The organism is Phormidesmis priestleyi ULC007 (assembly GCF_003003695.1).
Classification (GTDB): domain Bacteria; phylum Cyanobacteriota; class Cyanobacteriia; order Leptolyngbyales; family Leptolyngbyaceae; genus Phormidesmis_A; species Phormidesmis_A priestleyi_A.
In genome coordinates this window covers 1-52,368 of record NZ_PVWG01000030.1, presented here as the reverse complement: position 1 = coordinate 52,368, position 52,368 = coordinate 1, and the positions used below count along the sequence as shown (strand labels likewise).

Here is a 52,368-nt window from a genome sequence, read left to right as displayed (position 1 = left end):
TCTTGCAGTCTTACACGTTTGATTTTCCCAAGTTGCGGCGCTATGGCTGATCTTACAACTCAAATAGGACTGCTATAGAAACTCTCGATAGTCAGTTCCGAGCGCACCTGTGATTTTCTTTCCGCCTTGAAATGGGGGATTCCCAACGATCGCTGAAAATCCCCTCGCTCCATCTTCCTGCAAAAACACTTCAGGAAACTCCAGCAGCCAATGAAACGGTTTGCGAGGCGGTTGGTTGGCTGGATTGCCCAGATTCATCATGCGGTTGGTCTTTGCCAAAATCGCGGCAATCTCACGGTGGCGCTTCTCTTCGTCAGCTTCAGCCAACGCCTCAATCACCACCTCCGCCAACACCTGAATTTCATCATCCGTCAGATCAGAGGTTTTGCCCGCCTGCGCCAATGCCTCTGCCACCAAAAAATCACCCACATGCCGCACATGGCAATCGCTGCTTCCGCCTCCCGGTTGAGCTGCTCCTTCTTCTGAATATCGGCAATATCCGACACGCTAAAGTTTTCTAGCTCTTGCCGTTTGGCGATCGCTCGTTGCACAAAGGGTTTCCAGCGATCGGAAACCGTTCTCAGTTGTACCGCTTCTTTTTCAGGATTCAGTTTCAAAAACTCGATTTGCTCTGGTCTGGTAATCCCCAACAGCGAATCGCCCCACTTCAGCGCATGATCCACAAACGTAAACGGTCGCCCCTTCGCCAGTGTCACCAGCCACAGCGACAGCTTCGCCATCTCCACCGCTAACGGGTTCTTATCAACTCCGTAGAGGCAGCGATCGGCTACAATCTGTCTCGCCACCAGCAACCGCTCATCCAAATCTTTCGGAATCGGGCATTCATCTGGACGCGCTCCCGACAACGTTCCCTCTGGCGCAATCACCACCTGTCCCGGATGCTCTGCCTCCGCCTGCTGCCACGCCTCCACCAGCTTTCCAGCTAGATAGCGACAGGTCTGCACCAAAAATGCCCCACTGCCCATCGCCATATCGCAAATCTTCAGTTGCAGCAACTCCGCCGCCGATCTCAACCGCCATTCTTCCTTCGGCTTGCCCTCTGCTACGCCCTCCTACACCAACGGCTCCAGCGTATATTGCACAATCTCCTCCGTTAAATTGCGCGGCGTGTAGTGCGTCCCAGACTGACGGCGATCGACCCCCTCCGTCATATACACGCTGCCTGCCAGAATTACCACCGGATAGCCCAGCGTATCCTGCCGAATTAACCCGGCAAACACCAGCACGCGATCGACTAATGCCGGGTCATTGTTACAAGCCGTCCGCAAGCGCTGCTGGTCGCGTGGCTCAACCTCCGCACTCAAAGCTTTCTTCAAGGCAGAGAGCGATCGCCCCGTCTGCTCTTTCAACCACGCCAGTAGCGCTTCTTCACCCTGCGCCTGAAACCGCTCTAGCTCTGTCAGTGCAACCTCTGGCTCCTCATATCGCGTGCCCACCAAGCCCAATACCGTTGAAGTTGCTCGCACCGCCGTATGATCCAGCAGTCCCTCATAGACATGCCCAATCTGCTCAATATCCAACGCTCGGAACGACAACCGACGCGGTTCCACGCCACCGCCCGGCACCCGAATTTGCAGAATTTGCAACGCCTCTAGCAAGTGCAACACAATCCGGTTATTGATCCGCAGCGGGTCAGCACTCGTTTCCTGCCAATGCGTTCCCTGCCCACGCCCCTCCAAAAACGAAAAGCGATCGGGGTCAAACAAACTGCCGCCATAAGCTGGAAGCTGCAACGTATCGTGAAAAATGCCGCCATACACCGCTCGAAACGTCGCCAGCAACCGACACCAGGCATCCGATCGCCGCTCTAACACTTCCTCTCCATGCAGATCCGCGTGCGATCGCAACTGCTCCCGCAGAGTAGACACCGCATAATGCTGGTCATACATTGGGTCGCCCAACAGCAGCAAGCCTCGCTCCTCCGCACAAAAGAGAAACACCAGCCGCATCATCACCGTTAGCGCCGCCTCATAAATCTGGGACTCGGCGATGTCCTTCAGCAAAGCTCCATTTTGATCCTGGTCGAGACGAGCGATCGCCTGCACCAGCACCTCCACCGCCCGCCGCACCTGATAGCCCAACTGGTCAGTGACTTCTTGCTGATCCGCCACGCTCTGACTCAGCAAAGCCTCCAGCGTCTGGGAATCCTCAACCCCAAAGAACCGTCGCGCCGCCAACAAACTCCGAAACGCCCGCAGCGTCAGATGCTCCTCCATCCAGAGAATGCTGTACCACGAGATAAACCCCGTCGTCTCCCCCTTCGGCGCATTCACCAACATCCAGTGTTCGCCATTCGTCACCAGCCCCAACCGCACATTGCAGGCGTGCAGCAACTCCATCATCCGCGTCGCCGGACTCGCCGCCCATCGCGATCCCTTCAACGGCTTCTCTAAATCCTGCCCTGATGGCACAAGCTGCACCAGTAACCGCGGCTTCCCCGCATCCGCTGTCCCTGCCGGATTCACCACCCCCCAATCGGGGCGTAAGGTTTCGTTTTGTTCGGCAACGGCGACACTCAATCCCAGTGGCATCTGCTGCCCACTCAGCAACACTTCCTCCGGCAACTCCAGCGTTTGCTTCAGCACAAACTCCACCCAAGCCCGGTGAATCCCTGGCTCCGGCTTCAACCCAAACTGGCTGTCCTGCCATTCTTCGTATGCCGATCGCAACACTTTCAAATGCTCCGAATCATGGGCATCCAACCCTGCTGGAAACGCCTTAAGCAGCACAGGCAGGCTCAGAAACGGACCCGATGCTTCAACCAGAGAAAGCCATTCAGCGTGATGACGAGCAGTAGACATAGATGGTTAAGATGGCAGGATAGACGGAATCGCAGCAGACGCAGGCACAGCAGTAGGCAGAAATACAGGGGCTGGCTCCTCAGAAAATGTTGCCACCACCGGATTATGGTCACTCAACTCCTCCCACAGGGGCGAAGCCAGCACCTCACATTGATCCAAGTAACGATACCAGGCAGCCGGAACAAAGATGCCGTCACAGTGGTAGGGGATTGCTTGATCCCGACTCCAGCGCAAGGTTTGAGCAAGATCGCGGTTGGGGTTCGCGGCTTGCCAGCAGCTTACCAAGCCAAACTCTCTTCGCAGTCGCTCCAGCAACCACAAATCCTGATCTTGTTGCTTTTCGTTGGGATGACGGACCCCAACCGTCAGGTTAAAGTCACCCCCAATGATCAGATCACCGTCATCGGGAAGACTCCCAATCCAGTCGAGCATTCGATTAACTGAGGGTTTATAAGGTGCAGGCGCATGGATGCTGAAGATGCGGAGCTTCCGTCCCTGCTTTGCTGACCAAGCGAAGCCCTCCACTTCCACACCCACGACACACCCCTCAAAGTCTGGTACGGGAATGCGGCTGACGATTCCCGATCGCACGAACACAGCACTGCCCCACGCATTATTCCCCACCTTTGCCCACTGTATCTGCTGATGATGAGTCTCCCAAAAGTGATGGGTCACGTATTGTTCAGGGGGGCAGGTTTCTTGCACCAGAAAGATGTCTGGGTTTGCCACCTCAAAAAGCTGAGTCCAGTGGACACGTCGGTTGGCTTTGCCACCACACCGAAGATTGTAGGTTGCGATTTTCATAGTTTTTTTCTTGTGCTTGAGATCTGCTCACGATCGCGATCCAGGAAATTCAATCAAGACTGAACCTTCTGGAAGAAACCGAGCCTGATAATTCGTCTTCTTATCCTTCCCCCGCAAGCTCCCGATCGGTAGCGGCATTTTAAGCCGTTCTAATCCTTGAACTTCCCAAAACACTGCCCAGGTTGGACTATCAGTGGCAGTAGATTTGGGTCGATAAATCGCTTTACCGGGATAGCGACCGCGACGAGACCCCACAGACCCCACATAAAGCCCGCGCCAAGTCGCCTCTGGGTTCAAAGGTTGGTCGCCTTTTGCGTGAGAGGCATAGATCAAGACCTCGATCGCCTGACCACCCCTTAGCTTTTCGGCTTCCCCAAACACTTCAAAGTCCATGCTGCCAAAAGCAATTTTGGGCAAATGATTAGGCGGTAGATCATCAGAATCAAGTTGAGCCGCGTTTACCCTTCGGGAACTTGCGAAGCAAACCGCGTCCAGTCCTGAAAGCAAATGCTCTTCTGGAATGGGAGCAAGAAGCGCGAAGGCATGGGTCTTTTGCATAAAGGGATCACCATTGAACAAAAAGTGAGTTTTTCTAGCCTACTGGTGCCGGAGGAGTTTCTGGGGAACTAGAAATGTAACCGCCAGAGGAAACAGTCGAGCTGTGGGAGCATTAAACCGCTTCCGAATGAGAGCCGTTTCTTGCTCAATTTCCTGGGGAATCTGCGCTGCTCTGGCTTTGAGGCTATTCATATTCCGCTCAAACTGCTCTCGTTCAGGAGTACTAAAGAGTGTTAATTGCTCCACCTGCGGTTCATCTAATTCCTTGAGAATGCTTGTTTGCAATTCAGTGAGGATGGCAGTGATGTCAGCAATCTCTTTCTCTGCCCGGTTCTGCAAATCCTGTTGCAGGCTGGCGGTTCGTTCGCCCTGCCGCACTGTGAGTGCCTGCATCAGTGGCTCAGCGTACTTGTCCCACCGCGCCGCCAACTTCTGTTGCATTGCTTCGGGCACTTCACCAGCAGACACTGCCCCTAACGCCGCTTGTAGCGGCATCACCCCCAGACGGCTAAAGCGTCCTTCCTTCAACACTCCACCCGCCGTAATCACCTCTTCATGCAGTCGTTGCTGGTCACTCCCCAGCAGCACTAACCGCCCATACGCCACTACTGCTGGTGTTTCTAACCCCGCCTTTGAGGACACCGCTCTGGCAGCCACTCGATGCAGTTGCTTTCTGCCTTCTGTAGACCAGACCTCTGCTCGCAGCAACCGTAAACACATCTGTACCAGACGGTGATTCAGGTGTGCCAGCACCACGTCATCACGCCCATGCGCTGCATCGGCATCAAACACGATCGGGCGAATTTCTTTAGTGTGAGGATGCTCCAACCCCTCAGCGCAGACAGCCCAGCTACTCTTCAGTGGGGGCAAATGAAAGACTGGACCCTGTAACCCCTCAACCGTTGCCTCGATTAAGGGCGGCTGATCCGCCAACTCCAAGCCAATCCGCACCACCGCTTCAATGTTCTCTGGAGTCAACCGCAGGTTTTGCCGCGTTTCCTGTAACTGCTCTCGCAGCTTTTCAATTTGCTCTCGCACCTTGCGTTCAAACTTGAGCATTCGTCGCACAGGTGCCGATTCTTGCTCAGCCCTGGCGGTATCGAGTGTCACCCGTCGCCCCAACATCGCCTCTTCCACCTGTGCCGCAATCACCGGACCGACTTTACCCAAGTCTTCCCGAATGTTGTTCACCTTGAGCGCCGCCCGCATCAGGAACTCTAAATCCCCCTCCAAATCACCGGGACGAATCCCGCTCGTTGCTTGCTCCTGGTAGCTTTTGCCCACGAAGTGATAAATCCGTACTTCGGTCGCTCGCTGCCCATGACGGTCGATCCGTCCATTCCGCTGCTCCATCCGATTTGGGTTCCAGGGAATTTCGTAGTGGATCAAGCGGGAACAAAAGTTTTGTAAATCCAGACCTTCCGAAGCTGCATCGGTTGCGAGCAGAATCCGTACTGGAGACACATCGGGATGCGTTTGGAAGGCTGCTTTAACCACTTCGCGATCGTCAGAGTTCATCCCACCATAAAGCGTCAGCAGGCGATCGCCCTGCACCAAACCCTCGGCTGCTAGCAAGTTATAGAGCCATTTCTGCGTTGCCCGATACTCAGTGAAGATAATCACTCGCTCATTCGACCACTGCCCCTTGAGACGAATCGTGGCATTAATCCAGTCGAGCAGTTGGGTTGCCTTAGCATCGGGCTGTCGAGCTGCCACTTCCGCCCACTGGAGCATCTCCCGCAGCAAGCCTTGTTCTTCCGGTGCCAGTGCCCGAAACAGACGACTGGTGTGGCTGATTGACTCATCTGTAACGGCTTCATACACCGCATCATCAGCAAATTCTTCTTCTACCTGCTCCACCTGTCGCCGCAAAATCCCTTCGGTAGGTTTTGCGCTCAGGCTGCTAGCTTGCCGACGACGCGCGGTCGATAAAGACTCTTGGTGTTGCGTCAGGGTAGTGAGGAATGCCTGTGGGCAGGAAAACAGCCGTTTCTTGAGCAGCTTCAAGACAAACTCAGTAGCGTACTTTTCAAGGCTGTCATTAGCACCCTTCGTTCGCAGTTCTGTATACCGCTTTAAGGACGCATGTGCCTGACGTTCTGTCTGAGGATAATCAACCGCGATCGCCGCCAATTTCCGTTCAGGAAACATGGGCGAATCATCCCAATTTTTCATCTCCTGCTTCAAGCGCCGCACCATCACCACTTGCAGCTGGTTGCGATCTGGTTCGACCCCTCTCGCAAATCGCTGGGCATCCAACAGTTCGAGCAAGGCTGTAAAGCTCTCTGGATAGCCATTATGAGGAGTGGCAGTTAAAAATAGCTTGTGCTCAAAGTGTGGCACCAGCAGGCGAATGGTAGCCGTTCGCTGTGAGTCGATCGCATATTGCCCACTGCCCGAGGGAGCTACATTATGCGCTTCATCGACAATCAGCAGATCAAAGCGACGGGGATAGAGGGATTCAGCTTCTGCTGGCAACACTTCTCGAAAGAGCCGCAGGGGGCGATCTCGCTTAAGGAAGTCGATCGAGGTAATGAGGCGAGGAAAGTGAATCCAGGGATTAACATGAATGCCTCGCTGCCGTCGCAGTTCCTTCATCAAGGTACTATCGACAATACGAAAATCCAACCCAAACTTATCCCGCATCTGGTCACGCCACTGCACTTGCAGCGAAGACGGACAGACAATTAGCATCCGGCGACAGCGATGACGAATGATCAGTTCTTGGGCAACTAACCCTGCTTCGATGGTCTTCCCCAATCCCACATCATCCGCAATCAGCAAGTTGACGCGAGGCATCTGGATCGCTCTTACTACCGGGTCAAGTTGGTAATCCTCAATGTCAATGCCACTACGAAAGGGAGCCTGAAGCGTGCGAATATCCGCCGAAGAAGAAGCACCCCATCGCACGGCATCAAGAAAGGCATCCAAGCGAGCCGGATCATCAAAACCAGTGGGCTGTGGCAATTCTACCCGCTCATACACCTGCGTCCCAGGCTCTAGCTCCCAAATCACCTGAAGTTCCTCTCCCAGCCCATCGTCCTCAATGGAGGAGAGCAAGACTAGGCTTTGAGGCAGTGTCGCTTTCGGTAAGAGAGGACTGGCGGGCAGCGTGGTTTTACGGACATCCGTCACCACATACTGTCGCTGACGGACTCTAACCAATTGTCCCTGCTCTGGCGTTGCTTGCGTGACAGTCATAAGAAAATTTTGTCGCTTGCCTCATCGAGTCTGGCACAAGCATCTCCCTCCGTCATCATGCCCACCTTCAGAAATAAAGGCGTGCTACTGCCAGCAAGACTGCAAGGGACTAAAAGAGACTGTCCAATAAAGAGTATTTTTGTGCCAGAAGGGGCAACGCTGAAATCAAGGCATTGATGCGCCTATAGATGTCAAGTCCAAAATTAAGCACGATGATCCTCGAATTGTCACGGTAAGCTGATCGACATCTAGATTGATAGCCTATTTCTTCGTTGTGTAAGGGTTGCCAGGGCTAGCTTATGCAACTGAAAGTCGATCAGGGAACCAGACCTTTGCTCTGAAATCACCTACAGCCATCCGAATCATTCGGCAAGCGTCAAGAGCGAGGCGGCACGCCGGGTAACGACCCAACTGAATGGCAGCGAAATGTTCTGATCACTGAAGATCGACAGCTTTATCTCCTGCCTACTCACATCTTTGGCTGCTTCCGCGATGCCGCCAAGTACACGAAGCGAGGGAGAAGTAGCCTGATGAGCCCAATGGCTTCCACGTTACAGGTGCAAGACCGCCGCATCTATACCGATCGCTATCTGCCGGAAGAACCGATCAGAGCCAGCGAAGACATCGAGCAGGAAGTCTATACTTTCATGAGCGTTGTCAAAAATATTGCGACTCGCGGACACAATATCCGCTACCGGGTCGCTGCCGCTGCTGGATGGCGCTGCTCCTTCACTCTATTGTGGGACAAAACCATCATCTCCAGGCAAGAAATGGAAACCGTGGCAATTGACGCAGGCAAGCTTGTGGGGCTAGCAGACGGACGATCATTGGCTACGGGCGCTTCGAGGTTTTGAATTTCTGCGTTCAGAACGCTGTCACTTGAGAAATCAAAATTCATCGATTCTTGACTTGGTATGCTTCGGCAAGGCTAGGCGTAGGTTCGGCACGGCACGGTTACACTTTCTTCAATTGAGATGAGAAAATGGCTTGGGCAAAACGACAACCTCCTGCACTATGGGGCGAAACGCGCAAACAAATCTGGCAAAGAGATCAAGGGCGCTGTCAAGGACCCTACTGCCAGCATCAGCTACCGAACTCTTTATCCCTAAAGAATGCCCACATCGACCACATTCTGGAAGTCTCCAAAGGCGGCTCCGATGCAGACTCCAATCTGCGAACGCTCTGTCGCCGCTGCCACTGTCTGCGATCCAGCATTGCCCACCAAGGCATGATTAGCGCCGCGCTCAGAGACGACGTGATTCCTCCAAATTGGCGAACACTCGTCTGGGAAGGCTAAAAAGCCCTGCAAATGTTCTCTGTCTGTACTACTCTTTATTTTCTAAATCCTATGACTCGCTCAACCGCCGCCAACTATCCAATCGATCGCGAAGAACTCCTGCGAATCCGCCAGATCAAGCTTCTGACTAGCGATCGAGACTACGTTTTCTTCGCTCTTCAAATCGACTATCCAGGCAAACTTAATCCCACGATCGAAGTCAGCGTCTTTTGTGAGCGCTGGGATTTGGATGATGGAGACTTCTACAAAGCTTTAGGTGAACTCCGCAAAAAAGGGATCGTTGCTTCAATCGCCAACAGCCTAAATTTGCAGTTTCAGCCATCTTAAAGATGCATCCGGACTATAGTAATTCTCCACCATTGCCTGCATGAATTTCCCTGAAAATGGGTCAAAGCCTGATTTGACTGAAATAACCAACACAGCTACACCCAGCACGAGTGTCACCCAATGTGATGAACCAATGTCAATTGCTGCTTGTGCTTTTCAGTAGGAATTCTGCGGTGCTCCCTTTGGGAAAACCAATGGTTTGCTGTGGTCAACGAACAATCACAGATGAACGTTAACTCCTGGTCTGACACATCCCAGTTCTTGAGAAACTTATCAAGTTCCATTTGCCCGTTGTTCAAAGTTTGAAGGTACGCCTTTAAAACATTCCAGTATCGATAAGTCGGAGGGCGATGAGGAATAGTCATATTACTTGTCATAGCGACAAAATCTTAGACAATTATGTCTTTATAAAAAAGTAGAACTAATGTATTATTTCTCAAACTAAATCTAAAACGCTAAAAGCTGCGATCGCTCAACTTGATTCATCATTCTGACCCCTTGCTTTAACCAAAACCAGGGAACTGCCCCATGAGCAACATTACCATCCAATGCAACACGACTCAGAAACCAGATTGCGGGTCAAACTCGATGGTTGGCTATCCTCCAAAGTGATGATGAGTTAACAATCGCTAGCCAGAGCGATATCAACACGCTGAGATCTAAAGCCAGTGAACTTCTCATGCAACTAAATCACTCAGATTCCCAGGACAACGAACCACAACCTAAAAAGGCACGCAGCAAAAAGAAAGGTAAAAAAGAGTCAAAACAACCAGGATCAGCTATTTCTAGCACCCTCTTTACACTCTATGGTGAGACAGAGGAAGTCTTGACTCGATGTGCGATCGCTTACCTGCTCAAAAATGGTTGCAAACTGCCCGATCGATTTGAAGACCCCAAAAAGTTTGCCAAACGTCGTCGTAAAACAGAAATCCGCCTTGAACGTCTAATCAAGACTCTTGAGCGTACAAGGTTTCCAAAAGGACGAGACTTGTCTGAGCATACTTGGTTAGAAACTTTAACCAAGGCAGAAGGTTGTGTTCCCAAAGATGACAATGAAGCAGCCGATTGGCAAGCCAAATTGCTAACAGAGCCAGCTACTTTACCTTTTCCAGTCAACTACGAAACAAACGAAGATCTCCACTGGTTTCTGAATGAGAAAGGAAGATTATGTGTCAACTTCAATGGCTTAGGTGAGCATTCGTTTGAGATTTACTGTGATCAAAGAGTTAGACCGACAGCGCCATTTAGTTCACTTGTACTGTATGCTAAAATCTTCGTGACGCTACGATCTAACTAGCGTTGGAGCCGACAACCGAATTTGCATTCTTCGTCAGTGAGCAGAACCGCTTGCGGTTGCGGCTCAACTAGGTTATCTCCACTGGTTCAAGCGATTTCTAGAAGACAACAAACTAAGAAGGCTAGCAGAAACCAACACTCAGCCAGCTTATTTACTCTATGCTCTGGGCGGATGGCTTGGCAGGAGGGTAGAGGCGAAGGCGAACCCTGGAATCTCCATCGGTTGGTTGTATCCTGCGCTATAGACACTGATTCTTGGGCTCAAGAAGGTACAGAACAAATTCGGCAGAAAAAAGCTAGCGAGTGTGCAGAAATTATCGCTTGTAATAAAGTTAAGAAAAATTTGAGTAAGGATCAGGAAGCATTTCTTAAAAGGCGGGAAACAATGCTGGCTTTACTTGATAATCCATTTCCTCGTCCAAGCCGTCCTCTTTATCAAGGTCAGCCGTCAATTCTAGCAGGTGTAAGCTATGGGCTTGATAAACCTGCTACTCTCGCAATTATCGATATTCAGACTGGAAAAGCCATCACATACAGAAGTATCCGACAACTTCTGGGTGAAAACTATAAGCTTCTCAATCGATATCGTTTGCAACAGCAACGCAACGCTCATCAGCGGCACAAGAACCAGCAAAAAGGCGCATTCAATCGGTTTGGAGAATCCAACTCAGGAAAACATCTAGACCGTTTGATAGCTCATGAAATTGTGGCGATCGCTCAAAAGTATCAGGTTAGCAGCCTCATATTGCCTGACCTCAGCGACATTCGAGAAATTGTCCAAGGCGAAGTTCAAGCTAGAGCAGAGCAAGAAATTCCCGGTTCTATAGAACTCCAACGACAATATGCCCTTCAGTATCGAGCAAGCGTACATCGCTGGAGGCATGCTCAACTCAGCCAATGTATCGGAAGCCAAGCTGCCCAAGTCGGGATTTCTATCGAGGTAGTAAAACAACCGTTTACAGGAACTCCTCAAGAAAAGCCTAAAAATTTAGCGATCGCAGCCTATCAATCCCGAAAATAAAAAACACTTGCGCTCAGTTCAAATTTACTCTATAAATCAGATGCGCCGTAGTTCATGCCAGCAATGGTCTCTGTGCTATCGACAATTGTGAGCTAGTTTGGCTATCGGAAGATAATCTTGCTTTCTGGCTCTGGTTAACTATCTACCTCGAAGTTGGGTGCGCTCCCAGCAAAAGGGTGCGGGTCTACCGCAATGTTGGTTAACCGTCTTCACCTCCGAGCAAGGAGGAATCCACCTTAACTGTTCAAATTGGCAAACCGAAGCAAGGGCAAAATTCCTAGGAGGTTTGCCAAAAGGCTGTATTTCGCTCTGAGGCTCCTTTTCGGAGGTTGTTTTCTAACCTTAAACGGCTGATGAAAAGCCAGAAATCAGGTTGAAAGAGAGGTTTGCCAAAAGTACTGCTGAAAAGCTTTTTGTGACTGAGTTTCAACGCTTAGGGTCGCGATCGCCTTTCCAGCGAGAGGCGGGTTGAAAGAGAGCTTGTACCTCTTTAGAACATCTTTATGACATCCTCTCAAACCCCGATGCGATTCACTCTTCAGCAGATAAATTCAAAATTACTAGTAGTCCGTCAAGGCTGAAATGAGAGATAGATTTCCTCAAGAGCTGTCTCCTGCCCAGAACTACGGATTCTATTTACCCCTCAAAATAAGACTGACAGACCACTAGATTCACAGCTTTCTCCAAGCTTATAAAGCAACAGGTTCAATGTGTAGCAATGCAGTCGTTTTCCTAATTGAGTGCGACTGCATCTTAGCCTTTGAAGAAGAATTTGCAATTAACAAACATTCCGTACCAAACATTTTCACTGGTACGGAATTAGTACGTTAAAATCCTAGTTAAGGTGGATTGAAAGGAGCGCCTGCCTTACAACGGCGCATAACGACAAGAATCTGTTAACGGTCAGTTTTCTTAGCTTCGACGACAAATAGCGTGTTACCTGACACGAACTACATCTATGGGCAATACTGGACTCGAACCAGTAACATCCTGCTTGTAAGGCAGGCGCTCTACCATTGAGCTAATCGCCCGATCGCTCTACTTACTATATCAGACTGCGCCAGTTCTCTGTAAAATCTGATTGAGATTCTTTGCATTTTAATCCTCATGCCTTCTGGTCGCACCCACGACAGCATCACCCTCTGGAGTTTGCCCTTCGTCACGGGTGGGGTGTTTGTGCTGACTCAAAGTGGCAACCTCACGCTAATCGTTTCGGGCGCGTTTTTAATGGGTGGGCTGATGTTTGGGCCCGATCTCGACATTTATTCTCAGCAATATAAACGCTGGGGGCTACTGCGATGGATCTGGCTACCCTACCGTAAGAGTATGCGCCATCGATCGTTTCTGTCTCACGGGTTGATTGTGGGCACGATCGGGCGAATTCTTTATTTAGCGATTTGGATCGCGATCTTTAGCAGCATCATCATTTTGGGTGGGGCGATCGCTCAACAACTTCTTGGCACGATCGATCACTGGCAGACCCCTGCTCAACATGGATTTATGAATAGTATTGGAATGGTCAAACAATCACTACAGCAGCACGGCAATGAATGGATTGCAGGAACGATCGGGCTTGAATTAGGCGCACTCAGCCACAGCGCCAGTGATTGGCTCGTGTCGGGTTATAAACGAATCAAAAAGCGAGGGAAGAAACGGGCGAAGGGATGAGTGATCCTTAGTTCGTCAAGTTTTGCCTCACCCAACTTCATCGACCTGTCAGAAAGGGCTGGTATTTTGAAGTGGTTAGCACGAGCCGATCTAGTAAAATAAAGTCACCCTTTTGGATGAGTGTTGATTTATGAATTTCTCAGACCTTGACGAGATTGAGCAATTAACGCAATCGCTTTTAGAGAGCGCCCAAGTAGAACTCAAAGAACACCAAATTCAAAAAGAGCGAGACAGTAAAATTCAGGAAGCCGCAGACGCTCTGACCCTTCGCTTAACCCCCCTACTCGCTCAAATAGAATCCTCAATTGCTGAATACGAAGCCAATCAGATCGGGGACAGCCTAAACCGCAAAAAGCTAGAGCAGCAGGCAGACAGCCTTCGTCAGCAGCTTCAAGACGTAGAACTCAATGCCGAAAAGCTGGTAGACGCAGAGCTTCTGCGCCAAGAAGAGCAGTTGATCGCACAGCAAGAAACTCAAGCAATCACAAGATGGCGCACCCAATTAAAAGCCGACTTACTCGATCTGATTCACGACCAAAATGATTTCTACAACGCTACAGATACTGCGATCGCAATTAAAGGCTTCACGGAAGATCTCAAAGCCATTGGCGCATTAGGGGAAGTCGTCGATGCGCTGATGGCGCAGATCAATGCCTATGACCGCAAAGCTAGTGAAAATGCGCTTCCGACAGCCCGACTGCGCGGCACTTACGAGCAAACCCTCACCTTTATTGCAGAGCAGGCGCAGCGAAACCGACTCAACTTTGAGGGGCGAACGACTTCCTTTACGCCCCGACGCACTCAATCTTCTAGTCGCCCTGAAAGCTATTCTGACCTTGACGGCAAAGTTGTGATTGTGGGCGGGCACGATCGCCTCGAAACCGCCATTCGCAATCGGTTTCGTGGCTCTGGTGTTGAGCTAATCTGGGCAACGACGCAAACCGGACCTCAGATTTGGGCACAGGCAGAGCAGCAAATTTTGGATGCAGATCTCGTGGTCGTGCTGACAGGATATGCCTCGCACCGACACACCGAAGGCATTATTAAAGCTACCAAGCAGTGCGGCAAAACTCCTACCTATGTCAACACGACTGGCATGACCCGGCTCATCGAAGCGATCGTAGTGGGTCTAAAATCTCAGGTGCTTTCTCGACAACTCAAAAAGCCTAGAACTGCTTAGGATCGTGGATTAAATCATATCGGTTACTTGCAACGCTAAGGGGCACGGCAGTGCCATGCCCCTACCAGATTCCTGCTTTATGGTCGATCGCCCTATGCCTCGCTTGAGCCACATTTTTATCTATCCCATTAAATCGTTAGATGGCGTTTCGGTCACTCAGACAAAGATTTTGCCAGGCGGGTCACTGGCGCACGATCGTGAATTTGTAATCGTGGATCAGCAGGGAAAATGGGTGAATGGTAAGCGCACAGCAGCCATTCATCAGGTGCGATCGCAGTTTCATCTCAACGCTAGAGTGGTGACGCTTTCAGTCCAAGGCAAAAATCCGGTGAGCTTTCATTTAGATCATGCGCGATCGGCGATCGCTGCCTGGTTGAGCGATTTTTTTGGCTTTGCGGTTGAGCTTCAGCAAAATACAGTCACTGGGTTTCCCGACGATCCGACTTCACCTGGGCCTACGATGATCAGCACTGCCTCGATCGAGCAGGTTGCCTCCTGGTTTCCCAACGTTTCAGTTGAGGAGATGCGAACCCGCCTTCGCACTAATTTAGAGATTACAGACGTGCCTGCTTTTTGGGAAGACAGTCTATATTCTGACGATCTGCCGATCGAGTTTCAGCTAGGAGAGGTGCAGATTCAAGGTGTCAACCCTTGTCAGCGCTGTGTGGTGCCGACTCGTGATGCGATATCTGGAGCGACTACGGCTCAGTTTCAAAAAACTTTTACAGTCAAGCGCAAAGCAGAATTTCCAACTTGGGCACCCGCTTCGCGCTTTAACCATTTCTATCGTTTAGCGGTCAACACTCGCATTGCTCCGTCTGAAGCTGGTAAAAGCTTGCAGGTCGGTGACGCGATCGAGACTTCGCTCACCGATTAGCTATTTAGATTAGAAAACAGATAGACGGATAAATTGTTGAGTTCATCCGTCTACCTGTTAGTTCGATTTGAAGTGTAAAGCTGTCTCAAAGCCTACATACTGGTTGCCTTGGTCGATTTAGATCCCATCCCCAGTCCGGCTTGACGCATAAACTCTACCCGCTGCTCAAAGTCGAGTTGAGTGATCAGATCAGAAAACTCACTCGCTTCTGACGGTGGCTGATAATCAGACGGCACTTGGATAATTGTTTCATTTTCCATGCCTTGACCCAGCAGCAACCACACTTCTAGTCGCGCACTCGGACTCAAGGCAGTGTCCTAAATGCTCTTGCAAGAAACGCTTCAGTTTTTCGTCTTCAATCGCAATTTCATGGGTGCTCAAATAGCCTGAAATTCTGTTTCCCAAATCTCGTCCACAACCCACTTCTCCATTGGCAGCGTCCTCTGCTTCAATCAACTCCATCAGGCGTTGATAGCGAGTCCCTTCATTGGGTGCGGCTTTCGGCTTGGCAGGAATCGATTGGGTCATGGGTCATCCATCCGTAGAGTCTCGAAGTAAACGAGGTGATCGGGTTCTTCAGGATCAGAACCGCAGTCGAGCAGTCCAAGGCGCAGCTTTCTGTAAAATCCTAGCGCACCTGGAAGGCCTGTGAACAAAAAACACCTTCCCAATGAAGATGGCGCGTCAGAATATTCTCAAGTAAATCCCTTTACTTTTTTGCTCTTGCCTTAGAGTTTTTGCTGCTTGTCCCCACAGGTTCAGCTTGTCGCAAGCCTTCCAATGGCTTGAGTTGCTGAGACTTTTCTGACAGTCGAACTGAGAGACGATCGCCCACCAATTCACAAAGGTCAAAGATGAACGGTTCGGCAATCTCATAGTAGACACTGACTCCTTGAGGCGTGCGGGAGACAATCCCTGCCTGCGCGAGAATCTTCAAGTGCTTTGAGACATTCGCCTGCCCTAATCCGGTTTCTTCCATAATCTCGGTGACATTCTTCGAGCCTGACTTCAGCGAACACAGCACTTGCAAGCGGCTGAGTTCGGACAGCACTTTAAAGTAATCGGCAACTGGAGCCAAGGCAGAAGGCGGTAGTGTCATACGTAGAGGAATAGACTTCAACTAGCTTACTATTTTAATCGACTAATTATATTACTATATAGTAGTATAGCCTAAAAAGAATTAAGTTTGAGCGCGAGATGATTTGTTCCCTTGCCATCATTTCTGCTGAACCCCAAGGAAACCCTAACATGAATTTTTTCGGCTTTAACCGCTCCTCATCTTTGCAAACCAACACCCTACAGACGATTGATGCTCAAACTCTGAAACACTGGTTAGACCAACAAACGGTCATTCTATTGACATCCTCTACGCCCAACCCTTTGGGTATGGACGCGGATTCCGGGAGTTGATTGCTCATGCTCCCCTCCACTCAATCAAGGACTGAGGGTTCCCCGGCTCACCCGCTAACGCCAGTGATAACTCCAAGGGCGTGATTTTACCCTGTTTCTGAGGGACTCTCAGTACAGCATCTAAACTAATCCCAAGCTCCACCATGCCTCTGAATCTGAGGTTGGATGAAGCGTTCGTATCAGCATCCTCGATTGCGCCGCAACTCTCACAGAGGAACTTTTCACCCGCCCGATTGGTGGGGCTAACAAAGTGGCAGACCGAGCATTCCTGGGACGAACAGCGCGGGTTGACACTCCAGACGAGATTGCCTGACTTTGCAGCCACAGCAGATGTCTTCTGTTTGAGTTCTCCCCATGCGGCATCCAGAATCGCTTTGTTCAGCCCTGACTTTGCTGCCTGACCGGACAGGTTTAGGCGGCGATAGTGCCGTAATCGCAAAGGGTTGAGAAGTTGGGATGAGATTTAATCACACTCGGCTCCAAGTCTAAGTTGGCCATAAATCGTTCGAGCAGGGGTTGGTTGAAGGCACGACGTTTGGCACTTGCCATCGAGAACACAAATGGGTCTTGACCCTGGTGCTGGTGATGCGCGTCGAACTTCGCCAGATTGAGAGCGGTAAAACTGGCATTGAAATGAAAGTCTAACTTCAAGAGGTCACGGGCTTGGCAATCACTCAGTCCCGTAAACTGCTTGGCATCGCGGAAGAGAAATTCAATCCCGAAGCGCAATTTATAGAACTGGACAATCTGCTTGGGGTCTTGTTCGACATCGGTACTGAACAGCAAGCAGGTGCGAACTCGATTGGGAAGGCGACGGTCAATCAGGTAGACGACTCGAATCTCCCGTTTCAATGAGACGTGCCAGACTCGTCCAGTGAACTGCCGTCGATACGTTTTCTCATTCAACTCACTGTAGCGGCTCAAGTTCGTGAAGTTCACCTTGCCACAGACAATCAAAATCGTCGAAAACAGCGTCACGAAAAAGGTCACTTGCGGTTTGCGAAAACGCCAACTTTCGTCAGTAGGCTCTGTACAATGGCTTTCATAGCTATCTATCCGGTGCGCTTTGTTTGTATGGGCACCCTATCCGATAGATAGCTTTCCTGCCAAAAATTGTCCGAACCATTGATCATTTCACCCGCTGTTATTGGGTTGCAACTCCAGCAGGATGAGAGCTGACAATTCAGGCAACTAACTCTGCCATCAGCTCAGCAACGGGTATCATGTGTTTGGCACGTCCAGCATTACTACCCGAAAAAATCAGCCCGTTTTCAATATCCCCCTGTGCCGCTTTATCCAAGGCTTGAACAATGCAGTAATATTGCTGTTCATCCCGGCATTTGCATGCATAGAGACAATTGAACAAACACCGTTTTTCCAAATCAGGGGAACCTGCGATCGCCTTCTCCACGAACGCATTTCGTAACGCTCGTCCTGGCATTCCTACAGGACTGGAAATAATCACTACATCGTCTGGCTTAGCATGGAGATGAAATTCTTTGTAACGAATATCGGCATCACATTCATCGGTGGTGATGAAACGAGTGCCAATCTGTACACCACTCGCTCCTAATGCCAGCATCCGCTCAATGTCGGCGCGATCCCACACTCCACCAGCCGCAATCACTGGAATAGCCTGACCGACTTCTTGTTGTAGATAGGTCACTAATTCTGGGATGACCTGCTCTGCTTCCAAAGCGCGATCGCCCAGTTCCTCTAATTTAGCCCCCAGATGCCCTCCTGCCGAGTTAGGGTTTTCCACGACGAACGCATCGGGTAGCCGTCCATACTGACGTTCCCACTTGCGGCACATAATGCGCGCTGCACGAGTGCTAGACACGATCGGCACCAGTGCCACTTCTGGATGTGCTGCGGCATATTCCGGCAATTGCAGCGGCAAGCCTGCGCCAGAAATAATCAGATTGATCCCTTCTTCAGCCGCTGTCCGCGCCAGCGTTTCATAATCTTGGGCAACGACCATCGCATTGATGCCCAGAATCCCATTCGGGCTTAACGTTCGAGCTTTTCTAATTTCATCAATCAACGCCAGCCGATTGGACTCAAAAAATTGCTCCCTGCGTTTGCAACTATTCGGCTGGTTGATATCAAAGTAGGGTGAGTTTAGTCCTAGAGCAACAGCGGATATGATGCCAATCCCACCTGCATTGGCAACGGCAGCGGCAAGCTGTGCTCCAGAAATCCGAATGCCCATACCTCCCTGGATGATGGGATAGCGGGCAAGATGTTGACCAATTTGAAGCGAAGGTAGCGGTGGCATAGTTTTTTTAAGGTTGAATTTGCTTAAATAAATTCACTGTGAACCATGAAAGATTCATCACTCCGGCTCCACCAGATTTAGTTGACCCCGGTATCCTGTGATAATCCGACTGCCATCCTTAAGAATGTGAATTTCCATCTGATCACTTGCCCAAGTTAGCTGATCCTGAAAAGCTGGATTGAAAAGATGCACCCGCTGGTTGCTAGAGGAGACAAGAGAATCAGGGGAGTGAATTGCCAAAGACTGCACATAGGCACCGTCAATTAAAACATCAAGTTGCTCCAGCAAGTCTTGAACACCTGCCGGAGCTTGTTCCGATCGCAGTTGTTCTAACGTGAAGCCTGTAAAGGACATGACGTTTAATCCTGCGGCTTTAACCCGACGCGCTAAATCTGCCAGAGCAGGTGCTTGCCAGAAAGGTTCGCCGCCCGAAAAGGTGACACCCTGGTTGCGAGGGTTGCTGAGAATCTGATGGACAAGGGTATCCACGGCGGTCAGTTGATTGATTTCAAATGACCATGACGCAGGATTAAAGCACCCTGAACACTCCCGCAGGCAACCTTGCACCCAAATCACGGCTCGACAACCAGGTCCATTTACTTCTGACTCATCGACATAGCCCATGATGTTGAGATAACCAGGAGGAATTTCTAAAAGTTTAAGATAAGGGTTCGTCGGATGGCTCATGGTGTTCGTCCTGTTTGAGTAATGGATAACGCACGGGAAGGCCAATTGCACTTGTAATGCGATCGCCAAACGCCTCTAGCACTTCAGCCTTGACTCGCTGCAATGGCTGGGTCGGATAAGGGCGATCGGCAGGGATATAATTACCACGGGCTTCTAGCTGATGCGTTAAGGGGCGGGGGCGAGTGGGTGTGTTGAGTTGAATTTCATCTGGCATTAGTGCTTGCATTCGCCGGATGTACTCTGTCTGATCCTGACCGCTCCAGTCTGTAAGCAGCATGGTCTGAATTGCCAGGTGACCTGAATAAATTTGGCGAAATTGCAATAGCCCTGCCCAGAGGGTTTGCAGGTTGAGAGTGGTTATGGGGTGATTGATGCGACGGAATGAGCCATCAGAAATGGCATCCACTTTGACGGACACCCAATCGGCAAGGGCAAGTTCCTCACGCACCGCGCGATCACTCAGTAAGCTACCGTTAGTTAACACACCGACCTGCTTCCGGGTGATCTGCTTTGCCATACCCAGAATTTCGCCTAAATTCTGCGCTAGAGTCGGCTCGCCGCTACCGCTGAGGGTAATCGTGTTCACATCGCAAACACGAAAGGTTTGCAGATCGTGTTGAATCGTCTGGGTTGGGATGAAAACCTGACGGCTGCAACTCTGGTGCTGAATTTCGCCTAACTGGCAATACACACAGTTAAATGAGCAAGTAGGTGTTGCACCAATTGGATCAATCCCAAGCGATCGCCCAAAGCGCCAGGATTGCACTGGACCGTAAACAGACGTGAAAGGTGTTGTGGTGACAGTAGGCATCGGTTAGGTTGACCTCCCATAGTTATGCTTTAAGGTGTGTCCTTTCCAGTCGGCGGCATCACCACTTTTCGGGCAATACCCAAGCTCTTTAACAGCCAAATTGCCCACCAGGTCGGATCGTACTCCCACCAGTGCCAGCCTGCTTTGGCAACATTAGGATAAGCGTGATGGTTGTTGTGCCAACCTTCGCCATAGGTGAGAATCGCCGCCCACCAAAGATTGCGGGAGTTATCCTCTGTGCAAAAGGTACGGTAGCCCCACATGTGAGTAATCGAGTTAATAAACCAGGTGCTGTGCCAGAGCAAAACGGCTCGAACAACCACACCCCAGATGACAAACGACCAACCTCCTATTGCATACAGCAGCAGCCCCAGCGGGAATTGCAGCAGTAAAAAATTGCGATTCAACCAGCGATAAAAGGGATCGCGTGCCAGATCAGGGGCAAACCGCTGGTACTGCTCATACTCAAAGAATTCTGCATGGGGATAGAAAATCCATAGCATGTGGCTCCACCAGAAGCCGCGACGGGCAGAGTAGGGATCTTTATCGACATCTTCGGTATAGGCATGGTGCAACCGATGACCTGAAACCCAGAAAATGGGGCCGCCTTGTAACGCGGTGGCTCCAATCAGGGCAATGACATACTCTAACCATTTGGGCACCTGGAAGCTGCGATGGCTCAAGAGCCGATGATAGCCCAGACAGATCCCAATGCTGCCAAACAGCCAGTGCAGAAATAAAGTAATTCCCAATGCAGACCAGGAGAAAAACCAGGGTGCTAATAGCGCCAGTAAGTGAACACTGCCGAAGAAAATGACAGCGACCCAATCGAGAGCGGGTTCGCGTTTCGGGTCTGTTAACACGTTCTTGACAGTCATGAATAAATCCTCAACCACAGAAAGGCTAAATGGGAAATGGGGTGATGGGATGATGGGTGTTGGGACGGTTTCCCATCATCCCATCAGTTCTCTAACGACCAGGCTGTTACTGCTGGCTCAAGGAGACTGGCGATCGCCGGATCTTGATACATCCCATTGCGATGGGTAATCCTCACGGCATTCGCCAGTTGTTCAATGGGCGCACCTTTCAAGGAGATGGCATCCGCTCCTGCCGCGATCGCGTCTGATACTACAGAGAGGTTTCCAGGGGGAACGAGCACCAGAATTTTGGATGGAATGACATAGGAATTTGCTTGAGCTTTGCGTGCCATGCGAATGAACTTGACCAGATCCATATCTGGCAAGGTACTATCCACCACGGCAACGTCAACATCAATAGATTCCAGCAGCACAATACCTGTTTCAGCATTGGTGGCTTCGCTGGCCACTTCAATTCCCTCTTGGGCACGCAAGTCTACCCGCAAGTTAACGCGAGTTTGCTCATCTGCCTCAATGACAGCCACCTGAATGATGTCATCGGGTTTCTGCACTTTCGGGTAATTACTGGTTTCTGACGATTCATTCGGCCCACCGCAGGCTGAAATTGTGCCCAGTGAATCGATATCAGCCGATGGTTGTTTGAACTGAGCCATTTGCTCGGCAGAAAGAATCTTGGATTCATCAAAGCCAAACTCAATTTCGGTATGCAATCCTTTCTGCTTAACGCGGCTCAGGTTATAGAAGCGCTTGTTGAGGGTGGTTTTGACAAACGCCCAGAGGCAGCCTAAGAGATAGCGGCGCTTAAAGGGATCGGGTTCAAACCAGTACTCTAGAAACTTCCAGGAGTAAAACCGTGCATAGTTACGCAGCACCCCTTTGAGTACGCCCTCCCGCGTCATATGATCGGGCTTGATAATCGGCGTGACGAAGTTGTAATGGGAATAATCGCGGATTTCAACTTTGTCCTGCAAATCCTGGAATAGCTCTGAGAACGGCCAAGGCGTGTACATGTTCCAATTGGTCATGTCTGCCTTCCAGTCTCGTGCCATCCGGTAGGTTTCCTCGATGGTTTCGGGGGTTTCACTGGGCAACCCCATGATGAATTGAACTTCTGCCAAGATGCCATGATCACGCAGGAGCTGCACGGCTCGTTTGTTATCGGCGATCGTTGTTTCTTTGCGGAATAGGTTGAGGTTTAGTTGCGCCGCTGCTTCCGTTCCTAAAGAAACATGCACCAGGCCAGCTTGACGATACAGGGGTAATTCCTTCTCGTCGCGCAGAATATCGGTAACTCGTGTATTGATGCCCCAATGCACCCCTAAGTTGCGATCGACCAACTCATTGCATAGTGCCACGAAGCGCGATTTGTTAATCGTTGGTTCCTCATCCGCTAGGATGAAAAATCCAATTTGGTGATCTTTTACTAGCCGTTCAATTTCATCCACGAAATGTTTGGGTGAACGGGAGCGATACTTACGCCAAAACTTCCATTGTGAACAAAAGCGACAGCGAAACGGGCAACCCCGTGAATAGTTGGGGACGGCAACCCGCACATTTAGCGGCGTATACAGGTACGTAGGCCAATTCAGCAACGTCCAATCTGGAGTGAGCGTGTTCAGGTCTTTGATCGGGGGGTGAGCAGGGGTAGCCACAACTTTACCGTTTTCAAGAAAGGCAAGTCCCAGGATTTCGCGGCGATCTCGTTCATCCGTGCCCGCTGCGATCGCGCGTAATAAATTAACCGTAATTTCTTCTCCCTCACCCCGAATGATGTAATCAATCCAAGCAGCTTCATTTAATACCTCCCGGTACATATAGGTTGGATGCACCCCACCCATGATAGTTTTTGCATCTGGACAGACTTCTTTTACCAGCTTCAATGTGCGCTGAGACTGGTAAATCATGGGCGTAATTGCCGTTGCCAGTACGACATGGGGTTGATAGTCGCGAATGATTTCCGCCAGATCCGCATCGGCAATATAGTTAGTCATGGCATCAACGAAGCGAACCTCGTTGAAACCTGCGGTCTTCAAAGCGCCACCAACATAGGGAACCCAACTGGGAGGCCAGTTCCCAGCGATTTCGGCACCACCAGAATGATAGTTAGGCTGAATCATTAAGATACGCATGGGTTGCCTTCTTTATGACAGTGAATAATCTTTCTGAAGACGAAGTGATGGGGTGATAGGATGCTCCCACTCATGTACTCTCCTGCTCAAACAGATCTTGAGAAACTAGAGGTAATGTTTTTCCGAAGATAAGCATCGAACGCCGACGCAATATTTCGGATTAGTAGCCGTCCGGCAGGGGTAACTTCAATATGATTGGGAGAAAGTCTGATTAAGCCATCGGCTTCCAGTCGGCGTAGTTGAAATTTTTCTTGAGCAAAATACGTTTCAAAATCTAGATCAAAGCCGAGGTGATATTTTGCTTCCACATCATCGGGTGAAAGTTGAAATTGACACATCAATTCCATAATCACCGTGCGTCGAATGAGGTCATCCTGGCTCAAAGTAACGCCTCGCTTGATCGGCAGTTCTTCTGCATCGATCGCCCGATAGAAGTCTTTCAGACGTTTGTGATTCTGTATATAGACATCGTTCAACATGCTAATAGATGTCACCCCAAACCCAATCAAATCCGATTCTGGCTTGGTGGTATAGCCCTGAAAGTTGCGATGCAGTTGCCCTTCCCGTTGAGCCACAGACAATTCATCATCGGGCTTGGCAAAGTGATCCATGCCAATGTATTGATACCCGTGTTGGGTCAATTCTGCGATCGCCATTTGCAGAATCTTAAGCTTTTCAGCGGCTGAAGGCAATGCATCTTGAGGAATGCGCTTCTGCACGGGTTTGAGCCACGGCACATAGGCAAAGTTGAACACGGCAATGCGATCGGGATCGAGTTGAATTGTTTTACGAATGGTGTCGCGGAATGTTTCCAGGGTTTGAAACGGGAGTCCATAAATCAGATCCACATTCACACGTTCAAATCCTGCATCCCGGCTCCACTGCATCACATCAAACAGCATGGATTCTGGCTGCACCCGATTGACCGCTTCCTGCACTTTCAAATCAAAGTCCTGTATGCCAAAGCTAATGCGGTTAAAGCCTAGATTTTTCAACGAGAAAAGATAGTGCTGATCTAAGGATTTAGGATTAACTTCAATCGAAATTTCAGCGTTTGGATCAAAGCGAAACTGTTGATGAATTGCTGCCCACAGCGTTTCGATCTGGCTCAGGGAAAGATAGTTTGGTGTGCCTCCACCTAAATGCAGTTGGTGAACGATGCGTTCTTTATCAATTAGTTGAGCCATCTGCTGAATATGCTGTACCAAGTAGCCCAAATAGGGTTCAGCAATTTCTTTGCGTTGTGTAATTACCGTATTGCAACCGCAGAAGTAACAAGCACTGTCACAAAACGGAATATGGCAATACAGTGACAGGGGTGTTTTTTTATAGTTACTGATTGCGATCGCGGCTCTAAAATCAACGTCTTCAAACTCTGTCGTTAATTCAGTTGCAGGCGGATAGCTGGTGTAGCGTGGCACAGGCTGATCATATTTTTGCAGCAGTTGAGCATCAAACTCAACTGTGGGCAGCAAATGTTGCATGAGTGAGTGTTCTCCTGATGGACGGGTGGAGGATGACGGATAGGCGGATGACAAAGACATAGAAGGGTACGATGACGATGAGAAAACGCCCTCTCCCTAAATGCTGTACTCCACGACAACAGATTCTTTGGAAGAACCATGCGGCGATCGCTCGGTTGCACCAGGAATATCCTGACGGGTGAGCAACTCAAACACATGATCACCAATCAATGCCTTCACATCGCCTTCTAAGTCATGCATGACATCCCGGTTAAGATGAAACGCATAATTTGCCTCGTCCACAATGCGCTGAATTTCTGCCTCATCCAGTGGCAAGGCGTTCAATGCATCCCGATAGATCTCTTTAAACGCACGCTTTGCCTCTACCGTGGGCAGTTGCTCAAATTCATGCAAAGCGGTTCCCTGATCGGGCGGCAATTTCAACGCCGAACGCACAATATTTTTCAATGCCTGCCCACCAGAGAGATCACCCATATAACGGGTATAGGCATGGGCGATCAGAAGGATCGGATCGGTGTTGGCGACTTCGTGAATGCGATCGACATAAACCTGACCCGCAGGTAAAGGAGCAATTTGCTCACGCCAGTTGTCGCCGTAATAAAATGCCAGATCTTGCTCTAAATTGGCGGTGCGATTGAGTTGAGGAAAGAGGATGGGAGCGATCGCGGGATGATTGCGATGGCATTCTAGCTCTGCTTCCAACGCGCCGTAGACCAAATACAGATTTGCCAGTAGCTTGCGGAAGGGTTCCCGTTCTACAATTCCTTTCAAAAAGCACTTCATAAATGCCGTATTTTCAGCAGCGGTATGGGAATGTTGGGTGCCTTCGCGAAGGCATGTTGATAGATTGCTCATGGTAAGATATCCTAATTGACTGCGGTTCTGGAAGTTTCAGCGTTAATCGAGGGTAGTAAGTAAAGGCGCAGCAACTGCCAGACAATTACAGCGATCCAGGGTAATTTCTGACAAAATTGGATCACGGTAGGGCGCTGGTTACTAGAGATTGCCGCCAACGTTTGACTGGCGATCGCACATTTCTCCAACCGGGGGAAGAATTCTGGATGGTAGGTATCTAAAATACTGGGAAATGCCCGTTTGGCTGTTTCATTGGTGTTATCAATCACCTGTTGATTGTATTCATGTGAATCAATACCAATCGATTCATAAAACGAGGAACGCTCCAATACTGTCAGGGTGTGGGTAGCAAACACGGTCAGCAAGAAAAAGCGAGACCAGAATCTTGCCTTCCAGTTATTCCAGAGTTTGGGCTGCGATCGCAACAATACCTTGAAGAAATCTCCATGCCGATTTTCGTCTTGACACCAATTCTCGAAGTAGCGAAACAGGGGATAAATTTGATGCTCTGGATGCTGTTGCAGATGGCGATAGACGAGAATATAGCGCCAGTAGCCAATCTTTTCAGACAGATAAACGGTGTAGATGACCCACTCCGGCGGGAAGAAGGTGTAGGGACGATTTTTCGTTAAGTAGCCTAGATCCAGAGACAACCCAAAATCCGCCATCGCCTTATTCAAGAAGCCAGCATGACGCGCTTCATCCCGTGCCAGGAGGCTAAAAGCTTCAGACAATACCGGATTGCGCCCCTTCAGTTTGCGGGAGAGTTCTTTAAATAATAGAAAGCCCGAAAATTCTGAGGTGCAGGAGCGCTCTAAAAAGTCAATAAACGCCTTTCGTGTGTCGCCATCAATATGATTCCAGCATTGCTCAAACTCTTCATTACGGACAAAATGATAGCGGTTATAGTCTGCTCGCAGTTCTGCCAAAATTGCTTCTAATTCTGCCTGTTGACCAGACAGATCCATTTGAGCAATGGCATCAAAATTAGTGGTGTAAAAGCGCGGGGTTAATAGGGTTTCTTGGACAGGTGCCTTGATACCGGCTCGAAGACCTGTCGCCTCAGGTATCGCAATGGAATTAACCATAGAAGAAAGGTGTGGTGATTTGTGACTGAACCCACCTTCCCTGAATTGACGATCGTTCACAAGTCAGTTACCAACGCTATCTCATAGTTACCGAGCGTAAAGCATTAGAATAAATACCAGGAGTTGCGCCATTTCTAAAGAAATATTGAAATTCTAATTTTACAGGTCAGAAAAACGTTACAAGCGTTTTAGAGGTTCAGCCCAGATTGAGATCGCGCAGTTATCTACTCCTGGGAAGTCCATTGTGAGCGGAGTTTATGCTAGATCTCAGCCAGTGTTCAGAGATTAAATGCCCGATTCAATTTGTGGTAGATTTATTAGACAATAAGTGGTCAGTTTTGGTTCTGAGAGAGCTGTTTGGTGGCGATCGACGCACCCATGAATTATTAGCGGCACTCCCTGGCATCAGTACCAAAACCCTAACTCAACGCCTGCGTGAGTTGGAAGCTCAAGGGTTAGTTGAGCGTCGGGTTTATGCGGAGATTCCGCCCCGTGTCGAATATTCCCTCACGTCTAAAGGGCATCAAATTCAACCTGTGATGGTCGCTCTACATCAAGTGGGATCGCAGTGGCTGGAACAGGAGAGTTGTGTTTGTCCCCTGATACGGGGTTAACCAATCAGTTTTGGATGATCAAGGCAATCTGTTCTCGCATGGGCGGATGTACTAAACTGCGCCAATTTGGGAATTGAAGTCATCCATGAACGCAATGCTTACAACTTCTCGTTGGATTTTGCGCCTGGTAAAGCCCACCCTACTGAAAATTGCTGTATTTGAAGTTTAACCACCATTCCAAAAATACAGCACGGCATTGTACACAAGTGAGGTTCTGAAGTAAATCTTGGACTTCTGCTAAAGTTACTGAATAAGTAACTGCAACTAATTCAGAGCGTAGTTTTGTGTTGTCAATGTGCGCCACAAAACCATACAGTTTCTGATTGGAAAAGGAACTGTTCACTGCCCAACCTTGGGTGTTTAAGGGAATTAATTGAGTGATATTCGCTGCTTCAATCCCTAATTCTCGCTTTAAGGTTGCGATCGCTGCCTGTGCAAGCGTCTGTCCCTCTGACACTCGACCACCCGGAAAATCCAACGTTACCTGCCCAACGCCAGGACGATAGCTTGGAGGCGGAAGCAAAATTTGACCGTCCTGAATCGGCAAAACAATCACGGAATCTGCCTTCTCAATCCGCCAGTATGCTAGGATTTCCCCCTGATGGTCTTGTAGGTGTTCGCCAATCAAGGTCATCCAACGCGAATGCAGTTCCAGGAATCGATCGTGAACCTGCCAGATTTGTTCAGAATCAGACGACATTTCATCCATGACTTAATGCAGTGGAAGGCGGTTGTAAAGCGTTCTCTGTACTGATTTCGTGCCACATGGCTGTACTGAGATAGCGTTCTCCTGCACTGGGTTGAATGATCACAATCCGTTGATCCTGGTAGTGCGGTTCCTGCGGAGTTGCGCTTTGCGCTAATCGCTGCCCGATGTGTAACCCCGCATAAACCGCTGCACCCGTTGAAATACCGCTCATGATGCCTTCTACTTGCGCTAATTGTCGCCCCGTCTCGTAAGCCTGCGCTTCGGTAACGGTGACAATTTCATCAATCAAATCCACTCGCAAGACATCCGGTATAAACCCTGCGCCAATGCCTTGTAAGTTATGTTCACCCGCAGGCTTGCCACTCAGCACGGCACTGTTGGCGGGTTCGACGGCAACAATCTGGAGGTTAGGATTTTGCTGTTTAAGATAGCGTCCAGCGCCAGTGAGAGTACCGCCCGTCCCCACGCCTAATACTAATGCAGCGAGTTGGCCATCGGTATCCTGCCAAATTTCGGGTCCAGTGGTGTCGTAATGGATTTTGGGATTGGCAGGATTGCTGAACTGATGGGGTGAAAAGGCGTGGGGCAGTGTGGTGAGCAGCTGATTGGCGTGGGCGATCGCCCCTTGCATATCGTCTGCGGCGGGAGTCAAGATGATCTCTGCTCCATACGCTTGCACAATTTCCCGTCGTTCCTGGCTCATATTGTCTGGCATCGTCAGAATCAGGCGATAGCCCTTGGCGGCACACACCATCGCTAAACCAATGCCAGTATTCCCAGAGGTTGCCTCCACGATCGTCGAAATTCCGGGTTGAATCAGCCCCGACCGTTCCGCTTCGAGCATCATGCTGACAGCGATCCGATCTTTTACAGACTTAGCCGGATTCATGCCTTCTAGCTTCAGCACAATTTCGGCAACACAGCCAAACTGCTGAGGCAACCGTTGCAGCTTGATGAGCGGTGTGTGACCCGTGATTTCAGCAATGTCCTTATAAATATTCATAAAGTAAATTGAGAATCCCTCAAATAATGAGCCAGAAACTCGTCACCGTCAGTCCGGCAATTAACAGCAAATGAGGCAGATTGCTGAGCAAGGTGCGTTGGGTAATGCGTAAAAGCGGATAGACACTAAAAATCAGAGCGGAGAGCAGCGTGACTCCCTGAAGAAAAGCGGCAACATCCGCACTCCAGGTGAGCGTCGGTAAGCCCGTGCCGCTAGAGCCAAGGGTTCGCGCCAAAACAGGCAAAATTTGACCTGCTTCTGTGACCGCTGCTGGGATATAGTGTGCCAGGTTGGCTGCCAGGGTAAAGGGCAGATAGGCATAGATGACGGTGAGATAGGTGGGTTGTTCGGGATCAAGCAGTCGAGCGATCGCATGAGTGCCATAGGTCAGCACTGCCGGAATAGTCAGGAGCGCTAGGGCGATCGCTGCACTGGTCAGTAAATGATCCGCATCAATGGGAATATCGTGGAAGCCCAGCCAGCCTAAAAGCCGCTGGGCATGGTGCATAAACACCCCACCAAACAGCAGCAAGAGGAGCGCGACTTCCGCCCAAAAGCCTCGGTGATTGTCCAGCAAGTCTGATGTGGGAAACCGTAGGTTTAACTGCGCTGAGCGATTGGGGCAGGCTTTGAGGCAGGTCATACACAGCACACAGTCCCGGTTGTCCGTCAATTGGGCGGGATGAGAGTAGAGCGGACAGCCGCCCGTTGCCTGTCCTTCAGTAGGCAGGGCATCGGCAAAGGTAACGGGGGTGGCGCTACTGCCTTTATAGCAACCAAAAGTGCTGCACTGACTGCCACACACCTGTTGAGTCGATCGCAACTCTACCATTGCCAGCTTGGCAAACATTCCGTTCATCCCGCCGATCGGGCAGAGATAGCGACACCAAAGCCTGCGCTCATAAATCAGGCTAAAAATCACCGCTCCGGCTGTAATCGTCAAGAGCAACCAGGCAGAAAGCACCGCATGGTGCGGTAAGTCCCACAGCTTCTCCCACAAATAAATGGCTAAAAAGCCACCAAACAAGATCCAGGCTCCCCAGCGATTTAACCATTGGGTATTCCAGGTGAGTTGCTGGCGCGGAAACAGCCAGAGGGAAAAACGGCGAAGCCATTCTACCGTGATCATGAAGGGGCAAACGGCACACCAGAGCCGACCGACAAAAACGAAGAGAAACAGATAACCGGGCCACCACCACGCCCAAAAAAGATTGAGCGTCACACTGCTATCTCGTGCTTGGGGACCCATGAACCCAGCGATCGTGACGGGCACAAAAAATGCCATCATTACAAACCAGATGCCCTCTGGATACCAGCGACTCAGCAACACTTCCCGTAGCCAGGGTACATGGGTGAGCAGATCCACCCGGAAAGCGTTCTTCGCAGACTGCACCGACCAGAGGGCTTGTTCTGCAATCACGGACTGCCCTAGTGGGGTCATGATCACCGCCCGATGCAAAATTTCTGCCAGTTCTGTAAGGTTGCCAGGATAGTCATAGCTAAGCAAGCGACGCAGATCCGACTGATCCAGGTCTAGCAGGGGACGGTTTTGTGCCTGACAGAACTGGGCTAAGAAGTAACGGGCAAAGGCTGGAATATCTGCCTTGCGCTGGGGCAAGCTAAACAGCTTGATGGAAATTGCGTCTACCGCTGGCAATTGTAGTTTGTCTGGAGCGGCAAGGATTAAGCGAACCCAGGACTGAACAGGCTGGGGAGGCTCGGTGGTCAGCGTGTGAGAACCACTCAGCCCATGATTTGGCAAAATGCCACCCGTTTGGCAGTAGTGGGTGAGGCGATCGCAATCTCCCGCGCCCAACACCTGGACATTATTCAGCAATAGCGTTCCCCGCTCCAACAGTACGAGGATGCCCGCTTGTCCGCCGACTCTGCCAAATAAAGAATCAGTATTGAGCCTACCATCCTCCGATCGAGGCAACCTGGCACAATCTAGCTCCGCAAACGGTTGGTCTGCGAGTCCAGAACGGGCATGAATCAGCCCTGCCAGAAAGGTTTTTCCAGTTCCAGGTTGAGCTTGAAACAAAACAGGTTTTAGAGTGGCGGCGGCTTGATCAACTTGTTCCACTAGCTTTTGACTGGCTTTGCTGTCGCCCAGTATTTCCCCCGTTGGAACCGCTTGAATATAGGACTGTAAGCCTTGAATCCGGTGCTGTTCTTGAGCAATGCGGGCACTGAAGGCGTTTAAGTCTTGCGCTAACAGGGCATTGAACAGATGTTCAAGCTCGATATACTGCTGCATTAACTGATGAAACTGAGCCTGGGGCAAAAACCAGATTTCGCTGGCAGTGAGGGCGATCGCCTGCGTCTGGTGCCTGCCGTTTTCGGGGGTTGCCATCAGTGATGCATAGCCGAATAGCTCTCCAGCACTGCGATAGCGAATCAAAGATTTGCCAATCGAGGCGAGCCGCCAAATCTCGACTGCGCCCCACTTCAGCAGGTACAGTCCAATATTGTCTTGCCCTTCCTGGTAAATCAGCGTTTGAGGTTCAACGCGAAAGCAATATAAGGACTGGGCGATCGCTTGCAATGCCTCTGCTGGCAATTGTCCCCAAAGCCGATGAAAACTTAACCAATGCCGACACTCTTCAACAGCCTTGTCATCAGCGGTCACAGCACTAGCGGTATCTGCGTCCCAGGGCAAGGGCTGATCGGTCGCAGTCAGCCTGGAATAAGTTTGGACAGAGGCTGTAGAAGTTGTTCCAGAATTCATACACCTGTTGCAGCGAACTGCATGATGAAAGGGAGTGGAAAGGCGAGAAAGTGGGAGGTGAGCTATCTAGTATTCCACTATTTCATTATCTCACCCTCACATTTCCCCTACTGTTCTAACGACGGTTTGACAGCAAGCACTTGCACAACCGCACTGTGTCCCCGACGAAACTGACCTTCCTGGATTTCTCGCTCCAACTGCATCCGAGAGAGTGCAACGGTGTTCGATAATGAAATCTGTCGGCACATAACCATGAATGACTGCCCGATCGCAATGCCAATCACTACATAGAGCCATACCGATCGCACAATTTCGCTTGCTATTGATTGAATACGATACAAGACCTAACGAAAAAGGTACGAGTTCAGCGCTATCGACTTTACCTATCAATGGTTAACTTGATGGCGATCGCCCAATCTTCCTCCCTAGCACCAGGATTGTTCATCAGGTGGATTGTGTAGTAACTCGCGAATATTGGCTTCGATGACTCGATAGCCCACATTGCCGTTAAGTCTCTGCCGTCCTTCATTAAAAATTAGGGTGGGGCTGACCGTCACTGTATGCTCTTTGACCAACTCAAAATCCTTCGATAGCAAAGCATACGCCTCACCGCTATCAATCTGCTCTTGGATGGCGGCGATCGGGAGTCCTAGCTCTTCTGCAAGTTCAAGTTGCACCTTGCGATCGGAAACATTCGCCAGTTTGGTAAAAAACGCTTCCCGAAACGCCCAAATTGCTTTTTCAGAAACTTGCTCTGATTTTGGGACAATGCCCTTGATTTCCAGTAATTGAATTGCATGCAGGAACAAATGGCAAGAAGTGGACGAGGGTGGGATCACATTAGTCCAGATATCGGGATGAACAGTGATGTGATCAAACTTTTTAACGACTTCGTGAATGTGGTCGCTATAACCTTTGAAGCCGCCCTTATCACGCCAGCTATTTTCTAACTTTTCACGGGCATTGCCAAAGACAGGGACAAAGTGTGGCGCGATCGCAATCTTGTCTTGAAAGGTTGTTCTCAACTCATCCAGGCGAATTTGGGCGATATAGGCCCAGACGCAAAGAACATCGGAAAAGTAGGAAATGTGAATGGGTTCCATCAGGTTTTGAGGGGAGGAGGGTGGAAGGATGAGTGGGAAGAGGGGATGTGATGACAAAAGGGTGAGAAGTCCCATCATCCCGTCATCCCATCACTCGTTATTTCGACAATAGGTTGATTTACGCCAGCGTAAGTATCGTTCGGATTGCCTTTGCGATCGCGCCAGAGTTTGTAATAGAGAATGGGCACCGCCGATCGCGACAGTAACAACGATGCGACTTCCCCTGCCATCAGCGAGATGGCTAATCCCTGAAAGATTGGGTCAGTGAGGATAATGGCTGATCCCACCACTACGGCAGCAGCAGTAAGCAGCATGGGACGGAATCGGACAGCGCCCGCATCGATCACGGCTTCTTCTAAGGGCATTCCTTCTTTCAGTCGTAACTCAATAAAGTCTACGAGGATAATCGAGTTGCGTACCACAATCCCCGCTCCAGCAATGAAACCAATCATTGAGGTTGCCGTGAAGAAGGAACCCATTAACCAATGGGCAGGCATAATGCCGATCAGCGAAAAAGGAATGGCCGCCATGATTACGAGGGGGGTGGTAAATGATTGGAACCAGCCCACTACCAAAGCATAAATCAGTACCAACACCACCGCAAAAGCAAGACCGAGATCGCGGAAGACTTCGTAGGTGACTTGCCATTCGCCATCCCACTTGATCGCATAAGTTTCAGTGGTTGGGGGTTGTTCTGTCAGGTAGGTCTGAACCTTGGTGCCAGTGGTCGGAACGAGCTTATCGATCTGGGGTTGTAGGTTGAGCATGGCATAGACCGCACTTTCTACTCTGCCGGAAACATCACCCAGGATATAGACAACGGGCTGCAAGTTTTTATGATAAATACTGGTATCTGCTGTAGTCGTTTCCGTTTTCACCAAGGCACTCAAAGGGACTAAATTACCATTGGCTCCTTTGAGGTTGAGGGCTTTTAGATCATCCAGGCTGGTACGGCTCGATTGACTAAAGCGCAGATTAATCGCCACATCCTCACGCGCATTTTCATCATGCAGAAGCCCGACATTCTGCCCTGATAAAGCCATTTGCAAGACCTCTGAAATTTGGGTGGGGCTGATGCCGTTCAAGGCGGCTTTCTCGCGATCGATGACCAAGCGATAATCGGTCTGCGGTGCTTCCACATACCAGTCCACATCGACGACCCCATCGGTTGACTGATACAACTGGCGAATTTTTGTGGCGAGGTCAATCTGTCCTTGATAGTTGGGACCATACACTTCAGTGACCAGGGTTTGCAGCACTGGAGGTCCAGGGGGAATTTCAGCCACTTGAATCCGGGCACTGTAGCGATCGCCAATTTCTTTCAGCTTCGGACGAATGGCTTTGGCAATGTCGTGGCTCTGACGTTTACGTTCTCCTTTTGGCAAAAAGTTCACCTGAAGATCGGCAACATTGGTGCCCGATCGCAAAAAGTAATGTCGCACTAACCCATTAAAATTGTAGGGAGAAGACGTACCGACATAACTTTGATAGTGAATCACTTCCGGTACAGTAGCGAGGTATTGCCCCATTTCTTTTGTCGCTCTGGCGGTCTGTTCCAGTGTCGTACCTTCCGGCATATTCACCACTACTTGCAATTCGCTTTTATTGTCAAACGGTAGCATCTTGAGAATCATCAGCTTAAAGCCTGCCAGCCCGCCGATAATGAGAACCAGAGCTAACACCGTTGTCACCAGAAAAGCCGTTCCCCGGCGAGGATAATGGATCAGTGGAACCATAAACCGACGATACAGCTTACTGAGCGCATCCTCTCCGTGAGCATGAGCAGCATGGCTGGCTCCACTGAACACCCGCATCGTTGTCCAAGGCACCACAATGAATGCTACCAGGGCTGAAAAGATCATGGCAGCAGAGGCACCGAGCGGAATTGGCAGCATATAAGGACCCATCAAGCCGCCCACAAACGCCATAGGCAGGATCGCTGCAATGACCGCCAAGGTTGCCAGCATGGTGGGATTACCAACCTCATCCACCGCTTCTAAGACAATCTGTTGCAGGGTGCGCCGACGATTGGTAGACAGTTGCAAGCGTGTTTTATTTTCGGGTAATTGCAGATGGCGACCCACATTTTCCACGACCACGATCGCATCATCCACCAGAATGCCAATCGAGAAAATCAGCGCAAAGAAGGTGACTCGATTCAGCGTGAAGTCATAAAAAACAAAACTAGCAAGGGTGAGTGACAAGGTAACGGGAATCGAGACTGCCACCACTATTGCCTCTTTTTTGCCCATCACAAACCACATGAGGAGCGTCACAGAACCAACCGCGATTAGCATATGAAACAGGAGTTCATTCGATCGCTCTGCGGCGGTCTCACCATAGTCCCGTGTGACGGTCAGATTGACATTATTTGGAATATAGTTGCGTTTAATTTGATCGAGTTTATGCAGCACATGATGCGAGACTTGAATCGCATTGGCTCCAGAGCGTTTGGCGATCGCGATCGTGACGGCTTCGGCTTCTCCAGTAGACTGCTCTGGTATGCTCTGATGCGTTTCGGTTTGCTTTCCCTGTCCAAAGAACACATAGCTGGCAGGTTCTTCTGAACCATCGGTGACGGTTGCCACATCGCGCAGATACACAGGTTGATTATTGGCAACCGCAACTACTAATCCTTTCGCATCTTCTGCCGATCGCATAAAGCTCTGGGTTCTGACCAGAAACGATTGATTATTCTGGTTGAAGGCACCGCTGGCAAGTTCAGTGTTTTGAGCCTGCAAGGCTTTTGAGATCTCTAGGGGTGTTAAGCCATACGCATTCAGCCTTGTTGGATCGAGGTCTACTCGCAGTTGTCGCTTTTGTCCACCGATAATCGTCGTTTCGGAAACATCCGGCACTTGCTTGATTTGTTCATCTAACTGAGCTGCAATTTGCCGTAATTCGGCTCCAGTGCTTTGCTCACCCCATAAAGTCAAAGTCAAAATTGGGACATCATCAATTGACCTCGACTTAATCAATGGTTGTGAGACACCCGGTGGAATCTTGTCAAAGTTGGCATAGAGCTTGTTGTAAAGCTGCACCACAGAATCTTCTGTGTTTTGTCCCACCAGAAAGCGCACAATCACCAGGGATGAACCGGGACGTGAGGTGGAGTAAACATATTCCACACCGGGAAGTTCTTTGATCAACTTTTCCATCGGTGCAGTAACACGCTGTTCCACATCTTTGGCAGAGGCTCCTGGCATTTGCACGAACACATCAGCCATCGGTACAGTAATTTGCGGTTCTTCTTCCCGTGGCAAAATCAGGATCGCTCCAATCCCTAACAGTAATGACACCAAGATGATCAGAGGTGTCAGTTTGGAGTCGATGAATTTTTGGGCTAAGTGACCCACAAAGCCCAATTTGTGAGGATGAGAGGATAGGGATTGATGCCCATTCTTCGGTTCGTTCTGCATCATTTCTTCACCCTTCTATTCCCGAAATGCGATCGACTGTCCATCGCTGAGTTGCCCAATGTTGCTGGTAATGATGCGATCGCCCGTCATCAATCCCGACACAATCTCTACCTGCCCATCACGTTGTTGTCCTGTTTTTACCCAACGCAAAACAGCCGTCGATTGAGATCCCCTCGTTTCTGCCACATACGCCCCTTGCAATTGCCCCCGTTGAATCAGGGCATTCGTGGGGATGAGAATAGTTTCTTGTTTGCCACTGACTGGTAAGGCAATACGACCGAACATCCCAGAAATGAGGTGACCAGAATTATTTAAGGGAATCTTGACCAGGAAACTCCGAGAGTTGGCATCTGCGGCTGGCACAATTTGCTGAATGGTTCCCTTTAAGGTTTGATTGGCAGCCTCTACCTGTACTTTGACGGGTTGACCGACGCGCACAAACCGTAAGTTCTCTTCGGGTACAGCGATCTCCAGTTGTAGTCTGTCTGGATTTTCAACTTTCAGTAATACCGTTCCAGGAGCTGCCATTTCTCCTTCGTAGGCAAGTTTCTGCACCACCACCCCATCAAAGGGAGCGATCACGGTTCCGTAGCTTTCACCTATCGAAGCTGAGGTTACACCGGATTTTGCCTGGTTCACTGCTGCCTGAGATTGACTAATCGCCGCCTGAGATTGACTAATCGCCGCTTGTGCTTGTCGAATCCCGGCATCTGCCTGTGCAACCTTCGCCTTTGCCTGCGCTAGAGTTGTATTGGACTGATCGAGACGGTCTTGGGAAACTGCCCCTTCTGCCCGAAGTTTTGACATCCGGCTTTGATCAATTCTCGCCATTTGTAGTGCTGCTTGAGCTTCAATTTTCTGCGACTCGTATTGGTTGAGCATTGCCTGAGTACGAGATAAGTCGGCTTGTCTCTGAGCGACTGTAGACTGTGCCTGAGCCACACCCGACTGTGCCTGACTGGTTTGAGCCGTCATATCCGTCACATCAATGCGGGCAAGGATATCTCCCTTGCGGAAGCGATCGCCCGATTCCAACGACAACTGGGTAATCCGTCCCATTACCCGTGTTGACAGAGTTGCTTGGTCAGCCGGGCGAATTGTACCCGAGAGGTTTAGGGTATTGGCGATCGGTTGAGCGCGAATGGTTAACGTTTCAACGGTCGTTGCTGGAGCTAGCGTGGTCTCTGGTGCATGGGTCGAACGGGTGAGTTGCAGGATGCTCCAGGTTCCCCCCGCCAGAAGCAATGCACCTCCCAACAGCAGTCCCAATCCCTTCTGAGACAGCTTTGGTACAGGAGGTCGTTTGGGCTTCAAGGCTCCAGCCGTTGTTTCATCGAGTGATTCATTCAGCGAGTCATTTGAGGTGGTATGCGTCATTGTTTTCTCCTTTAAGGACGATTGCCGCGCTGCACGGCATATCCGTTGCTTTGCCATGCCATTAAGCCACCTTGCAAGTTGTAGACCTGATGGTAGCCCTGAGTAATTAACCATTGCGCCGCGATCGCACTCCGATGACCCGATAGACAAGTGACAGCGATTGCCTGGTCTTTGGGAATGTCCTTGAGAATGCGATCGCGGTTTAATCGTTGTGCTCCTGGAATATGTCCCATCATGTATTCCAGCCAGCCCCGCACATCTATGATCAAGAGTCGCTTTTGACGTGACTGGAGTTGGGCGGGAGTTAATAAAATTGAGTTTAGGGATGATTGAGGCATAGATTTAGATTTTATTTTCTTCACGAGTCACTCACCTGGAGTGGATAACGAACTGGAATTTCAAGCGTGTTTTGGATGCGATCAGCAAATTTCCTGTACACTATGCCCTTGATTGCAGAGTGCTGCCAGAATTTGCAGTCGGGTAGGTTCTGCCAGAATCTTAAATCGGTTTGCGAGTCCCTCTAGTTCGCCAGGGTTGAAGACTATTTCTATATCCCTTGTTTCATACTTTTACCTGCATACGCTCTGTGCTTGGAACAATGGGTTCTACCAGTGGTAGCCCGATCGCCCGAAAGCCCCAACGCTCAAACCAGGGAATTGTCCAGCCCAGGCGCATCTTCGTCATAAAATAGGTCTCAAAGCCTGCCTTCATCCACGACACCCAGATGCCGTGAAAGGTGAGCGCACGGTGGCGATGCCCTGACTCATCTGGCAGCAGTGGATCGGCTAAAAAGAGCGCTCCAGTATTGCCAAAATCTGCAAAGCAAATCGCTTGCAGGGTGGGTTGATACTGAGAACCAGTAGTCACCCCTAACTCCAGGGCAATATTATGGGCAACCGCCAGCGCCATTTCTTCAGACATCAATCCCACCTTGGGAGCACCCGTGGGGATGGGAGTTTGCTCCACTGCTTTGAGTTGGGTGATCACTCCCACAGCGTAAATCGACTCAAAGTCAGGGTGGCGATAGGTAGGCAAGACGGGGATAAACCCCTTGGCATCGGTTAAGCCCGGTGCTTCACGCAGGAAGCGGGGTCCCCGGAAGGGCGGCAAGACCATCACAAATTTAGCTGGAATCTTGCGCCCATCCGCCAGGTGAACCGCGTCTCGTTCAAAATGTGAAATGGCTGTGTTTTCCATCAGCTCAATTTCCCGCGCTGCCATGAATTTACGCATCAGCCAGCGAGAGTTTGCCATCCCGCCGATGCCCAGATGCCCAGCGTAGGGTTCTGAGGTAATGAAGGTGATTGGGACTTGCGCTCTCAATCCCTTCTGCTGCAAAACGTGATGGATCAAGAAGGCAAACTCATAGGCAGGTCCAAAACAACTGGCTCCTGGTGCGGCACCTACGACAATTGATCCTGGATCGGCTAAGAATTTCTCCCAGGCTTCTCCTGCCAACACCGCATGATGCGGATTACACACCGATTGGGTGTAACCGCCCTCCGGCCCTAACCCTGGAATGGCATCCAGTGCCAATTCTGGTCCCGTAGCAATGACGACATAATCGTAATCCACTACCCGGTCGCCCATCGTAATCTGACGCGACTTCGGATCAAGGGCAGTAACGGCAGCATGAATAAATTCAATGCCATACCGAGGAACAATTGCAGCTAAATCTAACTGGATTTGATCGAGGGACTTCAACCCCAGCGCAACCCAGGGTAAAGAAGGCACAAACGTAAACTTCGGTTGATTTGAAATGAGCGTAATCTGATGTTCATGCGGTAAGACATGCCTCAGCTCGTAGGCGGCAGGCAATCCTCCCAGTCCAGCCCCAATGACAACAACGCGAGCCATAACAGCGACTCCTAAAGGTTAAGTTTTAAATTCAGTCTTGAACAAATAAGAGCGTGGGAGCGTGAGAGGGATACTTTATCTCATCATCCCATCATCCCTCTCTCACTCCCATCTTTGTTAGCAGCACAATGAACGGACACCAGTTGGTAAACGCTGATTGCAGCAGGTTCAGTCCCACAAAGGCTGTTACCCATAACCAGCTTGGATGGCTTAACGATAGCGACAAACTCACAAGTACGAGACTGCCTGCAATCAAACGTATCCACTGGTGCTGAGTCCAAGGTTGCTTACGACTGGTCATCGGCTTCAGCATGTCACCTCCACAGAGCTTATAAAATTATTATACTACTATACAGCCATATAATAGATAACTCAAGTGATGGAAAATTTTCACGGGGTCTCGACCTATAACGCTACCAACGCCACTCGTACGGGTTCTAAAACAGTATCCAAACCACCAAAATTCAGTGTTCCAACGGGATCTCGTACTGCTCGAACTGAAAAGACAAAACCAAAAGACTTTGAGGTTGACACAGACCTACTCAGCAATGTCTACAATCAGGTGCGCTGACCGCAGTTGCCCTACGGCATTGTGGTTAATGACAAGCCAGCCGGGATTCTGATTCCGATCGATCAGCTAGAGAAAGCGGGCTGGATTGACATGCCGGATGAAGATGACCTCACGACCGTTACTTTCACTGAAGATGTGACGGGTCTTTTGATTACGGAAGCCGGGTTACTCGTGCTGGCATTTGTGCCGGAATACATTCGCTGCAAGTCGGATGTGGAAGATTTGGGCGGTACGGTTGTTGGACTCTATGACGACGTGAATTCGACGGCTTCGTTACAGTTTGTCGTGCCCCCTAAATCCCCAAGTTTGGGGGACTCCAAGCCAAAATTTCCGGTTCAAAGTCCCCCAAAATGGGGGATTTAGGGGGCAGAAGCCGCTGACAACGCAGCGAAAAAACTCGTCGAACTGACGTTATGACGAGTACCGCAATAGCCTAGACAAGAAATCGATGGATGTTTGCTCAGAACATGCGCTGTTGTTTCTGGATGAAGATAATCAACCGCTGCATACAATTAAGACAATCTGTTTTTGTTTTCCTTTAGGATGTTGAACAATAATGACAGCATCCCCCGTTTTTGATTGGATTGGATCAGCATCTTTTGATTGGGTTTGATCACTATCTTTGAAATGCTGGAGTGCATCTGCAACCTGTTCATATCCCATCTGTACACCTATGGCTTTGATCTTACCCTGGTCATACTCTCCCTCTGGATGCCATAACCGATACTTTAACTCCACCGCCAAGAGGAACATTAGCCTGTAAGTCCAATGCGTTGTTCTTGAAGTGATTTCATTGTGGCTAGTCTTCAAGATGGGTGGAATGGGTTGACGCTAGCCCAACAGCAAGCAACGGATCTGCTGCAACTCAAAGTGGATAACAAACCTGAAAGTAGTGGGGTTCGCACCCAGTTTCTCAAGCGCATGGTGGAGTTGGCGAACCAGATGGGTCAGCCCATTCCACTCCTTTACTATCCGCCCTACCCTAGTAAGTACAACCCGATTGAGCGGTGTTGGGGCACTCTAGAACAGCACTGGAAGGACACTCAGTTAAGCAATGTCCAAGTCATGCTAGCCTGGGCGCAAAGCATAACTTGGAAAGGCATTCATCCCACAGTCAAATTGAACAGCACGACGTATCCAAAAGGCATTTCACTCACTAAACCAGCAATGCGTGAGATTGAAAGTAGATTGGAACGCAGCCCAGAATTACCAAAATGGGATATCTTGATTCGACTAATCGATGGGTAGAATTATTCCTGGAAGTTTCCTAACTCTTCGCTTGTGCTACGAATTGACATCTAATTCTTCGTTGTTGTGACATTTAGTTCTTCGCTACGGACACTTATTCCTTCGCTCTACAGTTAAGAAGGCGGCACCCAGATTCGAACTGGGGATGAGGATTTTGCAGACCCTTGCCTTACCACTTGGCTATGCCGCCGCTCGTAAAGTCTATATTTTCGATACGCTTCATATCCTACCAAACTTCGGGTCAGAGTTTTGCAGAAATCTCAAATCATTTACCCGCTTATGTGTGGGGACATAGGAGAAACTTAACCCGTTAAAAGACGGTTCCGTCGCTCTCGATGCGGATGGGAGACGCACCGCTAGGTCTTCGGTGGGCGGCAATTTTTCGCCCGGAAGCCCAAGTGCCGCCTTGCAGAATTTTGACCAGCGGAAGGTCGGAGGCACTCAGATTAAGGCGTTGGCGCATGGTGTGGGCGATCGCGTCTAGAAGGCAAACCGTGAGAGCGCGCCATTCGACGATCGCGGCTGCTCCTGGTAAATGAGACTGCTGCAAAATTTGCTGATCTTTGACTTGTAATAATCCCAAGTCGAGACACAATCCGCCATTTCGATATTCTGGCAGCCCGGTCAGGGCATCTAAGTCAGTGATCTCTAAGCCTAATTCTTGTAGGGGTTCTAGCAGAGAATAGGTGAGCCATTGAGAAAGTTTGTGAAAGGGCACTAATTTATCGCTGATCTCGGTTCCTGGCAGTGCCGGGTGGAGCCACACGTCTCCCAGATTGACTCCTGCTAGAGAAACTCGCCCTGACCAGATTTCTCCAAAGCCTTCTAGAACAGCATTGAGCATGATCGGGGCTGAGAGTTTGCCGTCTTGTGCCTGTTGCAAGAGATAGTTAACCAGGTTGCCAGGACGCGGATGGGTAGCTCCAAACCAGTTTGGGTGCTTTTGGAGCGCTTGACCCAGTTTTTGCAATAATTGCGATCGTCCTTCCAAGCCCACAAGCGGGTTTTGATCATTCACCTGAAAGTTTTCTATCAGAGCGTTTGGCGTTAGTTGGCGCAGCCCTTCTGCATCGGTTTGGTAGGGATTAGCGGAATCGCTAGAAAAGCCGCCCTGACAGAATAAATGGAAGCTGGCGACGGCTAATCCTTCCGATCGTGACCATACTTGCCCGGTTTCAGCTTCAAGATAGTGCCAGCGATCGCCCGCCCCGGCATCGAGCAATACACTGGGAATCACGAGATCAAATTTTGCTTTGGCTTTTTCTAGGGGAGACAGATTGGCGAGTGCGCGATCGAGATGCCCCAATCTCGGCGCATTCTCGACTTCAAAATGTCGCCAACGGCTGTGAAAGGGAATCTGCAAATCTGGGTAGTGTTCGCGAGTCACCGCAATTACATAGTCGGCAACGCGATCCATCTGAGTCAGATCACACCGAAAATAGCGGAGTTGATCGGCCTGTGCTAGGGCGAAAAGTTTGCCGCACCGCTCTCGAATCGCTTGAGGAGAACGCAGATAAGCGATCGTATCGACTTCAGACAAGGGTTGAGAAAACATTAGTCTGTCAGTCCTCGTCCTTTAATCTCTGCTAGCGATTCCTGAGTCAGAACCTGGCTTTGAGTGTAGTAACCAGCCGCCTTTTTTGCCTCGATCTCAACCTGGGCATCTGCCGGAATCAAGTCATCAGGGATGGCGACCCGCTCAATGACTTGAATACCAGACTGAGTGATGGCATTGTATTTCAGATCGCTCATTGAGACTAAGCGATCGATGCGCGTAATGCCTAACCAGTGCAGCACATCGGGCATGAGTTCCTGAAAGCGCATATCCTGCACGCCAGCGACGCATTCGGTTCGGGCAAAGTAGGCATCGGCCCGATCTCCGCCTGCTTGCCGTTTGCGGGCGTTGTAGACTAAAAACTTAGTGACTTCTCCCAGCGCTCGTCCCTCTTTGCGGAGGTAGACCACCACGCCTGCGCCGCCTGCTTGCGCGGTTTGAATGCACGCTTCGATGCCGTGTACCAAATAAGGGCGGCAGGTGCAAATGTCTGAACCAAAGACATCAGAGCCATTGCATTCGTCGTGAACCCTCACCGTCAGGGGTTTATCGGGATCGGCGATCGCGTCCGGTTCGCCAATTATGTAGACGGTAATGCCCCCGATCGGCGGCAAAAAGACTTTCAGATCAGGGCAAGTCACCAAATCGGGAAACATCCCGCCCGTGTGTTCAAATAAGGCTCGGCGCAGCATTTTTTCTTCAACATTGAGCCGCTTTGCAATGCCAGGAAGATACCACACAGGCTCGATCGCGGCTTTGGTGACGACGAGATCGCCGCCTGGCTTCATGACTTTGCCATCTTCGACCAAGCGCCCTTTGGCAACAGCATCTTGAAGCTCTGGCATATTGATATGAGCTTTAGTGATCGCGATCGAGGGACGAATATCATAGCCCTGCTTGTAGAGATGTTGATAAGCTTCACCAACAACTGCCCCAAACGGGTCGAGAGAAATAATCCGATCGGGGTCTGCCCAAGCGGGGTGAGGCCCAATCTTAACGGCGGGTGATGTATTAGTAAGATCAGCCCGATGGTCTGCCCGGAGTCTGCCGCTTGCCACCGCTAGCGCTCGATAAACTGCATAGGAACCCGAATGCGTCCCAATCACGTTGCGATGGGCAGGGTTAAGCACTGTACCAACAACGGGGCCTCGTTTAATGGGGTCTGCTGCCCCCCAATTGAGGACGATCGACGAGGGACAAAATCGCGAGGGTTGGGATGACAGAACCCTACGGCTCTGCTTAGGACTGATCGGCTGACTGACCATAGACACTCCCCGACGTGATGATTAAAAAATCTAAAGTTAATCGAGTTGGGATAGTCTCTGATATTAGCAATACCCGCAAGGATGACGAAGTATTCTGTAAGGCAGAAATTATTGGAGTGAGCTAGTAGCCTATTCAAGGCTAGATTCCTGACTTCAACGCCCGATTGTTCAACTCGCGTTGCCTTGCTCTAAACTTTGGGCACTCTACCAAAGCATTCGTCGTGGAATTTCTCATGCTTGCCAAGGTTTGGAGTGCATCGCTCGTCGGCATTGATGCCGTTAAAGTCGGGGTTGAGGTTGACATTGCAGGAGGGCTGCCCGGAATGGTAGTCGTTGGGCTGCCAGACACCAGTGTGCAAGAGTCTAAAGAGCGCGTCAAAACTGCCCTCAAGAATGCGGGCTATGCCTTTCCGATGCGGCGAATCGTTATAAATCTGACTCCCGCAGACCTAAGAAAAGAAGGGCCAAGTTTTGATTTACCGATTAGCGTCGGCATTTTGGCAGCCTCCGAGCAAGTCAAGATCGAGCTACTAGAGACTCATTTGTTTTTAGGCGAAGTTTCGCTAGACGGAGCGCTCAGACCTGTAGCGGGAGTGTTGGCGATCGCAGCAGCAGCGCAACGTCTGGGCATCTCTGGCTTAGTAGTCCCGGCAGATAACGCCCGCGAAGCGGCAGTCGTGAAAGGGATCTCAGTCTACGGCTTTAATCACTTATCTGAGGTGGGGCAGTTTCTCGCTGATCCGACAACTCACACACCCATGCAGGTAGATGTGATCGAAGAACTGGAGCGATCGCAGACTTCAAGCTTTGATTTACGAGACGTGAAAGGGCAAGCTCATGCGCGTCGTGCTTTAGAAATCGCCGCAGCCGGAGGACACAATTTAGTGTTTGTTGGGCCTCCGGGCAGTGGTAAAACGATGCTTGCCCGTCGCCTACCCGGAATTCTGCCTCCCCTCTCTTTTGACGAAGCGCTCGAAGTCACACAAGTTCACTCAGTTGCGGGATTGCTAAAGAACAAAGGCTCACTGGTCAGCACTCGTCCGTTTCGCAGCCCTCATCATTCTGCATCGGGTGTCTCCCTGGTCGGAGGTGGCAGCTATCCCAGACCGGGCGAAATCTCTCTGGCACACCGGGGGATCTTGTTTCTGGACGAACTAACTGAGTTTAAGCGCGAGGTGTTGGAGTTTTTACGTCAGCCTTTAGAAGACGGACACGTTACCATCTCTAGAGCGCGTCAATCTGTCTCCTTTCCAGCTCGATTTACGTTGGTTGCCAGCACCAATCCTTGTCCGTGTGGTTTTTTTGCAGACACGGTACATCCCTGCACTTGCTCTCCCCGATCGAGAGAACAATATTGGGCAAAACTATCGGGCCCGCTCATGGATCGGATTGATCTCCAAGTCGGTGTTAATCGGCTCAAACCAGAAGAAATTACTCAACAGCCTACAGGTGAAGATTCAGAAACCGTGCGATCGCGGGTTCAAATTGCTCGCGATCGGGCCCGTCTTCGCTTCAAAAACACTGACTTACGCTGTAATGCTGAGATGCAAAGTTCTCATCTCAGACAGTGGTGCAAACTGGATGACTCGACCCGCAATTTGCTCGAAAGCGCGATCCGCAAACTGGGATTATCAGTCAGAGCCAGCGATCGGATTCTCAAAGTTGCGCGCACGATCGCCGATTTAGCAGGTGACGAACATCTTCAAACTCATCACGTTGCTGAAGCGGTGCAATATCGCACGATCGATCGCATGCAGTAAGGTGCCATTGTCTGCATAGACATGGCTTAACTTTACGAATTGCACGGTTAGAGAGCCACATGACTATGAAGGATTCGTTAATCGATGGCTCCCTAACGCCCAACTTCCTAGAGTTGAATGGTGATTTTGTTGTGCAACTCCTCCACTTGAACTAGAGAACCATTCCCGATCGCAATGTTGAATTTCACTAAAGAACGTTCAACTTGATATCCCGGCAACACTCGAACAATTTGATACTCAGTCATCAAGTCACTGGTGCCATCCCATTTGAACAATGCCAGTTGGTTTGATGCAATCTCACTCAGTTGTGAAACGAAATCTTCAATGCGATCGCTAACATTCACGAGAATGCCAGACGAAAGGAAGATGTAACGCTCTTGCAAATCCAAAGTCACACTAACTCGATAACGCTTTTCGGTTGAGCAACGCAACTCAACGGTGAACAAAATCGAGCCAGGAACGATCGTCCTAACTCCCATATTATTTTGTCCTCTCGGTTAGTTCAAAGAGGACAAGAACGCTGATTGCTCAGACATTCCATTGGGGTGAAAAACGTATGCAGGATCTTGATTCCAGCCTTTCAAGATCCCATAGCAAAGCCGACGGTGTACAATCATGAACGCCTCCTGAGTTAGTTACGGTAACTAGGGATGGAAGTCCTCGGAGTCTGATCGCCTAAATCAGGCTTCGGGGCACAACTTCATCACTGCGGTGTATTGTACAAGAGTTTTTAGGTTTTTGGAATGCTAAATTTTTGAGGTGATAGCGATCTTCTCCGATGCCAAATTCTAAAGACCTGATGCTTAAGTTGACTCGTTCTCGATCGCAGTCAACCTAAGCATCAATGGGGCTTCTCACTGTCGATATAACAATGATAATAGCAATCTAGATTGGTCAACTTTTCACAGCAACTTTAATGGATATTTTGGGACACGAGAAGTAGTGAGAACAGCAATTACAGTCGCATTGGGTCTTTAGGTAAAGATAGTTAACTTGAGGTCATTTCCCAGAAAAAGCTAAAATCCTCTACTTTTCAAATGCGTAACACTTGGGTTACGCATTTTTTATTGAAGGACATGGAATCAGATTTCTCTTTACTTTTATGTATCCCACAGGATACACTTGATATGTGATTGAAGTTCGTCAGACTGAGACCTATGCTAATTGGTTTGAATCGCTGCGCGATCGCCAAGCAAAAGCGCGTATAGACATTCGTATTCGTCGCTTGTCTACGGGCAATCCAGGCGATGTTAAACCAGTAGGGCGAGGCGTGTCGGAACTGCGGATTGATTATGGTTCAGGCTATCGGGTGTATTTCATACAAAGAGGTGAGACCTTGATCATTCTCTTGGCAGGAGGAGATAAACGGACTCAAGAACGGGACATCAAAACAGCGCTAGATCTAGCGCAAGACTTATAGGAGGTCTTCATGGCTACTGTTCAAACCTACCCTTGGGATGCGGCGGAACATTTGGAAACCAGAGAAGATATAGCTACATATCTTGAAGCTGCCCTTGAAGATGGCGATCCAAGCTTAGTGGTAGCAGCATTAGGTGATATTGCTCGATCTAAAGGTATGACGCATATTGCCCGTGAAACAGGGTTGGGTCGTGAAAGTCTTTACAAAGCTTTGTCGGCTGAAGGCAATCCAGAGTTTGTCACAGTTCTCAAGGTTTTACAGGCACTTGGATTACGCATCCAGGTTTTACCCATTGTCTAACATTGCGTTGGTGCGGACGGAACAGAGTTGCATGGGGAAACGATCGCCGATCGGGAAATCAAACTTCCCGATATGATGAAGGTAAGCAAATATTTCTACTTTGTTGATTTATGGACTACCACAACATCATCACAATTGAGCCTGGAAAACGCAGTGGTAAGCCATGTATCCGAGGAATGCGAATCACTGTCTACGACATTTTAGAGTATCTAGCAGGTGGGATGACAGAAGCGGAAATTTTGGAAGACTTTTCTGAACTCACTTCAGAAGACATCAAAGCTTGTCTTGCGTTTGCAGCCGATCGTGAGAAAAAGTTATTCGTAGCATCGCTGTGAAACTGCTCTTAGATGAAAATCTTTCAGACCAGATTGTTCACAGAATTATCGATTTATATCCTGATTCTGAACACGTCAAAACCTTAGCGCTTACGAATACTGATGATGGGCTTATTTGGGAATACGCAAAAGCAAACGGTTTTGTGATTGTTTCCAAAGATGCTGACTTTCATCAGCGCAGTTTACTTTACGGTCATCCGCCCAAGTTCATCTATCTTCGCATCGGCAACAGTCCAACGTTAAAGATTGTTCAGGTTTTGAGAGATAGTTTTGACACAATTATTCAGTTTGGAGATAGAGAATTGGAAAGTATCTTAGTGTTGGCATAGCGTGCCCCCACTCTGGATGAGGCAAAATTCGGCTCACGGAAGTTCTCAAACACTGACAGCGAGGATTAAGTAAAAATACGGGTTAGATTTTTACCTAATCTGAGAAACATAATCTGAGCCTTTACAGATTTGTTTCTATGTCAAAAAACTATCGTCAAGTTCGCAAATCAACGGTTGTTAAAAATTCAGTCGGTCAACAGTTCAAATTAGGTGGCTACCGTCCCGAAAAGCAGAATTCTAAAGACAAAAAATATAGTGCGAAGCGCGATCGTCCCCTGCCTCCCAAAGCCGATTTGCGCCTTTATATGACCCCGGTCGAAAATCAAGGCGGCTCCAATAGCTGCACCGCTAATGCAGTCGCAGGAGCCTATGAATATTTGGCAAACCGTCTGCTTGGGAAATCAGAAGACGTGAGCCGTCTATTCATCTACTACAACGCACGAGAACTTGACGGCGACTCTAGCCAAGACGAAGGGACGTATCTAAAAAGCTGCGTCAAGGTTTTGCGAAAATATGGGGCTTGCTCTGAAAACACCTGGTCTTTTGACTTAAACCAAATTCTAGAACAGCCACACAAACAGGCATACGCAGAAGCCGCAAACTTTATCGTTGAAGAAGCGGCTCGTGTCGATGTCGATCTTCACGCAATGCAGAGTTGTTTAGCTGACGGCTATCCGTTTGCGTTTGGCTTACAGCTTTTCTCATCGTTTCAGCAAGCAGGTTCTGATGGGTTGGTGCCCATGCCCGACCCCGACAACGAAAAGCACGATGGCGGACACGCAATGCTTTGTGTGGGCTATTCTGACCCTGATCAAGTCTTCATCGTTCGCAACTCGTGGGGTGACGAATGGGGAGAGCACGGCTATTGCTATATCCCTTACGACTATATGACCAAGCCGGAGCTTAACGGAGACTGCTGGACGATTCGCCAGGTTAGCGATCGCGATTTAAGCCAAGGCATTCAAGGCAGTTCGGCTTCTCTATTTGATGGGGCGAGGGCAGCGATCGCGACTGCATTTCAAGCTCCCGGCGCAATCCGCAAACCCTCGGTCATTGCCTTGTTAGAGGAGACTTACGAGGCTTACACAGTCGAATACGAAGAAGAGCTTGTCTACGTTAAGAACAAAGGATTCGTTTTAGCCGATGCTTTCGAGAACCTCGATCTTCTCTACTTTCAAGAAGATGACGAAACTGACGAAGAAACCGAAGACGGCTATGAAGAAGAATCCGAAGAGACTGAATTCTACGAAGAGACTGTAAGCAGCTACGAAGAAGAATCAGACGAAACGGAAGACGACGAAGAGACTGAAGACAGCTACGAAGAAGAATCCGAAGAAGAGGAATCCGAGGAAACCTACGAGACGGAAGAGGAGTCTGAGGAAACTGAAGATAGCTACGAAGAAGAATCCGAAGAAGAGGAATCCGAGGAAACCTACGAGACGGAAGAGGAGTCTGAGGAAACTGAAGATAGCTACGAAGAGGAATCTGAAGAAGAATCCGAGGAAACTGAAGATAGCTACGAAGAAGACGCTGAAGAAGAGACAGCGGAGGAATCTGAGGAAATCGAAGATACTTACGAAGAGGAAACTGAAGAGAGTTACGAAGAAGATGCAGGAGCAGATGGAGGTGATGACTCCGAAGAGTAAATTACCGATCGCTCAAAGCAGCAAAATCTTCTGCAATGCCCACGCTAGACCCTCGACAGTGTGGGCATCGCCATAACAAAATTTATAGCGCAAATTAGACGCTACAATGTGACGGTTGTATTCTGCACGACGAGTCTTGATAGAGCGCTATACCCTACCCGAAATGGGCAACCTGTGGACTGAAGCCTACAAATTTAAAACTTGGCTAGAAGTCGAGATTGCTGTTTGCGATGCTCAGGCTGAACTGGGTTATATTCCCGCTGAGGCAGTCGCAGAAATCAAAGCAAAGGCAAATTTTGACCCCAAACGAATCTTAGAAATCGAGGCAGAAGTTCGCCACGATGTCATCGCTTTCCTCACCAACGTCAACGAATACGTAGGCGATGCGGGACGATACATTCACTTGGGCATGACCAGTTCTGATGTGCTAGACACCGCGCTGGCACTGCAACTCGTCGCCAGTCTAGATGTGATCATGTCGCACGTTGAGGCGTTGATTCAGGCACTTCGCTATCAGGCTCAACAACATCGCAACACGGTGATGATCGGTCGATCGCACGGCATTCACGCAGAACCCATCACGTTTGGTTTCAAACTGGCTGGCTGGCTGGCAGAAATGCTGCGGCACCGCGATCGGCTCTGTCAACTCAAAAAAACCATTGCTGTCGGTCAAATCTCTGGCGCGGTTGGAACCTACGCCAATATTGACCCTCGAATTGAGTCTCTAACCTGTCAAAATTTAGGACTCGAACCCGATGCCGCCTCGACGCAGGTGATTTCCCGCGATCGTCACGCCGATTATATGAATGGCTTGGCGCTTTTGGCATCGTCGATCGAGCGTTTTGCAGTAGAAATCCGCAATCTCCAGCGCACCGACGTTTTAGAAGTCGAAGAATTCTTCTCGAAGGGGCAAAAAGGCTCATCCGCGATGCCCCATAAACGGAATCCGATCCGATCGGAGCGGCTCACCGGAATGGCACGTCTGATCCGAGGCTATGCCGTCGCCGCAATGGAAAACGTCGCACTCTGGCACGAACGCGATATTTCCCACAGTTCTGTCGAACGGGTTGCCTTCCCCGATGCCTGCATTCTCACTCACTTCATGCTGGTCGAAACTACTGACCTGGTGAAAAATCTCCTGGTCTATCCCGACAATATGGCGCGGAATATGAACCTCTACGGTGGAGTTGTCTTTAGTCAACGAGTTTTGTTGGCGCTGATTGGCAAAGATGTGAGTCGTGAAGAGGCGTATACGATCGTGCAGTCTTGCGCTCACCAAGCCTGGAATAAGCCCGATGGTGACTTCCGCAAGTTGATCAGTGAAGATCCGCGTGTGGTCGAAAAGCTTTCCCCGGCTGAAATCGCTGATTGTTTCGATCCTCAACATCATCTAAAAAATCTAGACCAGGTTTATCAACGCTTGGGGATTTGAGCTTTTTTAGACTTTATTGTTCCGTCGAATTAATGTTGGGCTGCTTGAGCCAACTGTTGGGATAGTCCTTACAGCTTGTCTGTGCGTGTTCAGATTTAGTTTGCCTAAATGCTTTTTCTAGAGAAGCCTTTGAAGATTACTGGAGACAGGTGTGCTATAAATTGACAAAGCTCGGTTCAACAGGATCACTACCAACGTGGAATTATCTGTACTAACTCTACAAGCAGTAAATATTGCGCTTTATACGATCGATAAGGTTTCAGGTGGGGCTTTGGAAAAAGCTGGAGCGGATGTTCTAGATTTCTTGTCGAAAAGATTTCAGGGCAAACTCCAAATTGAAAAATCTGAGTCAAAGCTTTTGGAAGCTGCAATTTTGAGTGAAGCTGAAAGGGACAGGAAATTTCAAGAAGATCTCGAAAGACTGGTAACTCATTATCAACATATACAAAGTACCTCTCACGTTTCTCAAAGTACTGAATCAGGTGTCAACCTCAATGTTGATAAAAATTCAGGTACCGTTGTGGGGCAGCAGATAGAGCAGAAATTTTTTCGTTAGCCAGTTTTTTGATCTCAAGGACTCCGATCTAGAATCTAATAGGAATCCACTTAAAAAATTCCTTAACTACGCTAAGGTCGCTGCATTTTTAGTATGCTCTGTATTCTTTTGGGTTCTATTCGGTTGGTTAGCTGATTACTCGTTTCCCTTTGGTCAAGCCTTAGATTTATTTCTCGCTTGTTTTAGGGGTACCGTTTCAGCAAAAATTAATAATTTACAGCAGCAATTACAAAAGACAGACATAATCCCTCAACCAGATAACACGCAGCAAGTTCAAAAGCTAAACAACTTAGAGTCTCAGGCATGGCTATACAAGAGCATTCTGGAACGTCTTGGTGCAGATCCTTCCGCAAATCATGAAAAAATAGCAAGAACACTTGAGGCATTAGAGTATATACTCGCCACGATTGAGAAATGGACTTTTGGATTGTTCTCCCGCATCAACGATAAGATGAGGTTTGTTCTAGAGC

Annotated in this window: 51 protein-coding genes, 2 tRNA genes and 1 pseudogene; 19 read left to right on the top strand and 35 right to left on the bottom strand. The window is 49.6% G+C overall.

Annotation, left to right across the window (positions count from 1 at the left end; translation table 11 throughout):
- Nucleotides 1-72 precede the first annotated feature (72 nt).
- The 6 genes from C7B65_RS19330 to drmD are packed head-to-tail and all read right to left on the bottom strand — an operon-like array spanning nucleotide 73 to nucleotide 7,385.
- Nucleotides 73-429: an Eco57I restriction-modification methylase domain-containing protein gene (locus C7B65_RS19330; protein ID WP_143162095.1), complete on the bottom strand. Its 357-nt coding sequence runs from the start codon at nucleotides 427-429 to the stop codon at nucleotides 73-75.
- Complete coding sequence (locus tag C7B65_RS28480; protein WP_219898655.1) at nucleotides 372-1,034, bottom strand: Eco57I restriction-modification methylase domain-containing protein; 663 nt, start codon at nucleotides 1,032-1,034, stop codon at nucleotides 372-374. The genes C7B65_RS19330 and C7B65_RS28480 overlap by 58 nt, the downstream gene beginning before the upstream one ends.
- A gap of 39 nt (nucleotides 1,035-1,073) precedes the next feature.
- Complete coding sequence (locus C7B65_RS19325; RefSeq protein ID WP_219898654.1) at nucleotides 1,074-2,822, bottom strand: type IIL restriction-modification enzyme MmeI; 1,749 nt, start codon at nucleotides 2,820-2,822, stop codon at nucleotides 1,074-1,076.
- Between the two features lie 6 nt (nucleotides 2,823-2,828).
- Nucleotides 2,829-3,626 (bottom strand): endonuclease/exonuclease/phosphatase family protein, encoded by a 798-nt coding sequence (locus C7B65_RS19320; protein ID WP_143162094.1) that lies wholly within the window; start codon nucleotides 3,624-3,626, stop codon nucleotides 2,829-2,831.
- A 27-nt stretch (nucleotides 3,627-3,653) separates the two neighbouring features.
- Entirely contained in the window at nucleotides 3,654-4,184 is a 531-nt protein-coding gene (locus C7B65_RS19315; RefSeq protein WP_073074348.1) for a hypothetical protein, read from the bottom strand.
- A 39-nt stretch (nucleotides 4,185-4,223) separates the two neighbouring features.
- Nucleotides 4,224-7,385, bottom strand: a complete 3,162-nt coding sequence (gene drmD, locus C7B65_RS19310; RefSeq protein ID WP_073074347.1) for a DISARM system SNF2-like helicase DrmD — start codon at nucleotides 7,383-7,385, stop codon at nucleotides 4,224-4,226.
- A 539-nt stretch (nucleotides 7,386-7,924) separates the two neighbouring features.
- Here drmD and C7B65_RS19305 point away from each other — a divergent pair.
- From C7B65_RS19305 to cas12k (C7B65_RS28475), 5 genes and pseudogenes are all read left to right on the top strand, one after another.
- Entirely contained in the window at nucleotides 7,925-8,239 is a 315-nt protein-coding gene (locus C7B65_RS19305; RefSeq protein WP_083583130.1) for a hypothetical protein, read from the top strand.
- 128 nt (nucleotides 8,240-8,367) lie between these two features.
- Nucleotides 8,368-8,682 (top strand): HNH endonuclease, encoded by a 315-nt coding sequence (locus C7B65_RS19300; RefSeq protein ID WP_073074346.1) that lies wholly within the window; start codon nucleotides 8,368-8,370, stop codon nucleotides 8,680-8,682.
- Nucleotides 8,683-8,733: 51 nt separating this feature from the next.
- The gene (locus tag C7B65_RS19295; protein WP_073074345.1) at nucleotides 8,734-9,009 is read left to right on the top strand and encodes a hypothetical protein; all 276 of its coding nucleotides are present in this window, start codon (nucleotides 8,734-8,736) and stop codon (nucleotides 9,007-9,009) included.
- Nucleotides 9,010-9,574: 565 nt separating this feature from the next.
- Nucleotides 9,575-10,306 (top strand): annotated as a pseudogene (cas12k, locus tag C7B65_RS19285) (type V CRISPR-associated protein Cas12k); the annotation flags it as partial.
- 36 nt (nucleotides 10,307-10,342) lie between these two features.
- On the top strand, nucleotides 10,343-11,326 hold the full coding sequence (gene cas12k, locus C7B65_RS28475) for a type V CRISPR-associated protein Cas12k (protein ID WP_219898653.1): 984 nt from the start codon (nucleotides 10,343-10,345) through the stop codon (nucleotides 11,324-11,326).
- Nucleotides 11,327-12,285: 959 nt separating this feature from the next.
- Here cas12k (C7B65_RS28475) and C7B65_RS19275 read toward each other — a convergent pair.
- Nucleotides 12,286-12,357, bottom strand: a tRNA-Val gene (locus tag C7B65_RS19275).
- A gap of 76 nt (nucleotides 12,358-12,433) precedes the next feature.
- Between C7B65_RS19275 and C7B65_RS19270 the strand changes: the two genes are divergently transcribed.
- The 3 genes from C7B65_RS19270 (at nucleotide 12,434) to C7B65_RS19260 (ending at nucleotide 15,051) form a co-directional block, all read left to right on the top strand.
- Nucleotides 12,434-12,994: a metal-binding protein gene (locus C7B65_RS19270; RefSeq protein ID WP_073074342.1), complete on the top strand. Its 561-nt coding sequence runs from the start codon at nucleotides 12,434-12,436 to the stop codon at nucleotides 12,992-12,994.
- A 130-nt stretch (nucleotides 12,995-13,124) separates the two neighbouring features.
- Nucleotides 13,125-14,174, top strand: coding sequence for a DUF2325 domain-containing protein (locus C7B65_RS19265; RefSeq protein WP_073074341.1), 1,050 nt, complete (start codon nucleotides 13,125-13,127; stop codon nucleotides 14,172-14,174).
- 55 nt (nucleotides 14,175-14,229) lie between these two features.
- Nucleotides 14,230-15,051: an MOSC domain-containing protein gene (locus tag C7B65_RS19260; RefSeq protein ID WP_244913243.1), complete on the top strand. Its 822-nt coding sequence runs from the start codon at nucleotides 14,230-14,232 to the stop codon at nucleotides 15,049-15,051.
- A 92-nt stretch (nucleotides 15,052-15,143) separates the two neighbouring features.
- On the opposite strand, the gene C7B65_RS19255 is transcribed toward C7B65_RS19260, so the two are convergent.
- From C7B65_RS19255 to acsF, 13 genes are all read right to left on the bottom strand, one after another.
- On the bottom strand, nucleotides 15,144-15,311 hold the full coding sequence (locus C7B65_RS19255) for an orange carotenoid protein N-terminal domain-containing protein (protein ID WP_244913242.1): 168 nt from the start codon (nucleotides 15,309-15,311) through the stop codon (nucleotides 15,144-15,146).
- Nucleotides 15,301-15,579: a hypothetical protein gene (locus tag C7B65_RS19250; protein ID WP_073074340.1), complete on the bottom strand. Its 279-nt coding sequence runs from the start codon at nucleotides 15,577-15,579 to the stop codon at nucleotides 15,301-15,303. Before C7B65_RS19250 ends, C7B65_RS19255 begins: the two co-directional genes overlap by 11 nt.
- A gap of 181 nt (nucleotides 15,580-15,760) precedes the next feature.
- Nucleotides 15,761-16,150: an ArsR/SmtB family transcription factor gene (locus C7B65_RS19245; RefSeq protein ID WP_073074339.1), complete on the bottom strand. Its 390-nt coding sequence runs from the start codon at nucleotides 16,148-16,150 to the stop codon at nucleotides 15,761-15,763.
- Nucleotides 16,151-16,465: 315 nt separating this feature from the next.
- Nucleotides 16,466-16,900: a zinc ribbon domain-containing protein gene (locus C7B65_RS19240; RefSeq protein ID WP_073074338.1), complete on the bottom strand. Its 435-nt coding sequence runs from the start codon at nucleotides 16,898-16,900 to the stop codon at nucleotides 16,466-16,468.
- Nucleotides 16,873-17,451, bottom strand: coding sequence for a transposase (locus tag C7B65_RS19235; RefSeq protein WP_073074337.1), 579 nt, complete (start codon nucleotides 17,449-17,451; stop codon nucleotides 16,873-16,875). Before C7B65_RS19235 ends, C7B65_RS19240 begins: the two co-directional genes overlap by 28 nt.
- Before the next feature lie 193 nt (nucleotides 17,452-17,644).
- Nucleotides 17,645-18,739 (bottom strand): NAD(P)H-dependent flavin oxidoreductase, encoded by a 1,095-nt coding sequence (locus tag C7B65_RS19230; protein WP_073074336.1) that lies wholly within the window; start codon nucleotides 18,737-18,739, stop codon nucleotides 17,645-17,647.
- A 57-nt stretch (nucleotides 18,740-18,796) separates the two neighbouring features.
- On the bottom strand, nucleotides 18,797-19,426 hold the full coding sequence (locus C7B65_RS19225) for a 4Fe-4S single cluster domain-containing protein (protein ID WP_073074335.1): 630 nt from the start codon (nucleotides 19,424-19,426) through the stop codon (nucleotides 18,797-18,799).
- Nucleotides 19,398-20,237, bottom strand: coding sequence for a radical SAM protein (locus C7B65_RS19220; RefSeq protein ID WP_073074334.1), 840 nt, complete (start codon nucleotides 20,235-20,237; stop codon nucleotides 19,398-19,400). Before C7B65_RS19220 ends, C7B65_RS19225 begins: the two co-directional genes overlap by 29 nt.
- 29 nt (nucleotides 20,238-20,266) lie before the next feature.
- Nucleotides 20,267-21,115: an acyl-CoA desaturase gene (locus C7B65_RS19215; RefSeq protein WP_073074333.1), complete on the bottom strand. Its 849-nt coding sequence runs from the start codon at nucleotides 21,113-21,115 to the stop codon at nucleotides 20,267-20,269.
- A gap of 83 nt (nucleotides 21,116-21,198) precedes the next feature.
- On the bottom strand, nucleotides 21,199-23,244 hold the full coding sequence (gene bchE / locus C7B65_RS19210; protein ID WP_073074332.1) for a magnesium-protoporphyrin IX monomethyl ester anaerobic oxidative cyclase: 2,046 nt from the start codon (nucleotides 23,242-23,244) through the stop codon (nucleotides 21,199-21,201).
- 86 nt (nucleotides 23,245-23,330) lie between these two features.
- Nucleotides 23,331-24,728 carry an oxygen-independent coproporphyrinogen III oxidase gene (gene hemN / locus C7B65_RS19205; protein WP_073074331.1) on the bottom strand — a complete coding sequence of 466 codons (1,398 nt, stop codon included), beginning with the start codon at nucleotides 24,726-24,728 and terminating at the stop codon, nucleotides 23,331-23,333.
- A gap of 96 nt (nucleotides 24,729-24,824) precedes the next feature.
- Nucleotides 24,825-25,583 carry a biliverdin-producing heme oxygenase gene (locus C7B65_RS19200; RefSeq protein WP_073074330.1) on the bottom strand — a complete coding sequence of 253 codons (759 nt, stop codon included), beginning with the start codon at nucleotides 25,581-25,583 and terminating at the stop codon, nucleotides 24,825-24,827.
- Nucleotides 25,584-25,594: 11 nt separating this feature from the next.
- Nucleotides 25,595-26,671: a magnesium-protoporphyrin IX monomethyl ester (oxidative) cyclase gene (gene acsF, locus C7B65_RS19195; RefSeq protein WP_073074329.1), complete on the bottom strand. Its 1,077-nt coding sequence runs from the start codon at nucleotides 26,669-26,671 to the stop codon at nucleotides 25,595-25,597.
- Between the two features lie 257 nt (nucleotides 26,672-26,928).
- Between acsF and C7B65_RS19190 the strand changes: the two genes are divergently transcribed.
- Nucleotides 26,929-27,285: a winged helix-turn-helix transcriptional regulator gene (locus C7B65_RS19190; protein WP_073074328.1), complete on the top strand. Its 357-nt coding sequence runs from the start codon at nucleotides 26,929-26,931 to the stop codon at nucleotides 27,283-27,285.
- Between the two features lie 139 nt (nucleotides 27,286-27,424).
- On the opposite strand, the gene C7B65_RS19185 is transcribed toward C7B65_RS19190, so the two are convergent.
- The 10 genes from C7B65_RS19185 to C7B65_RS19135 form a co-directional block, all read right to left on the bottom strand.
- Entirely contained in the window at nucleotides 27,425-27,985 is a 561-nt protein-coding gene (locus tag C7B65_RS19185) for an NUDIX domain-containing protein (RefSeq protein WP_073074355.1), read from the bottom strand.
- 1 nt (nucleotide 27,986) lies between these two features.
- Nucleotides 27,987-28,997 (bottom strand): cysteine synthase A, encoded by a 1,011-nt coding sequence (cysK, locus tag C7B65_RS19180; RefSeq protein ID WP_073074327.1) that lies wholly within the window; start codon nucleotides 28,995-28,997, stop codon nucleotides 27,987-27,989.
- 19 nt (nucleotides 28,998-29,016) lie between these two features.
- On the bottom strand, nucleotides 29,017-31,725 hold the full coding sequence (locus C7B65_RS19175) for a cyclic nucleotide-binding domain-containing protein (RefSeq protein WP_083583125.1): 2,709 nt from the start codon (nucleotides 31,723-31,725) through the stop codon (nucleotides 29,017-29,019).
- Nucleotides 31,726-31,832: 107 nt separating this feature from the next.
- Complete coding sequence (locus tag C7B65_RS27975) at nucleotides 31,833-32,066, bottom strand: hypothetical protein (protein ID WP_073074326.1); 234 nt, start codon at nucleotides 32,064-32,066, stop codon at nucleotides 31,833-31,835.
- An 84-nt stretch (nucleotides 32,067-32,150) separates the two neighbouring features.
- Nucleotides 32,151-32,828 (bottom strand): DsbA family oxidoreductase, encoded by a 678-nt coding sequence (locus C7B65_RS19165; protein ID WP_073074325.1) that lies wholly within the window; start codon nucleotides 32,826-32,828, stop codon nucleotides 32,151-32,153.
- A 74-nt stretch (nucleotides 32,829-32,902) separates the two neighbouring features.
- Nucleotides 32,903-36,250, bottom strand: a complete 3,348-nt coding sequence (locus C7B65_RS19160) for an efflux RND transporter permease subunit (RefSeq protein ID WP_223257452.1) — start codon at nucleotides 36,248-36,250, stop codon at nucleotides 32,903-32,905.
- 12 nt (nucleotides 36,251-36,262) lie between these two features.
- Entirely contained in the window at nucleotides 36,263-37,624 is a 1,362-nt protein-coding gene (locus tag C7B65_RS19155) for an efflux RND transporter periplasmic adaptor subunit (protein ID WP_073074324.1), read from the bottom strand.
- An 11-nt stretch (nucleotides 37,625-37,635) separates the two neighbouring features.
- On the bottom strand, nucleotides 37,636-37,962 hold the full coding sequence (locus C7B65_RS19150) for a rhodanese-like domain-containing protein (protein ID WP_083583123.1): 327 nt from the start codon (nucleotides 37,960-37,962) through the stop codon (nucleotides 37,636-37,638).
- A 223-nt stretch (nucleotides 37,963-38,185) separates the two neighbouring features.
- Entirely contained in the window at nucleotides 38,186-39,481 is a 1,296-nt protein-coding gene (locus C7B65_RS19140; protein WP_073074323.1) for an NAD(P)/FAD-dependent oxidoreductase, read from the bottom strand.
- A gap of 91 nt (nucleotides 39,482-39,572) precedes the next feature.
- Nucleotides 39,573-39,794: a YgaP family membrane protein gene (locus C7B65_RS19135; RefSeq protein WP_083583121.1), complete on the bottom strand. Its 222-nt coding sequence runs from the start codon at nucleotides 39,792-39,794 to the stop codon at nucleotides 39,573-39,575.
- A gap of 264 nt (nucleotides 39,795-40,058) precedes the next feature.
- Between C7B65_RS19135 and C7B65_RS19130 the strand changes: the two genes are divergently transcribed.
- Nucleotides 40,059-40,415, top strand: a complete 357-nt coding sequence (locus C7B65_RS19130) for a DUF5895 domain-containing protein (RefSeq protein WP_223257451.1) — start codon at nucleotides 40,059-40,061, stop codon at nucleotides 40,413-40,415.
- Nucleotides 40,416-40,547: 132 nt separating this feature from the next.
- Here the strand turns inward: C7B65_RS19130 and C7B65_RS27455 are convergent, their stop codons facing one another.
- On the bottom strand, nucleotides 40,548-40,805 hold the full coding sequence (locus C7B65_RS27455; RefSeq protein WP_073074322.1) for a hypothetical protein: 258 nt from the start codon (nucleotides 40,803-40,805) through the stop codon (nucleotides 40,548-40,550).
- Between the two features lie 42 nt (nucleotides 40,806-40,847).
- Between C7B65_RS27455 and C7B65_RS19125 the strand changes: the two genes are divergently transcribed.
- A complete protein-coding gene (locus C7B65_RS19125; protein WP_181314444.1) occupies nucleotides 40,848-41,300 on the top strand; it encodes an ISAzo13-like element transposase-related protein in 453 nt (150 codons plus the stop codon).
- Nucleotides 41,301-41,419: 119 nt separating this feature from the next.
- On the opposite strand, the gene C7B65_RS19120 is transcribed toward C7B65_RS19125, so the two are convergent.
- The 3 genes from C7B65_RS19120 to C7B65_RS19110 all read right to left on the bottom strand — a co-directional run bounded on the left by C7B65_RS19120 (nucleotide 41,420) and on the right by C7B65_RS19110 (nucleotide 44,120).
- Nucleotides 41,420-41,490: transfer RNA gene (locus C7B65_RS19120), tRNA-Cys, on the bottom strand.
- A gap of 120 nt (nucleotides 41,491-41,610) precedes the next feature.
- Complete coding sequence (locus C7B65_RS19115) at nucleotides 41,611-42,855, bottom strand: URC4/urg3 family protein (RefSeq protein ID WP_073074320.1); 1,245 nt, start codon at nucleotides 42,853-42,855, stop codon at nucleotides 41,611-41,613.
- Nucleotides 42,855-44,120 (bottom strand): GTP cyclohydrolase II, encoded by a 1,266-nt coding sequence (locus tag C7B65_RS19110; RefSeq protein ID WP_073074319.1) that lies wholly within the window; start codon nucleotides 44,118-44,120, stop codon nucleotides 42,855-42,857. The genes C7B65_RS19115 and C7B65_RS19110 overlap by 1 nt, the downstream gene beginning before the upstream one ends.
- A 233-nt stretch (nucleotides 44,121-44,353) precedes the next feature.
- On the opposite strand from C7B65_RS19110, the gene C7B65_RS19105 reads away from it, so the two are divergent.
- Nucleotides 44,354-45,880: a YifB family Mg chelatase-like AAA ATPase gene (locus tag C7B65_RS19105; protein ID WP_073074351.1), complete on the top strand. Its 1,527-nt coding sequence runs from the start codon at nucleotides 44,354-44,356 to the stop codon at nucleotides 45,878-45,880.
- A 107-nt stretch (nucleotides 45,881-45,987) separates the two neighbouring features.
- On the opposite strand, the gene C7B65_RS19100 is transcribed toward C7B65_RS19105, so the two are convergent.
- A complete protein-coding gene (locus C7B65_RS19100) occupies nucleotides 45,988-46,359 on the bottom strand; it encodes a hypothetical protein (RefSeq protein WP_073074318.1) in 372 nt (123 codons plus the stop codon).
- Nucleotides 46,360-47,009: 650 nt separating this feature from the next.
- Between C7B65_RS19100 and C7B65_RS19095 the strand changes: the two genes are divergently transcribed.
- The 7 genes from C7B65_RS19095 to C7B65_RS19065 all read left to right on the top strand — a co-directional run bounded on the left by C7B65_RS19095 (nucleotide 47,010) and on the right by C7B65_RS19065 (nucleotide 51,898).
- Nucleotides 47,010-47,300 (top strand): type II toxin-antitoxin system RelE/ParE family toxin, encoded by a 291-nt coding sequence (locus C7B65_RS19095; protein ID WP_073074317.1) that lies wholly within the window; start codon nucleotides 47,010-47,012, stop codon nucleotides 47,298-47,300.
- Nucleotides 47,301-47,309: 9 nt separating this feature from the next.
- Nucleotides 47,310-47,600 (top strand): addiction module antidote protein, encoded by a 291-nt coding sequence (locus C7B65_RS19090; RefSeq protein WP_073074316.1) that lies wholly within the window; start codon nucleotides 47,310-47,312, stop codon nucleotides 47,598-47,600.
- Between the two features lie 110 nt (nucleotides 47,601-47,710).
- The gene (locus tag C7B65_RS19085; RefSeq protein WP_073074315.1) at nucleotides 47,711-47,935 is read left to right on the top strand and encodes a DUF433 domain-containing protein; all 225 of its coding nucleotides are present in this window, start codon (nucleotides 47,711-47,713) and stop codon (nucleotides 47,933-47,935) included.
- A complete protein-coding gene (locus tag C7B65_RS19080; RefSeq protein ID WP_073074314.1) occupies nucleotides 47,932-48,264 on the top strand; it encodes a DUF5615 family PIN-like protein in 333 nt (110 codons plus the stop codon). Before C7B65_RS19085 ends, C7B65_RS19080 begins: the two co-directional genes overlap by 4 nt.
- A 137-nt stretch (nucleotides 48,265-48,401) precedes the next feature.
- Nucleotides 48,402-49,910, top strand: coding sequence for a C1 family peptidase (locus C7B65_RS19075; protein WP_073074313.1), 1,509 nt, complete (start codon nucleotides 48,402-48,404; stop codon nucleotides 49,908-49,910).
- Nucleotides 49,911-50,025: 115 nt separating this feature from the next.
- Complete coding sequence (gene purB, locus C7B65_RS19070) at nucleotides 50,026-51,342, top strand: adenylosuccinate lyase (RefSeq protein WP_317615837.1); 1,317 nt, start codon at nucleotides 50,026-50,028, stop codon at nucleotides 51,340-51,342.
- Nucleotides 51,343-51,538: 196 nt separating this feature from the next.
- Nucleotides 51,539-51,898, top strand: coding sequence for a hypothetical protein (locus tag C7B65_RS19065; RefSeq protein WP_073074312.1), 360 nt, complete (start codon nucleotides 51,539-51,541; stop codon nucleotides 51,896-51,898).
- Nucleotides 51,899-52,368: the final 470 nt, after the last annotated feature.

Coding starts and splice junctions, on each gene's coding strand:
- C7B65_RS19325 (WP_219898654.1), bottom strand. CDS start 2,822: ATGTCTACTGCTCGTCATCACGCTGAATGGCTTTCTCTGGTTGAAGCA.
- C7B65_RS19320 (WP_143162094.1), bottom strand. CDS start 3,626: ATGAAAATCGCAACCTACAATCTTCGGTGTGGTGGCAAAGCCAACCGA.
- C7B65_RS19315 (WP_073074348.1), bottom strand. CDS start 4,184: ATGCAAAAGACCCATGCCTTCGCGCTTCTTGCTCCCATTCCAGAAGAG.
- drmD (WP_073074347.1), bottom strand. CDS start 7,385: ATGACTGTCACGCAAGCAACGCCAGAGCAGGGACAATTGGTTAGAGTC.
- C7B65_RS19305 (WP_083583130.1), top strand. CDS start 7,925: ATGGCTTCCACGTTACAGGTGCAAGACCGCCGCATCTATACCGATCGC.
- C7B65_RS19300 (WP_073074346.1), top strand. CDS start 8,368: ATGGCTTGGGCAAAACGACAACCTCCTGCACTATGGGGCGAAACGCGC.
- C7B65_RS19295 (WP_073074345.1), top strand. CDS start 8,734: ATGACTCGCTCAACCGCCGCCAACTATCCAATCGATCGCGAAGAACTC.
- C7B65_RS19270 (WP_073074342.1), top strand. CDS start 12,434: ATGCCTTCTGGTCGCACCCACGACAGCATCACCCTCTGGAGTTTGCCC.
- C7B65_RS19265 (WP_073074341.1), top strand. CDS start 13,125: ATGAATTTCTCAGACCTTGACGAGATTGAGCAATTAACGCAATCGCTT.
- C7B65_RS19260 (WP_244913243.1), top strand. CDS start 14,230: ATGCCCCTACCAGATTCCTGCTTTATGGTCGATCGCCCTATGCCTCGC.
- C7B65_RS19255 (WP_244913242.1), bottom strand. CDS start 15,311: ATGGAAAATGAAACAATTATCCAAGTGCCGTCTGATTATCAGCCACCG.
- C7B65_RS19250 (WP_073074340.1), bottom strand. CDS start 15,579: ATGACCCAATCGATTCCTGCCAAGCCGAAAGCCGCACCCAATGAAGGG.
- C7B65_RS19245 (WP_073074339.1), bottom strand. CDS start 16,150: ATGACACTACCGCCTTCTGCCTTGGCTCCAGTTGCCGATTACTTTAAA.
- C7B65_RS19230 (WP_073074336.1), bottom strand. CDS start 18,739: ATGCCACCGCTACCTTCGCTTCAAATTGGTCAACATCTTGCCCGCTAT.
- C7B65_RS19225 (WP_073074335.1), bottom strand. CDS start 19,426: ATGAGCCATCCGACGAACCCTTATCTTAAACTTTTAGAAATTCCTCCT.
- C7B65_RS19220 (WP_073074334.1), bottom strand. CDS start 20,237: ATGCCTACTGTCACCACAACACCTTTCACGTCTGTTTACGGTCCAGTG.
- C7B65_RS19215 (WP_073074333.1), bottom strand. CDS start 21,115: ATGACTGTCAAGAACGTGTTAACAGACCCGAAACGCGAACCCGCTCTC.
- bchE (WP_073074332.1), bottom strand. CDS start 23,244: ATGCGTATCTTAATGATTCAGCCTAACTATCATTCTGGTGGTGCCGAA.
- hemN (WP_073074331.1), bottom strand. CDS start 24,728: ATGCAACATTTGCTGCCCACAGTTGAGTTTGATGCTCAACTGCTGCAA.
- C7B65_RS19200 (WP_073074330.1), bottom strand. CDS start 25,583: ATGAGCAATCTATCAACATGCCTTCGCGAAGGCACCCAACATTCCCAT.
- acsF (WP_073074329.1), bottom strand. CDS start 26,671: ATGGTTAATTCCATTGCGATACCTGAGGCGACAGGTCTTCGAGCCGGT.
- C7B65_RS19190 (WP_073074328.1), top strand. CDS start 26,929: ATGCTAGATCTCAGCCAGTGTTCAGAGATTAAATGCCCGATTCAATTT.
- C7B65_RS19185 (WP_073074355.1), bottom strand. CDS start 27,985: ATGTCGTCTGATTCTGAACAAATCTGGCAGGTTCACGATCGATTCCTG.
- cysK (WP_073074327.1), bottom strand. CDS start 28,997: ATGAATATTTATAAGGACATTGCTGAAATCACGGGTCACACACCGCTC.
- C7B65_RS19175 (WP_083583125.1), bottom strand. CDS start 31,725: ATGAATTCTGGAACAACTTCTACAGCCTCTGTCCAAACTTATTCCAGG.
- C7B65_RS19165 (WP_073074325.1), bottom strand. CDS start 32,828: ATGGAACCCATTCACATTTCCTACTTTTCCGATGTTCTTTGCGTCTGG.
- C7B65_RS19160 (WP_223257452.1), bottom strand. CDS start 36,250: ATGATGCAGAACGAACCGAAGAATGGGCATCAATCCCTATCCTCTCAT.
- C7B65_RS19155 (WP_073074324.1), bottom strand. CDS start 37,624: ATGACGCATACCACCTCAAATGACTCGCTGAATGAATCACTCGATGAA.
- C7B65_RS19150 (WP_083583123.1), bottom strand. CDS start 37,962: ATGCCTCAATCATCCCTAAACTCAATTTTATTAACTCCCGCCCAACTC.
- C7B65_RS19140 (WP_073074323.1), bottom strand. CDS start 39,481: ATGGCTCGCGTTGTTGTCATTGGGGCTGGACTGGGAGGATTGCCTGCC.
- C7B65_RS19135 (WP_083583121.1), bottom strand. CDS start 39,794: ATGCTGAAGCCGATGACCAGTCGTAAGCAACCTTGGACTCAGCACCAG.
- C7B65_RS27455 (WP_073074322.1), bottom strand. CDS start 40,805: ATGTTCCTCTTGGCGGTGGAGTTAAAGTATCGGTTATGGCATCCAGAG.
- C7B65_RS19115 (WP_073074320.1), bottom strand. CDS start 42,855: ATGTTTTCTCAACCCTTGTCTGAAGTCGATACGATCGCTTATCTGCGT.
- C7B65_RS19110 (WP_073074319.1), bottom strand. CDS start 44,120: ATGGTCAGTCAGCCGATCAGTCCTAAGCAGAGCCGTAGGGTTCTGTCA.
- C7B65_RS19105 (WP_073074351.1), top strand. CDS start 44,354: ATGCTTGCCAAGGTTTGGAGTGCATCGCTCGTCGGCATTGATGCCGTT.
- C7B65_RS19100 (WP_073074318.1), bottom strand. CDS start 46,359: ATGGGAGTTAGGACGATCGTTCCTGGCTCGATTTTGTTCACCGTTGAG.
- C7B65_RS19090 (WP_073074316.1), top strand. CDS start 47,310: ATGGCTACTGTTCAAACCTACCCTTGGGATGCGGCGGAACATTTGGAA.
- C7B65_RS19085 (WP_073074315.1), top strand. CDS start 47,711: ATGGACTACCACAACATCATCACAATTGAGCCTGGAAAACGCAGTGGT.
- C7B65_RS19075 (WP_073074313.1), top strand. CDS start 48,402: ATGTCAAAAAACTATCGTCAAGTTCGCAAATCAACGGTTGTTAAAAAT.